At 67.4% G+C, this 45,648-nt stretch carries 48 protein-coding genes; 32 read left to right on the top strand and 16 right to left on the bottom strand.

The features are described from left to right. Nucleotides 1-108 precede the first annotated feature (108 nt). The 4 genes from ACFWPH_RS31755 (at nucleotide 109) to ACFWPH_RS31770 (ending at nucleotide 5,929) form a co-directional block, all read left to right on the top strand. Nucleotides 109-1,308, top strand: coding sequence for a Cmx/CmrA family chloramphenicol efflux MFS transporter (locus tag ACFWPH_RS31755; RefSeq protein WP_378755927.1), 1,200 nt, complete (start codon nucleotides 109-111; stop codon nucleotides 1,306-1,308). A gap of 160 nt (nucleotides 1,309-1,468) precedes the next feature. Further along, on the top strand, nucleotides 1,469-2,161 hold the full coding sequence (locus ACFWPH_RS31760; protein ID WP_378755928.1) for a hypothetical protein: 693 nt from the start codon (nucleotides 1,469-1,471) through the stop codon (nucleotides 2,159-2,161). Nucleotides 2,162-2,394: 233 nt separating this feature from the next. Then, on the top strand, nucleotides 2,395-5,238 hold the full coding sequence (gene ppc / locus ACFWPH_RS31765) for a phosphoenolpyruvate carboxylase (RefSeq protein WP_378755929.1): 2,844 nt from the start codon (nucleotides 2,395-2,397) through the stop codon (nucleotides 5,236-5,238). Between the two features lie 199 nt (nucleotides 5,239-5,437). Further along, nucleotides 5,438-5,929 carry a pyridoxamine 5'-phosphate oxidase family protein gene (locus ACFWPH_RS31770; RefSeq protein WP_378755930.1) on the top strand — a complete coding sequence of 164 codons (492 nt, stop codon included), beginning with the start codon at nucleotides 5,438-5,440 and terminating at the stop codon, nucleotides 5,927-5,929. Nucleotides 5,930-5,941: 12 nt separating this feature from the next. Here ACFWPH_RS31770 and ACFWPH_RS31775 read toward each other — a convergent pair whose 3' ends face one another. Continuing rightward, nucleotides 5,942-7,180 (bottom strand): FAD-dependent monooxygenase, encoded by a 1,239-nt coding sequence (locus ACFWPH_RS31775; protein ID WP_378755931.1) that lies wholly within the window; start codon nucleotides 7,178-7,180, stop codon nucleotides 5,942-5,944. Nucleotides 7,181-7,257: 77 nt separating this feature from the next. Between ACFWPH_RS31775 and ACFWPH_RS31780 the strand changes: the two genes are divergently transcribed. Then, nucleotides 7,258-7,863 (top strand): TetR/AcrR family transcriptional regulator, encoded by a 606-nt coding sequence (locus tag ACFWPH_RS31780; RefSeq protein ID WP_378755932.1) that lies wholly within the window; start codon nucleotides 7,258-7,260, stop codon nucleotides 7,861-7,863. A gap of 207 nt (nucleotides 7,864-8,070) precedes the next feature. On the opposite strand, the gene ACFWPH_RS31785 is transcribed toward ACFWPH_RS31780, so the two are convergent. Genes ACFWPH_RS31785 through ACFWPH_RS31795 form a run of 3 tightly spaced genes read right to left on the bottom strand, consistent with a single transcriptional unit; the run spans nucleotide 8,071 to nucleotide 8,754 of the window. Further along, on the bottom strand, nucleotides 8,071-8,307 hold the full coding sequence (locus ACFWPH_RS31785; RefSeq protein WP_378755933.1) for a hypothetical protein: 237 nt from the start codon (nucleotides 8,305-8,307) through the stop codon (nucleotides 8,071-8,073). Beyond that, nucleotides 8,289-8,615 (bottom strand): hypothetical protein, encoded by a 327-nt coding sequence (locus ACFWPH_RS31790; protein WP_378755934.1) that lies wholly within the window; start codon nucleotides 8,613-8,615, stop codon nucleotides 8,289-8,291. The genes ACFWPH_RS31785 and ACFWPH_RS31790 overlap by 19 nt, the downstream gene beginning before the upstream one ends. Next, a complete protein-coding gene (locus tag ACFWPH_RS31795) occupies nucleotides 8,608-8,754 on the bottom strand; it encodes a hypothetical protein (RefSeq protein WP_378755935.1) in 147 nt (48 codons plus the stop codon). Before ACFWPH_RS31795 ends, ACFWPH_RS31790 begins: the two co-directional genes overlap by 8 nt. Nucleotides 8,755-9,099: 345 nt before the next feature. Between ACFWPH_RS31795 and ACFWPH_RS31800 the strand changes: the two genes are divergently transcribed. From ACFWPH_RS31800 to ACFWPH_RS31830, 7 genes are all read left to right on the top strand, one after another. Further along, on the top strand, nucleotides 9,100-9,996 hold the full coding sequence (locus ACFWPH_RS31800; RefSeq protein WP_378755936.1) for a helix-turn-helix domain-containing protein: 897 nt from the start codon (nucleotides 9,100-9,102) through the stop codon (nucleotides 9,994-9,996). Between the two features lie 3 nt (nucleotides 9,997-9,999). After that, complete coding sequence (locus ACFWPH_RS31805; RefSeq protein ID WP_378755937.1) at nucleotides 10,000-10,203, top strand: DUF397 domain-containing protein; 204 nt, start codon at nucleotides 10,000-10,002, stop codon at nucleotides 10,201-10,203. Between the two features lie 260 nt (nucleotides 10,204-10,463). Further along, a complete protein-coding gene (locus tag ACFWPH_RS31810) occupies nucleotides 10,464-11,501 on the top strand; it encodes an Rpn family recombination-promoting nuclease/putative transposase (RefSeq protein WP_378755938.1) in 1,038 nt (345 codons plus the stop codon). 25 nt (nucleotides 11,502-11,526) lie between these two features. Then, nucleotides 11,527-11,721, top strand: coding sequence for a DUF397 domain-containing protein (locus tag ACFWPH_RS31815; protein ID WP_378755982.1), 195 nt, complete (start codon nucleotides 11,527-11,529; stop codon nucleotides 11,719-11,721). Between the two features lie 52 nt (nucleotides 11,722-11,773). Further along, nucleotides 11,774-11,989 (top strand): hypothetical protein, encoded by a 216-nt coding sequence (locus ACFWPH_RS31820; RefSeq protein WP_378755939.1) that lies wholly within the window; start codon nucleotides 11,774-11,776, stop codon nucleotides 11,987-11,989. 100 nt (nucleotides 11,990-12,089) lie between these two features. Beyond that, on the top strand, nucleotides 12,090-12,329 hold the full coding sequence (locus ACFWPH_RS31825) for an antitoxin (RefSeq protein WP_378755940.1): 240 nt from the start codon (nucleotides 12,090-12,092) through the stop codon (nucleotides 12,327-12,329). A 10-nt stretch (nucleotides 12,330-12,339) separates the two neighbouring features. After that, nucleotides 12,340-12,726 (top strand): type II toxin-antitoxin system VapC family toxin, encoded by a 387-nt coding sequence (locus tag ACFWPH_RS31830; RefSeq protein ID WP_378755941.1) that lies wholly within the window; start codon nucleotides 12,340-12,342, stop codon nucleotides 12,724-12,726. Nucleotides 12,727-13,392: 666 nt separating this feature from the next. On the opposite strand, the gene ACFWPH_RS31835 is transcribed toward ACFWPH_RS31830, so the two are convergent. Further along, nucleotides 13,393-14,133 carry an SDR family NAD(P)-dependent oxidoreductase gene (locus ACFWPH_RS31835; RefSeq protein ID WP_378755943.1) on the bottom strand — a complete coding sequence of 247 codons (741 nt, stop codon included), beginning with the start codon at nucleotides 14,131-14,133 and terminating at the stop codon, nucleotides 13,393-13,395. A gap of 36 nt (nucleotides 14,134-14,169) precedes the next feature. Here ACFWPH_RS31835 and ACFWPH_RS31840 point away from each other — a divergent pair, with 36 nt between their 5' ends. Together ACFWPH_RS31840 and ACFWPH_RS31845 are read left to right on the top strand one after the other, a co-directional pair. Continuing rightward, nucleotides 14,170-14,862: a TetR/AcrR family transcriptional regulator gene (locus ACFWPH_RS31840; RefSeq protein WP_378755945.1), complete on the top strand. Its 693-nt coding sequence runs from the start codon at nucleotides 14,170-14,172 to the stop codon at nucleotides 14,860-14,862. A gap of 141 nt (nucleotides 14,863-15,003) precedes the next feature. Beyond that, entirely contained in the window at nucleotides 15,004-15,786 is a 783-nt protein-coding gene (locus tag ACFWPH_RS31845) for an SDR family NAD(P)-dependent oxidoreductase (RefSeq protein ID WP_378755946.1), read from the top strand. Between the two features lie 57 nt (nucleotides 15,787-15,843). Here the strand turns inward: ACFWPH_RS31845 and ACFWPH_RS31850 are convergent, their stop codons facing one another. Both ACFWPH_RS31850 and ACFWPH_RS31855 read right to left on the bottom strand, forming a co-directional pair. Next, nucleotides 15,844-16,950, bottom strand: a complete 1,107-nt coding sequence (locus tag ACFWPH_RS31850) for a sensor histidine kinase (RefSeq protein WP_378755947.1) — start codon at nucleotides 16,948-16,950, stop codon at nucleotides 15,844-15,846. Next, the gene (locus ACFWPH_RS31855) at nucleotides 16,951-17,616 is read right to left on the bottom strand and encodes a response regulator transcription factor (RefSeq protein WP_378755948.1); all 666 of its coding nucleotides are present in this window, start codon (nucleotides 17,614-17,616) and stop codon (nucleotides 16,951-16,953) included. Between the two features lie 87 nt (nucleotides 17,617-17,703). On the opposite strand from ACFWPH_RS31855, the gene ACFWPH_RS31860 reads away from it, so the two are divergent. From ACFWPH_RS31860 to ACFWPH_RS31875, 4 genes are all read left to right on the top strand, one after another. After that, nucleotides 17,704-18,321: a D-alanyl-D-alanine carboxypeptidase family protein gene (locus tag ACFWPH_RS31860; protein WP_378755950.1), complete on the top strand. Its 618-nt coding sequence runs from the start codon at nucleotides 17,704-17,706 to the stop codon at nucleotides 18,319-18,321. After that, complete coding sequence (locus ACFWPH_RS31865) at nucleotides 18,318-19,679, top strand: DoxX family protein (protein WP_378755951.1); 1,362 nt, start codon at nucleotides 18,318-18,320, stop codon at nucleotides 19,677-19,679. Before ACFWPH_RS31860 ends, ACFWPH_RS31865 begins: the two co-directional genes overlap by 4 nt. 606 nt (nucleotides 19,680-20,285) lie before the next feature. Next, nucleotides 20,286-20,501 (top strand): hypothetical protein, encoded by a 216-nt coding sequence (locus ACFWPH_RS31870; protein WP_378755952.1) that lies wholly within the window; start codon nucleotides 20,286-20,288, stop codon nucleotides 20,499-20,501. A gap of 26 nt (nucleotides 20,502-20,527) precedes the next feature. Continuing rightward, entirely contained in the window at nucleotides 20,528-20,953 is a 426-nt protein-coding gene (locus ACFWPH_RS31875; RefSeq protein WP_378755953.1) for a hypothetical protein, read from the top strand. A gap of 82 nt (nucleotides 20,954-21,035) precedes the next feature. Here the strand turns inward: ACFWPH_RS31875 and ACFWPH_RS31880 are convergent, their stop codons facing one another. Next, nucleotides 21,036-21,578: a GNAT family N-acetyltransferase gene (locus tag ACFWPH_RS31880; RefSeq protein WP_378755954.1), complete on the bottom strand. Its 543-nt coding sequence runs from the start codon at nucleotides 21,576-21,578 to the stop codon at nucleotides 21,036-21,038. After that, on the bottom strand, nucleotides 21,578-22,378 hold the full coding sequence (locus tag ACFWPH_RS31885; protein WP_378755984.1) for a crotonase/enoyl-CoA hydratase family protein: 801 nt from the start codon (nucleotides 22,376-22,378) through the stop codon (nucleotides 21,578-21,580). Before ACFWPH_RS31885 ends, ACFWPH_RS31880 begins: the two co-directional genes overlap by 1 nt. 572 nt (nucleotides 22,379-22,950) lie before the next feature. On the opposite strand from ACFWPH_RS31885, the gene argC reads away from it, so the two are divergent. From argC to ACFWPH_RS31915, 6 genes are read left to right on the top strand one after another with little or no spacing between them, the layout of a single operon-like run. Beyond that, nucleotides 22,951-24,003, top strand: coding sequence for an N-acetyl-gamma-glutamyl-phosphate reductase (gene argC / locus ACFWPH_RS31890; protein ID WP_378755985.1), 1,053 nt, complete (start codon nucleotides 22,951-22,953; stop codon nucleotides 24,001-24,003). After that, nucleotides 24,000-25,205: a bifunctional glutamate N-acetyltransferase/amino-acid acetyltransferase ArgJ gene (gene argJ, locus ACFWPH_RS31895; protein ID WP_378755955.1), complete on the top strand. Its 1,206-nt coding sequence runs from the start codon at nucleotides 24,000-24,002 to the stop codon at nucleotides 25,203-25,205. The genes argC and argJ overlap by 4 nt, the downstream gene beginning before the upstream one ends. Further along, the gene (gene argB / locus ACFWPH_RS31900) at nucleotides 25,202-26,116 is read left to right on the top strand and encodes an acetylglutamate kinase (protein ID WP_378755957.1); all 915 of its coding nucleotides are present in this window, start codon (nucleotides 25,202-25,204) and stop codon (nucleotides 26,114-26,116) included. Before argJ ends, argB begins: the two co-directional genes overlap by 4 nt. Beyond that, nucleotides 26,113-27,312, top strand: coding sequence for an acetylornithine transaminase (locus tag ACFWPH_RS31905; RefSeq protein WP_378755958.1), 1,200 nt, complete (start codon nucleotides 26,113-26,115; stop codon nucleotides 27,310-27,312). The genes argB and ACFWPH_RS31905 overlap by 4 nt, the downstream gene beginning before the upstream one ends. Further along, nucleotides 27,309-28,262: an ornithine carbamoyltransferase gene (gene argF / locus ACFWPH_RS31910; protein ID WP_378755959.1), complete on the top strand. Its 954-nt coding sequence runs from the start codon at nucleotides 27,309-27,311 to the stop codon at nucleotides 28,260-28,262. The genes ACFWPH_RS31905 and argF overlap by 4 nt, the downstream gene beginning before the upstream one ends. Next, nucleotides 28,259-28,768, top strand: coding sequence for an arginine repressor (locus ACFWPH_RS31915; protein ID WP_378755960.1), 510 nt, complete (start codon nucleotides 28,259-28,261; stop codon nucleotides 28,766-28,768). The genes argF and ACFWPH_RS31915 overlap by 4 nt, the downstream gene beginning before the upstream one ends. A 65-nt stretch (nucleotides 28,769-28,833) precedes the next feature. On the opposite strand, the gene ACFWPH_RS31920 is transcribed toward ACFWPH_RS31915, so the two are convergent. Next, a complete protein-coding gene (locus ACFWPH_RS31920) occupies nucleotides 28,834-28,980 on the bottom strand; it encodes a hypothetical protein (protein ID WP_156052351.1) in 147 nt (48 codons plus the stop codon). 306 nt (nucleotides 28,981-29,286) lie between these two features. Here ACFWPH_RS31920 and ACFWPH_RS31925 point away from each other — a divergent pair, with 306 nt between their 5' ends. Together ACFWPH_RS31925 and argH are read left to right on the top strand one after the other, a co-directional pair. After that, nucleotides 29,287-30,489 (top strand): argininosuccinate synthase, encoded by a 1,203-nt coding sequence (locus ACFWPH_RS31925; RefSeq protein WP_378755961.1) that lies wholly within the window; start codon nucleotides 29,287-29,289, stop codon nucleotides 30,487-30,489. A gap of 401 nt (nucleotides 30,490-30,890) precedes the next feature. Beyond that, nucleotides 30,891-32,312 carry an argininosuccinate lyase gene (gene argH, locus ACFWPH_RS31930; RefSeq protein WP_378755963.1) on the top strand — a complete coding sequence of 474 codons (1,422 nt, stop codon included), beginning with the start codon at nucleotides 30,891-30,893 and terminating at the stop codon, nucleotides 32,310-32,312. Between the two features lie 528 nt (nucleotides 32,313-32,840). Here the strand turns inward: argH and idi are convergent. After that, the gene (gene idi / locus ACFWPH_RS31935; RefSeq protein ID WP_378755964.1) at nucleotides 32,841-33,410 is read right to left on the bottom strand and encodes an isopentenyl-diphosphate Delta-isomerase; all 570 of its coding nucleotides are present in this window, start codon (nucleotides 33,408-33,410) and stop codon (nucleotides 32,841-32,843) included. Between the two features lie 163 nt (nucleotides 33,411-33,573). On the opposite strand from idi, the gene ACFWPH_RS31940 reads away from it, so the two are divergent. Continuing rightward, nucleotides 33,574-36,516, top strand: coding sequence for an AMP-binding protein (locus tag ACFWPH_RS31940; RefSeq protein WP_378755965.1), 2,943 nt, complete (start codon nucleotides 33,574-33,576; stop codon nucleotides 36,514-36,516). Between the two features lie 76 nt (nucleotides 36,517-36,592). Here the strand turns inward: ACFWPH_RS31940 and rffA are convergent, their stop codons facing one another. Continuing rightward, nucleotides 36,593-37,801 carry a dTDP-4-amino-4,6-dideoxygalactose transaminase gene (rffA, locus tag ACFWPH_RS31945; RefSeq protein WP_378755966.1) on the bottom strand — a complete coding sequence of 403 codons (1,209 nt, stop codon included), beginning with the start codon at nucleotides 37,799-37,801 and terminating at the stop codon, nucleotides 36,593-36,595. Beyond that, nucleotides 37,798-38,811 (bottom strand): glycosyltransferase, encoded by a 1,014-nt coding sequence (locus ACFWPH_RS31950; protein ID WP_378755967.1) that lies wholly within the window; start codon nucleotides 38,809-38,811, stop codon nucleotides 37,798-37,800. Before ACFWPH_RS31950 ends, rffA begins: the two co-directional genes overlap by 4 nt. 306 nt (nucleotides 38,812-39,117) lie before the next feature. Here ACFWPH_RS31950 and ACFWPH_RS31955 point away from each other — a divergent pair, with 306 nt between their 5' ends. Genes ACFWPH_RS31955 through ACFWPH_RS31965 form a run of 3 tightly spaced genes read left to right on the top strand, consistent with a single transcriptional unit; the run spans nucleotide 39,118 to nucleotide 40,545 of the window. Continuing rightward, nucleotides 39,118-39,558, top strand: coding sequence for a hypothetical protein (locus tag ACFWPH_RS31955; RefSeq protein ID WP_378755968.1), 441 nt, complete (start codon nucleotides 39,118-39,120; stop codon nucleotides 39,556-39,558). Then, nucleotides 39,555-40,259, top strand: a complete 705-nt coding sequence (locus ACFWPH_RS31960; protein WP_378755969.1) for a GtrA family protein — start codon at nucleotides 39,555-39,557, stop codon at nucleotides 40,257-40,259. Before ACFWPH_RS31955 ends, ACFWPH_RS31960 begins: the two co-directional genes overlap by 4 nt. A gap of 55 nt (nucleotides 40,260-40,314) precedes the next feature. Further along, complete coding sequence (locus ACFWPH_RS31965) at nucleotides 40,315-40,545, top strand: Trm112 family protein (RefSeq protein WP_378755970.1); 231 nt, start codon at nucleotides 40,315-40,317, stop codon at nucleotides 40,543-40,545. Nucleotides 40,546-40,554: 9 nt separating this feature from the next. On the opposite strand, the gene ACFWPH_RS31970 is transcribed toward ACFWPH_RS31965, so the two are convergent. The 3 genes from ACFWPH_RS31970 to ACFWPH_RS31980 all read right to left on the bottom strand — a co-directional run bounded on the left by ACFWPH_RS31970 (nucleotide 40,555) and on the right by ACFWPH_RS31980 (nucleotide 42,793). Continuing rightward, nucleotides 40,555-41,193: a TetR family transcriptional regulator gene (locus tag ACFWPH_RS31970; RefSeq protein WP_378755971.1), complete on the bottom strand. Its 639-nt coding sequence runs from the start codon at nucleotides 41,191-41,193 to the stop codon at nucleotides 40,555-40,557. After that, nucleotides 41,190-41,969: an ABC transporter permease gene (locus ACFWPH_RS31975; RefSeq protein WP_378755972.1), complete on the bottom strand. Its 780-nt coding sequence runs from the start codon at nucleotides 41,967-41,969 to the stop codon at nucleotides 41,190-41,192. Before ACFWPH_RS31975 ends, ACFWPH_RS31970 begins: the two co-directional genes overlap by 4 nt. 92 nt (nucleotides 41,970-42,061) lie before the next feature. Further along, nucleotides 42,062-42,793 carry an ABC transporter ATP-binding protein gene (locus tag ACFWPH_RS31980; protein ID WP_378755973.1) on the bottom strand — a complete coding sequence of 244 codons (732 nt, stop codon included), beginning with the start codon at nucleotides 42,791-42,793 and terminating at the stop codon, nucleotides 42,062-42,064. 377 nt (nucleotides 42,794-43,170) lie between these two features. Here ACFWPH_RS31980 and ACFWPH_RS31985 point away from each other — a divergent pair, with 377 nt between their 5' ends. Both ACFWPH_RS31985 and tyrS read left to right on the top strand, forming a co-directional pair. Further along, nucleotides 43,171-43,791, top strand: a complete 621-nt coding sequence (locus ACFWPH_RS31985; protein ID WP_378755975.1) for a DNA-3-methyladenine glycosylase — start codon at nucleotides 43,171-43,173, stop codon at nucleotides 43,789-43,791. A gap of 64 nt (nucleotides 43,792-43,855) precedes the next feature. Next, nucleotides 43,856-45,139: a tyrosine--tRNA ligase gene (gene tyrS / locus ACFWPH_RS31990; protein ID WP_378755976.1), complete on the top strand. Its 1,284-nt coding sequence runs from the start codon at nucleotides 43,856-43,858 to the stop codon at nucleotides 45,137-45,139. Nucleotides 45,140-45,648 lie beyond the last annotated feature (509 nt).

A 45,648-nucleotide genomic window follows, 5' to 3' on the forward strand; every position in this document is an offset into this window, starting at 1 on the left:
TTCCACAGCGGTGCCGTCCGTCCGGCGGTACCGCCCACAGTCGACCTCCGGGTAGCTGGCCGGGGTGGCGAGACGTGAACTCCTGTCTCTCCCACCTCGGAGCTTTCGATGCCCTGTGCTCTCTATCTGCTCGCCATGGCGGTTTTCGCCATGGGTACCTCGGAATTCATGCTCGCCGGGCTCGTCCCGGATATCGCCGCCGACCTCGGTGTCGAGTTGGCCGGTACCGGCCTGCTGACCTCGGCGTTCGCTGTCGGAATGGCCGTCGGCGCACCGATCATGGCGGTGCTCGCCCGGAATCGGCCGGTGCGGTCGAGCCTGCTGGTCTTCGTTGCCGTGTTCCTAGCGGCGCATATCGCCGGGGCGGTCACCACCGAATTCACGGTGCTGGTGGCGACCCGCGTGATCGCCGCACTCGCCAATGCCGGTTTCCTCGCTGTCGCCCTGACCGCCGCCACCGGCCTGGTTCCGGCGGATCGGCGCGGTCGCGCACTGGCGGTCCTGCTCTCGGGAACCACCATGGCCACCATCGCGGGTGTGCCCGGCGGCGCGCTGCTGGGCGCGGTCTTCGGCTGGCGTATCACCTTCTGGGCGGTCGCGCTGCTCTGCGTGCCCGCCGCGATCGGCGTGCTCACCGGTATCCCCGCGCGGATGCGGGACGCGGAGAACCGCGGGCCGGGGCTGGCCGCCGAACTCGCGGTACTGGCCCGGCCCCGGCTGATGGTGGTCATGCTGCTCGGTGCCCTGGTGAATGCCGCCACCTTCTGCGCCTTCACCTTCCTCGCTCCACTGGTGACGGAACGGTCCGGACTGGGCGATTTGTGGGTGCCGGCGGCGCTGGTGCTCTTCGGTATCGGGTCCTGCGCCGGAGTCACCGTCGCGGGCCGGTTCTCCGACACTCGGCCGGGGATTGTGGTCGCGGTCGCGGGGCCGCTGCTGTGCGCCGGATGGTTCGCAACCGCCGTCTCCGCGGACCGGCCCGCGGTGTTGCTCGTCCTCGTCCTCGTTCAAGGCGCGCTGTCCTTCGCGCTCGGCAGCACCCTGATCACCCGCGTCCTGTACGAGGCCGCGGCGGCGCCGGCCATGGGCGGGTCCTATGCGACCGCCGCGCTGAATATCGGGGCCGCGGTGGGACCGATGGTCGCCGCGCTCGCCCTGGGGACGCGGCTGGGATCGCTCGGGCCGGTCGTGAGCAGCGGTGTGCTGGTGGCGGTCGCGCTGCTGGTGGCCTCGTGTGGTCGCGCCATCCTGCGCGGGCGCCCATCCGAGCCGGCTGTGCGCGTCGTCGCGACGACCTGCGACGGGTAACCCGAGGCGCGGCGGCCGCTGCCGCGGTGACCGCGCTGGTAGGAGGCGTCTGCTGCTTGCCGGTGAGTGAACACACTCGACGGCGGACCGTACCGGCCGGCAGCGGCGCCCGAAGTAAGGTGGGCCGCGGTCGGCGATCAGGCGGACCGGAAAGGTAGCTGTGGCGGCTTCGATACTTTTCGCGGTACTCGCCGCCGGGCAACTGGCGCTGGTCGGCTGGTGCGGTCACCGGTACCGCCGTACCGGTGACCGGATGCTCATCGTGCCCGCCGTGGTGTGCGCGGCCCTCGGGTACGACAACGCGATCGTGGCTGCGGGCCGCTGGATCGGGGTGGGCGGCACTTTGGAGACGTTATCGGTATTCCGGTTCGTGGCGCATCTCTTGCTGACTCCGCTGCTGATGCCCTGGGCGTGCGCCGCGGCCGGTCTGGCGGGTGTGGTGTGGCTGCGTCTGCTGTGGGTACGGGTGGTCGTCGGTGCCGCAACGTTGTCGATGATCGCGCTGGGTGTGTTCGGCGAACTGACGCGGCTGACCCTGCGCCCTGCCGAATGGGCCGGGACGATCCGCTACACGACCGAACACTCGTCCCTGGCGGGGATCCTGCCGCCGGTGGTCACGGTCGTGGTAGTGCTGGTCGCGGCCGTGGCGGTGTGGCGGGTGCGCGGATACCGGCTGTGGACGGTGACGACCGTGACGATGACGGTTGTCTCTGCCGCGATGCCGCCGATGCTGCTGACCAATGCCGCCGAACTCGCCTTCATGGGAGGCATCGCCGCGACCGCGGTGTGGTTGTCGGGCCCCGGGCGGATGCCGGTGCCGCCGGCGCAGGATCGGCAGTCCGCCGGGCGATGAATTCCGAGTTCTAGCGCGACGCCATCGGTCTCGGAATACGGACCGACGTACCGCGGGGCCCGGCGCGCTGGGTGTGGGTCGGACCTGCAGCGCAGGCCGGCCCGGCACGGCGGCGCGGCGAGGATCTCGTGAACCGGACGCGCACCCGCGCGGCTGCGTATCGACTACGGTTTCGGCGCGGCCGTGTGCGTCGTCACAGACCGGGGCGGGTCGGGCGACCATACTGTCCGACCATGGGCGATGCGCAGACCGGTAGTGGAAACGACGCGACCCGGCCGCTCCGCGAGGACATCCGGTTCCTCGGTGGCGTACTCGGGGACACCATTCGCGATCATGAGGGGCCGGAGGTATTCGACCTGGTCGAGAAGGTCCGGGTGGAGGCCTTCCGGGTGCGCCGGGAGGAGGTGCGGCGCAGTGCGGTCGCCGAAATGCTGGCCGGCGTGGATATCGCGGTGGCGCTCCCGTTGATCCGGGCGTTCAGCTATTTCGTGCTGCTGGCGAATCTGGCCGAGGATATCCAGCGCGACCGCCGCCGCGCCGTGCACGAGGCGGCCGGGGAGCCGCCGCAGGATTCCTCGCTGGCCGCCACCTACCGGAAGCTGGATGCCGCGGGGATTTCCGGGGGCCGGGTGGCCGAATTGCTCGCCGATGCCCTGGTGTCTCCGGTGATCACCGCCCATCCCACCGAGACCCGACGGCGCACCGTATTCGACACCCAGACCCGGATCACCGAGCTCATGCGGCAGCGGTTGCGCGCCGCGGCGGCCGAACGACCCGCCCTCGACCGGGAGATCCGCCGCCAGGTGCTCACCCTGTGGCGGACGGCGCTGATCCGGTTGTCCCGGTTGCGGATCCAGGACGAAATCGCGGTCGGCCTGCGGTATTACGAGCTGACGCTGCTCGATGTGATCCCCGCGATCAACGCCGATGTGCGGGCGGCGCTGTGGGCGCGCTGGCCCGAGCAGGGGCTGCTGCCGAAACCGATCCTGCGCACCGGGTCGTGGATCGGCGGCGACCGGGACGGCAACCCCTATGTGACCGCCGAGGTGGTGCGGACCGCCGCGGCGCACGCTGCGGGCGTCGCCTTCGGGCGGTACCTGCGGGATCTGGCGCAGCTGGAGAAAACTCTCGCGCTGTCGGCACGGCTGGTTCCGGTGACACCCGCGCTGCGGGCGCTGTCGGATGTGGGATACCCGGACCCGGACATCCATGCCGACGAACCGTATCGCCGGGCGCTCTACGGAATCCGGGCCCGGCTCACGGTGACCGCACGGGATGCGCTGCGTGCCGTGGGAGCCGGTGATACCGACGCCGCGGCGACCCTGCCGGATTCGGTCGCCGCGAGCGACAGCCCACTGCGGGATTTCACCGGCCGGGGATCGGTGGTATCCGGTATCCGCGCCTACTCGTCGCCGCAGGAACTGCTGGACGATCTGGATGCCGTCGATACCTCCCTGCGCGCGAGTGGTGACGAATTGCTCGCCGACGACCAGCTGGCGGCCCTGCGGCATACCGTGGAAACCTTCGGGTTCCATCTGCAGAGCCTGGATATGCGGCAGAACTCCGAAACCCACGAACAGGTCGTGGCCGAACTGCTGGCGTGGGCCGGGGTGCATCCGGACTACGCGAGCCTGGCCGAAGCCGATCGGGTGGACCTGCTCACCCGCGAACTGCGCACCCGCCGTCCGCTGCTGAGCCCGCACGCCCGGTTGAGCGAACTGGCCACCAAGGAACTGGGCATCATCCGGGCCGCGGCCGATGTGGTGGCCGCGCTCGGTCCCGAAGCGGTCCCCAACTACATCATCTCCATGTGCACTTCGGTCAGCGATCTGCTCGAGGCGGCACTGCTGCTGAAGGAAGGGGGCCTGCTCGATCCCGGCGAGGCCGGCGGCGACCCGTTCTGCCCGGCCGGCATCGTCCCGCTGTTCGAGACCATCGAGGATCTCGCGGCCGGTGCCGCCACTCTCGGTGCGGCACTGCGGGTTCCGGAGTACCGGGATCTGCTGGCCGCGCGCGGTATGCGGCAGGAGGTGATGCTCGGGTATTCCGATTCGAACAAGGACGGCGGATATCTCGCTGCCAACTGGGCGTTGTACCGTGCCGAGCTGGATCTGGTGGAGCTGGCCCGGGAACAGGGACTGCGGTTGCGGCTCTTCCACGGTCGCGGTGGCACCGTGGGCCGCGGCGGCGGGCGCAGTTACGACGCGATCCTGGCCCAGCCCGCCGGGGCGGTGCGCGGCGCGCTGCGACTCACCGAACAGGGCGAGGTCATCGCCGCGAAATACGCCGAACCCGGTTCGGCGTACCGCAATCTGGAATCGCTGATCGCCGGCACGCTCGAATCGACGCTGCTCGACGTCGAGGGCCTGGGCCCCGACGCCGAATCCGCCTACGCCCTCATGGACGATCTCGCCGCCCGCGCCCGCGCCGCCTACGCCCGGCTCGTGCACGACACCCACGGTTTCGTCGACTACTTCCGGCAATCGACACCCGTCGCCGAGGTCGGCGATCTCAATATCGGCAGCCGGCCCGCCTCCCGCAAACCGACGAAATCCGTCGGCGATCTCCGCGCCATCCCGTGGGTGATGTCCTGGAGCCAGGCCCGGGTGATGCTGCCCGGCTGGTACGGAACCGGGACCGCGCTCGAGGAGTGGGTGGACGGCGATCCGGAGCGGCTCACCCGCCTGTCGGACCTGTACCGGCGGTGGCCGTTCTTCCGCACCGTACTGTCGAACCTCGCCCAGGTCATGGCCAAAAGCGATCTCGCGATCGCCGCGCGCTACGCCGAACTCGTCGAGGACGGCGAACTGCGTGACCGGATCTTCGGGATGATCGAACGCGAACATGCCCGGACGGTCGCCATGCACGCCGCGATCACCGGTAACGATCACCTCCTGGCCGATAACCCGTCATTGTCGGAATCCATCCACAACCGGTTCCCGTACCTGGAGCCGTTGAACCAGATGCAGGTCGAACTGCTGCGCCGGTTGCGCGGTGGGGACGATTCCGAGCTGGTCAAACGCGGGATCCTGCTCACCATGAACGGGTTGGCGACGGCCTTGCGCAACTCGGGCTGACCTCCGCGGCACGACGGTCACCCGGCCCGGCGACCACCGGCCGAGCCGGTACTTCGAGAAGTCTGAACTGCGCTCGGCCGGCTTCCGGAGCGAAAACGGCGGTTCTTTGTGCCGGGCGGGCGGCGTGCCCCGTGGCCATAGGCAGAGTGCGCGGCCCGTCGCGATCCGATTGTCATATCGGCGTCGTACCGTCGGCGCTATGACGACTTGGAGCGAGTTCACTGCCGAAGCACCGCATATCAGTGAGATCTTCCGCCGCCGCCATCTCGCGACGGGCAACCTCTGCATGCTCGCCACCCTCCGATCGGACGGATATCCCCGGATCAGCCCGGTGGAACCGATGATCTTCGAGGAGAAACTGGTGATCGCCGGTATGCCGGGCACCACCAAATTCCGCGATCTCCTGCGTGATCCACGGTTCTGTCTGCACACTGCCACGGTCGACACCATGGTCTCCGACGGTGACGCGAAACTCTTCGGCGTCGTGGTCGACGATCCGGATACCGCGCTACACGCCCGTTTCGCCCAGTTCCTGTACGAGGACAGCGGGATGGACCTGCGCGGCCGGGCGTTCGACCACTTCTTCGTCGCCGACCTCACCTCCGCGTCCTCGGTGGAGGTCGGCGACGACACCTTGAAGATCACGATCTGGAAGCCGGGCGAGGGGGAGCGGGTCGTCGAGAAACGGTAGGCAATCCTGCGTCTACCGGGCGCGTTCCGGTGCTTCGATATCCGGCGGCGTCGCCTCATCCGGCAGGGTGAACGACGAAAGAGTGCTGCTCGCGCCGCCGGCAAGGAGCCGCTTGCGCAGCGCGGCCGGCAGCTTGGTCAGCAAGCGCGTGGCCGCGGCGTTGAACTGCAGGTGGGTACGGGAGCGGGGGATCCCACGCCGCAGCACGCCGGGCGCCACCTCCCGGCACCGTCGCACGTAGTCGCCGAGCTGTTGTTCGTAGACGGCGAATGCGTGCTCGTGAGCGCCGCCGGTCTCGGCGAGGGCGCGCGCCAAGAGATAGGCGCCCACGACCGCAAGGGTGGTGCCGCCGCCTACCGCGGGACCCGGAGCGTATCCCGCGTCGCCCACCAGCGATACCCGCCCCCGCGACCACGAGTCCAACCGGATCTGACTGATCGCGTCGAGGTAGAAGTCGTCCGCCCGGTCCATCTCGTCGAGCAGGCGGGGGATCTCCCAGTCCTCGCTCCGGTACTCCGCCCGCAGCAGCCGGCGCTGGGCATCGATATCGCGGTCCTCGTAGACCAGTTCGGTGGTGCGGCGGAACAGGAATACGGCGCGGGCCTGCCCCGTCTGCGCCACGGGGTACATGGCGGCGATCCGGTCCACCGCGTTGTAGAGGACGGTGTGCGTCGACAGCTCGCGATAGTTGGGCAGGGTCCCCACCGCGAGGTAGCCGCCGAGGTGGTGGCTCACCTCGTCTTCCGGCCCGAATATCAGCTGGCGCACCGTGGAATGCAGGCCGTCGGCGCCGATGACGAGATCGAACCGGCCGGTGCGCCCACTGTCGAAGGTGACGTCGATACCGGCGTCGTCCTCGGCGAGAGCTGCGACCGAATCGCCGAACCGGTAGTCGACCCGGTCGGCGGTGGCATCGTGCAGGATCGACGCCAGTTCGCCGCGCATGATCTCCAGGTGGCGGTCGTCGGCGAAGGCTTCCGAGATATCGCGCAGGTCGACCTCGATCGGGGACCCGCCGGGCCGTTCGTAGCGCAGCGCGGAGGTCTCGACGGATGCCGCGCGGAGCCGGGGGAGCAGATCCATCCGGTCCATCACCTCGCTCGCGGGTGCGAACAGGTCCACCGCGTGACCGCCCAGCCCGAGCCTGGGCCGCGGGGTGCGTTCCACCACCACCGGCGTGAACCCATGGTGCTGCAGCCAGTACGCGAGAACGGGTCCGGCGACGCCGGCACCGGAAATAAGGATGTCCACCACGGCTCCTCGTTCGTTTACTTAACGGTCGGTAAACGAGTTTACTTACCGGGCGGTCAACGCGCTAGGGTTGGCTGATGCCCAGAGTCCGATCCACCGAGACGCGTGACCGCATCCAGACCGCCGCGCTGGAACTGTTCGCCGCCCACGGGATCCGGGAAACCAGCCTCCGTCAGATCGCGGAGCGCCTGGGTATCACGAAACCCGCGCTGTACTACCACTTCGCCTCGCGCGAAGACCTACTGCGCAGCCTGGTGCAGCCACTGGTGGACGAGGTCGAAGCCGTCATAGCCGCGGACGAGGCGCGGTCCGGCGACGAACCCGTGGACGCACGCGAATTGCTCACCCGCTATTTCGATGTCTCGTATGAGCACCGTGCGGTAACCGCCCTGCTGCTCCGGGATATCGCGCCCCTCGGTGAACTGGGTTTTCTGCAGAATGTGGTCGACTGGCGCCGCCGGCTCACCACCCTGCTGGTCGGCCCGGACGCCGGAGTCGCGGACCGGGCACGCGCCATCGTCGCACTGGGTGGTCTCGGTGACTGCCTGGTCCTGCTGGCCGATACCCCGGTGGACGAACTGCGGAGCGCAGCCGTGGACGCGGCCTGCGCGGCGCTGGGGGATACGGGCACTGCCGACCGGATACCCCGTGGTCCCGGCTCAGGTGACGCTGCGGAGCGGTAACATCCGGTTCGGCCGCGCGGCCACCGAGGAATCGAATGTGATCCTGGAGAAGATCGGCTGACGCCCACGTTCCAGCCCCCGATCACGCCCTTGGCTCCCGGGCGTGCCCACGCCTGGCTTGTCGCCTGGCCCAGGGGCTCACGGCGGGGTGAGGCGGCCCCGGTGACGGTCGACAGGCAGATGTGCAGTGTATCGGCCGCCGGCTGCTCATCGGTGCTCGTTCTCCCCGGGCTGGGGGTTTCCGACGTTCGACGGCGCGGTGGCCGGGCAGCTCGATGTGTACCGCCTACCCCACGTGGAAACGCTGTAGTAGCCGCTCAGCGTGGGCAGTATCCGGCGCGGCCTCTCGTCCCGGTCGATCGATCGGGCGAGGAGGATCGTGTATCCGATCGAGCCGAGCATGCCGAGGGTCACCACACTGAGCGCTACCTCTTCCCACACCATGCGGTGTCCTCTCTGCGCCAGCGGTAACCGCGGGGATAGACCCGGCTCGGCGTGATGAGCGCGGCGTTCTCGGTGATGATCCGGCGGATATCGCCGGCGTGCGCGAGTCCGGGAACGATTACGGCCCGCGCGTCGTATTCGGCGGCGTACCGGGCCAGTGCGTGCGCGGTGACGAACGGCCGGGCGTTCGTTCGCACCGTGTACAGCAGTCGGCATCCGTTGCGCTCGGCGACTGTGTGCAGGTCGATATCCGGGGCGGGGATATCCAGCCGGATGAGACCGACCGCGGCCGGTGCCCGTTCAGGCATGCTCACCGTCCTCGGCCCATTGCCGCAGGGCTTCGCGGATCAGTTCCAGGTCGGCGAGAGTGGGTAGCGCCCACGCGGTGGGTAGCCGGTTCACGGATTCGCCGCGGACCCGCACCGGCAATGGCTCTTTTGTGCACATGATGAATCCCCGCTCATGACATAGGATTTGGCGTGCACCCGGTGCGGGGTCGGGCACGTGGGTGTCAGTGGCCTGGTTCGGCTCCACTGGCTGTGTTGTGACAGACCATCGGTTTTCGGCACTCCTGGCGTCGAACCGGTGTCCTCGACTGCGATTCGAGGTGGCCCGCACCGGGCGCGTCCTCAGTAGAGCTCTGGCCCAGCCGGATTGGGAAGCCGGAAACCGGAATTTCCAAGACATATTTCTGGAATTCCTCCACAATCATTGCGGGGCTGAGATTTCCATGTACCGGCTTCCCTGTGCGGGCTTCCAGAATTCACACTTCCTGTTAGCAAAGGCAATGACATGGTTAAAGGGTCGACACGTACGAACTCGTCCACGCTGCCCAGACGGGCGCTGGGCCGACAACTTCGCAAACTCCGTGAACGGGCCGGTTACACGCAATCGGCGGCGTCGCGAGTGGCCGAGATTTCTCCCCAGTCGTATGGGCGCATCGAAGACGGCTGGCAGACGAAAGTCACCGATTTGGGGCTTAATGCGCTGGCCAACGCTTACGACGCCACCGACGCGGAGCGCACGTTGCTACTGGACCTTGCCCGTGAGATCCGAGAGGCCACCGCGTCCGGCGGCGGCTGGTGGCGCGCATACGCCGACGCGATGGTATCCGGGTTCGATCATTACCTTGCCCTGGAGGAGGCGGCGAACTGGGTGACCTCTTGGCAGACAACCGTGGTTCCCGGTTTGCTCCAGACCCGTGACTACCGGCAGGCGCTTACTTGGGCGCTTAATCCGAATCAGTCTTCAGAGGAGGTCAACCGGACGTTGGACCTCGCGCAGCGGCGCAAGAATCTCCTGGATCGTCCCGACTTCAGATTCGAAGCCCTGATCACCGAGGCGGTTCTCCGATACACCGTCGGCAGCTCGTCGGTGATGGCCGATCAGGTGGAACACCTGCTGGAACGGTCGGACACGCCGGGAGTGGAGGTTCGCATAGTGCCGAACGTCGAGACAAGCCCCGTTGGGCTTCTGTCCAGGTCCTTCGTACTCTTCAGCTTCCCTCCGCTGCATGCGTCCAAGCTCCAAGAACCACCTGTGGCCTACATGGAGGGGTTCACCGGGAATCTGTTCGTGGAACGCGATATCGAGGTTGCCGAATACTCGCGCGAAGCAGAGCGTATTCGACATGTAGCGTTGTCGCCATCGGCATCCAAGGACCTGATGCTGCGGATTTCGAAGGAGTGAAGAATGATCGACATGTCCCGGGCCGAATGGTTCAAGAGCAGCCGTAGTGCAGGGGGCAACGATTGCGTCGAGGCCGCCCACCTGGACGGCGGGCATGTCGGCGTCCGCGACTCCAAGAACCCCTCCGGCCCCGCGCTGGTGTTCACCTCCGGTGAGTGGGACGCCTTCCTCTCTGATGCCAAGGACGGCGAGTTCGATCGCCCCTGACTGCTCGAATCACGACCTCCGAGTCCGGTAGCGGAGTCGGAGGTCGCTTCGATCGCCATGAATGCTCCGCGGAACGTACCGGAACAGATCTGATGCTCAGCGGAAGTCCGGTACGAGGGAGCGGACGAGAGAGGGGCTCCGCTATGGAACAGGTGACCGTCTACCGCTGGAACCTCGCAACGGCACCTTGCAACCCGAGTGTTTCGCTGTACTGACCGCCTGTTCGTTTTCTGTCGGTGTCGGTCCGTAAGGTCGCGGGCATGACCGATCAGCGGTTCAATCCGCACGATTCGCTCTTTCGCGGGCTCCTCGGTAACGCCGAGGATGCCGCCTCGGAATTCCGTCCGGTGGTCACCGCCTACGCCGGTGCCGAGTTCGCGGCCAGGGTCGACTGGGGGAAGATGGAGTTGCAGGACACCAGCTTCGTCGACCCCGAGCTGTCGAACAGCTACGGGGATCTGCTGTTTCGCACCACCCTCGACGGACGCCCCGCCTATCTGTATGTTCTCGCCGAACACCAGTCGAGCAGTGACCGGTTCATGGCCTTACGGATGCTCGAGTACATGGTCAATATCTGGTGGCGTCACCTCGACGAGCACGAGACCGGACGTCGGCGTGCGCGTAATGCCGGTGCGGCCCCCGGGCCACGGGCCCGGTTGCTGCCCGCGATCATCCCATTGGTCGTGTACAACACTGCCACCGGTCTCGTGTGGTCGGCGCCGGTGCAGTTCACCGAACTCATCGATCTCGATGCCGGCGGGAAGGCGGCCATGGAGCCGTTCCTACCGGCGTTCCGGTTCCTACTCGATGATGTGTCCCGGCTCGGCTTGCCGGGGTTGCGGGAGCGCGATCTGGCTCCGGCGGCGCGGTTGGTGCTCATGTTGCAGCAGATCGTGCCGGGCAACGACCACGTGGTAGACGATATTATGAAATGGCTCGCAGACGACCTCCACGCCTTGGAGGTCGGGCCGAACGCATCCAGGAAATTACAGATCGTGATCAGTTACGTGATGAAGGTCGGTGACCCTGATCCGGCCGACCTGATTGCGAAGATGGCAACGATCGGCCCACGCGCAGAGGAGGCGACAGTGACCCTGGCAGAACGACTCGAAGCCCGCGGCCGTGAAGAAGGCCGCACCGAGGGAGGTGCGGTGGTGTTGATCGAGTTGATGACCGACCGGTTCGGTGCTCTGCCCGAGGCCGCTGTCGCGCGGATCAAGTCGGCAAGCCTGGTTCAGCTCCGTAGTTGGACCAAGCGAGCACTCAGCGCGCAGAGCATCGACGAGGCGCTCGCCTGACGGGTGAATCACGACGGCCCTCGAGCTGTCTCGGGCCGAGAGGTTCAAGAGTAGCCGTCGTGCAGGTGGGAACCATGGCGTCGAGGCGGCCCATCTGAACGGCGGGCAGGTCGGCGTCCTGGACTCCGAGAACCCCGCGGGCCCCGCCTCGGTCTTCGCTCCCGGCGAATGGGATGCCTTCCTTACCTGCGCCGAGGACGGTGATTTCGACCGGCCCTGACCGCACGAATCGAGCATATGTCGGTGCGAGGACCCGCCGAGAGAAGGTGCCCGTGGAACAGGTAACCGTGTACCGCTGGAACACACGCAACGGCACCGGAGTCTTGTCGCGCTCCGACGGCTCGCTGGCCTGGTTTCACCTGTCCTGCGTCGCGCAGCCCGATGTGCTGGCTCTGCGGGAAGGCGACACGGTGGACGCGGAGATCGAGGATGTGCCGCAGGGGGAGTACACCAGTCGCGCGGTTTCGGTGCAGCGCCACGTGCCCTGACTGTAGCTACCGTGGCTGCGGCCCTCGTCGTGGCCGTACTGGAGTGGTCGGCGGCCGAGGCAGCGCCCATGTGAATGCAAGGCTGCGCTAGAATAGCGCTATGGCCACAATACAGATTCGCGATGTACCGGACGAGGACGCGGAGATCCTGCGCCGGAGGGCCGAAGCCGCAGGGATGTCACTACAGGCGTATATGCGACGGGAACTGATCGCCTCGGCGCGCAGGCGCACCAAGGCCGAGGCGATGGCCACTATCCGGGAGGCGCTCGCGGAGGATACGCGAGCGGGCGCGGATGCCGACTCGATCGTGAGCGAACTGCGGGCCGCGCGTGGCGAGTGACGAGTATGTGGTGGATGCCTCGGCGGCGGCGACCGCGTTGTTGCGCAAAGACGCGGTCGGTGTGGCAGTCGGCCGATTACTCGAAACATCGCTGTGCCACGCCCCCCATCTGATCGACGTCGAGGTCGGGCACGTGCTGCGGCGCCATGAGCGGCTGGGCATGATCGATGATCCGGCCGCCGCCACCGGCTTGCGAATGCTCGGGACCTTGGTGGACCACCGGTATGCCCATCACGGGTGGCTGGCATCCGGGGCGTGGGCGTTGCGCCACACCATCACGTTTGACGATGCCTTGTATGTCGCGCTCGCGCAGCGGCTGGATATCCCGCTGCTTACCTGCGACGAAAAGCTGAGCAAGGCGCCCGGCCTACCGTGCAGAATCGAACTCGTCGGCTGAACTGGACGCCCACAGGTTCTCGGGTGCCGTGACGGTCGTCACGGCGGAGATTCGGATTACACTGCCGGCACGCACCGCCAGTGAACCGAGTACCGCCGCGTCAGCATGGTGCTGGGGTTGTCAGGCAATCAGTCCGAGTTTTTCTTCGGCGTTGTCGGCGCCGACTGTCACCGAGAATCGCGCCCCGAGTGCGCGCGCGAGTCGGTCCAGCACTGTCAGTGTCGGCACACCACCACCGCCGGCCTCGAGCCGGGACGCAGCCGGTTGTGGATCTTCTGCAAGCGACGACCCTCGTCCGGGGTCACCTCCCGCACGAATACTTCCGGTTTCCGGGCCAACGAAACCACCTCCACCGGCAGCATCACTAGCGTCGGTGCCGTGACTGCCGGATCGGCTATACGCCGTGAGGGGGAGGGTTTCCCGGCGGCTCCTTGATTGCGTGGCGGCCCCGTGGCCCGCCTTCTTCTGTGGCATCGCGACACGCCGGACACCACCTCGAAGCGCTCACCGCTCGCTATGACGGCTACCGGGCCCTGACATGAGGCCGCAGGCTGCGCCCGACCCTCGCCCGGCGCACCCCCGGAACCCGTACGGCGCCCGACCGGCCAGGTCGAGAGAACCTGCCTCGCCCAATGGGTTCCGGTGCCGGTGACTGATCGGCACGGATCAGGCGTTGGTGCCGCTGTCCACCGTAAGGGTGGCGCCGTTGATCGATCGGCCCTCCGGGCCCGCGAGGAAGGCGACCGTGGCGGCCACGTCCTCCGGGCGGGCATAGCGGCCGAGCGGGTTGAACTGCAGCTGCTGGGCGGCGTGGTCGCCGTCGGCCGGGTTCATATCGGTATCGGTCGAGCCGGGCTGCACCAGATTGACCGTGATGCCACGCGGACCCAGTTCACGCGCAAGTGCTTTGGTGAAGCCGTTGAGGGCCGACTTGCTCAGGTTGTACAGCGAAAGCCCGCCGAACAGCGCGCGGTCGGTCAGGTTCGAGCCGATGCTGACAATCCGGCCGCCCGCACCCAGATGCGCCATCGCGGCCTGTGCGGCGACGAACGGTGCCCGGGAGTGGATGTGCAGAGCGCGGTCGATCTCGTCGACCGTGAACTCCTCGAACGGCTTGGCCGGGAAGATTCCGGCGTTGTTGACCAGGATGTCGAGCCGCCCCAGCTCCTCGACGGTGCGGTGCACAGCCGAGGCGGCCGCCCCCGCATCGGCACTGTCGGCCCGGACGGTCAGTCCACGACGGCCAAGTGCCTCGACTTCGGCGACCATTTTGTGCGCGTTCTCCTCGCCGGTGTGGTAGGTCAGCCCCACATCCGCGCCCGCGGCGGCCAGTCGCCGCACGATCGCCGCGCCGATGCCGCGGCTGCCTCCGGTCACAAGGGCAACGGTGCCGGTCAGGTCGTTCATACTGCACTCCCTAATTATGTGTCGATCAGTACATAAATGAATCAACCAGACTGCGCCGGCTCGCGTCAAGAGGTATATTTAGCGATCGACACAGAAAGGGACGGCGTGGCTGAACGTGGACGACCCCGCGCCTTCGACCGCGCGCTCGCCCTGCGGCGCGCCATGGAGGTGTTCTGGGAACACGGCTACGAAGGCGCCTCGATGAGCGACCTCACCGCCGCCATGGGAATCAACTCTCCCAGCCTGTATGCGGCGTTCGGCGGTAAAGAACAGCTGTTCCGTGAGGCTGTGGGGTTGTACGGCTGCACTGAGGGCAGCTACACCGAGCGAGCCCTCCGCGAGCAACCCACCGCCCACGCGGCCGTCGAGGCCATGCTGCGCGACAATGCCACCGCCTACGTCGACGGCTCCACGCCGCGCGGCTGCATGGTCGTGCTGGCCGGATCCACCTACACCACGCGCAATACCGCGATCCGAGACTTTCTCACCGAAAAACGCAGGGAAACGGTCGAAGATATACGCAACCGTCTGGATCGCGGCATCACCGACGGCGACCTCACTGTCGACGCCGACGTCGCCGAACTCGCCGACTTCTACGCCACTGTTCTGTTCGGCCTGTCCGTTCAAGCCCGCGACGGTGCCGCACTGGCACAACTGAACCGCTCCATAGACCGCGCCCTGGCAGCCTGGCCGACTACGGATCCCGGCCGAAAGAATGCCGGGCAATGAGGGAGACGAAGCAGAACACAGCCGGGATGTAGAAGATTTCGGTGTTGTCGAACAGGGCGTCAGCGAGTTCGACGGGGATTTCCTCCGCACATCCGATGCAGGCCGTGGCCGGCCGGCCGAACCACCACCGAGGAGACTCAGATGATCAATACTCACCTGGCCGGCCGAACCGTTCTGGTCACCGGCGGTTCCGGCAATATCGGTGCAGCGATCAGTCGCGGGTTCGCCACTCAGGGGGCGCGTGTAGCGATCCACTACCTCGACCAGGACCCGCCGGCTCCGATCGGCACCGAATGGGCGCACATCACTCCCGCCGCGGAGGAAGCGGACAAGCTCGCCGAGGAATTGGGCAACGACTCTTTCGCCGTCGGCGCCGACCTGTCCGAACCGGACGGCGCAACCCGGCTCGTGCGTGCGGTCGCCGACCGCGCCGGCACGATCGATGTCCTGGTCAACAACGCCGCCCACTGCGAAACACCGGACACCGTCGACACTTTGACCCATGCGTCGATGGAGCGCCACTATCGGGTGAACGCCGTCGCGCCCGCGGTCCTCACCGCCGAGGTGGCACGACTACACCACGGAGACGACCCGCTGAGCATCGTCAACATCACCACCGACGCCGCCCGAGCATTCCCCGGCCAGACCGGCTACGGCACGTCCAAGGCGGCGCTGGAAGCACTCACTCGCTCCACCGCACTGGACCTGGCACCGCGCGGCATCCGTGTGAACGCCGTTGCCCCGGGCCCCGTCCAGACCGGCTGGATGGACGAGGACGTCCTCGCCCAAGCGCGGGAGATCGTGCCGATGGGCCGGGTGGGGGAGCCGGAAGATATCGCTGACGCGGTGGTGTACCTCGCCTCCCACCAGGCCCGCTGGGTCACGGGGCAGGTTCTACAGGTCGCCGGCGGACACGCTCTCTGACTGCATCGGTCACCGGCCTCGCGCACCCCGAGCAGGCACTTCTCTCAGCCGTGACGGTCAGTCGCCGGCGTGTGGTGGTGCGGCGGGTAGGTACACGGTGCACCGGAGCCCCCCGGAGGGCCGGGGAGCGAGGGCGAGGGTTCCGTTGTGGGCTCGGGTGATGCTTTGGACGATTGCCAGGCCCAGCCCCGCACCTGCGTGATCGGTGTGCCGGCGTTCGGTGCCGCGGCGAAACGGTTCCACAAGCGTGGAAACCACCTGTGGCGAGAGTTCCTCGCCGGTGTTCTCGACAGTGAGCACCACCGTGCCGGGGTGCGCGCTGGTCGTGACCCATACGCTGCCACGGTCGGGCAGATTGTGCACGATCGCGTTGTGCACCAGATTCGTGGTCAACTGCAGCAGGAGTGCAGGTGAACCGACGGCCGGGGTGATATCGCCGGAGGTTTCGATAGTGATCCCGCGTTTTTCGGCGAGGGGGAGAAGTGTTTCGGCGGCTTCTTCCGCCAGCAGGGACAGGTCGACGTGCGTTCGGGTGAAGGATTGCCGGTCGGCGCGGCTGAGCAGCAGTAGTGCCTCGGTGAGGTCGATCGCTCGGGTGTTGACGGTGCGAAGTCGTTCGACGAGTTCACCGGTGTGGCTGTCCGGATCGTTACGGGCCACGTCGAGAAGTGCCTGGGTGATCGCCAGCGGGGTGCGCAGTTCGTGGGAGGCGTTGGCCGCGAATCTCTTCTGTTCGGCTACATGGGCTTCCAGCTGGGTGAGCATGGTGTCGAAGCTGTCGGCGAGTTCGCGGAACTCGTCGCTGCGGCCGGGTAGCCGGACCCGCTGGGAAAGCGACCCGTTCGCGGCCGCCCGGGTGGCTTCGGTGATTCGATGCAGTGGGGCGAGCATGCGGCCGGCGAGAATCCACCCGCCTACGAGACCGAACACCAGCAGGAACCCCAGTACCAGGAGTGCCGCCGGGACGAAGACGGCAGCGCCGAAGCTGCCTGGATCGAAGACGCGGCGGAAATCGGACAGATCGGGGGCGAACAGGATGTTCGACCTTCCGCGCAGGAGGAACACCCACACGGCGGCCAGCAGCAGGGCGCCCGCGAGCATGAGGAACCCGACGTAGCTGAGGGTCAGTTTGAGGCGAACGCTCACACCCGGCGCCCTGGCCATTTACGTTCCGAGGTCGATGCGGTAGCCGACGCCGGGCACGGTGGCGATGAGCCACGGTTCGCCGAGCCGTTTGCGCAGTGCCGAGACGGTGATGCGCACGGCGTTGGTGAAGGGATCCGCATTCTCGTCCCACGCCCGTTCCAGCAACTCTTCGGCGCTGATGACACCACCTTCGGCGGCGACGAGAACGTCGAGCACGGCGAACTGCTTGCGGGTGAGCGCCACATAGCGACCGTCGCGGTAGACCTCGCGGCGGAACGGATCCACCCGCAATCCCGCGATCTCCCGCACCGGTGGCCGGTTGTGGACGCGCCTGCGGTCGAGCGCCCGGAGCCGGAGCACGAGTTCACGGAGGGCGAACGGCTTGGTGAGGTAGTCGTCGGCGCCGAGTTCGAAGCCGGAGGCCTTGTCGTCGAGCCGGTCGGCAGCGGTGAGCATCAGGATCGGCATGCCGGTACCGGACGCGACGATATGTTCGGCGACCTCGTCACCCGAGGGCCCGGGGATATCACGGTCGAGGACCGCTATGTCGTATGTGTTGACGCCCAGCAACTCCATGGCCGTATCGCCGTCACCGGCAATATCGGCCGCGATCGCTTCCAGTCGCAGCCCATCGCGAATGGCCTCTGCCAGGTAGGGCTCGTCTTCTACGACCAGCACACGCATGTTCTCGATAGTACGAGGCGCCACATATCGCCGGCGTATCCGAAAACGCATACGGGTCGGCAACACCGCTGTGCCTTGACTGGCGGTATGAGTCGAAGAACCGGATTACCATCGATGACCCGCGGGCTGGTGGCGAGTGGCCTGCTCGTCGCCGTCACCGCGCTCACCGGCGCCCTGGTCTATCAGTCGGCACCGTCGCCGGTGCGGTTGGCCGGTGCCGTCCTCCGCGGTGGCGGTGACCACGGCGGCCGGGCTGCCGCGGACGACGGCGGCCTTCCGGACGGCGTCACAGTGTTCGCCGACGAGTATCCCGGCGTAGCCAACCTCGCGCCCGACCTGATCGCGGCCCTGCGCGCCGCGGCGGCCGAGGCAGGCGACGAGGGCATCGAGTTCCACGTCAACAGTGGCTGGCGTTCCCGGGAGTATCAGGACCGGCTGCTGCGCGCCGCGGTGGCGAAGTACGGCTCGGCGGAGAGGGCCGCCCGATGGGTCGCCACCGCGGACACTTCTGCGCATGTGTCCGGCGATGCGGTCGACCTCGGTTCCGATGCCGCGGCGTGGCTGTCCGCACACGGCGCCGCATACGGACTGTGCCAGATCTATCGCAACGAGCCCTGGCACTACGAACTGCGCCCCGAGGCGGTCGAGCACGGCTGTCCTGCCATGTATGCCGACCCCGCACACGATCAGAGGATGCGACGATGACGACCGAAACTTTCGTCACCGAACGACTGGCGGTGGCTCGACCGGTGCGGTGGAATCCACTCACCCGCATCGCGTTCCGGTTCTGTTTCCTGTACTTCGGCCTGTTCTGTCTACTGACTCCGCCGATCGTGTTCGAGCTGACCGGCCCGCTCGGCCGGCAGCTGGGTTCCGGCGCACAGTTCTGGCACATCCGGAAACTGCAGTCCTTCCTCGACTGGGTGGGCCGGGAAGTGTTCGGTACCGGCGTACAGCTGTATTCGACCGGAGTCGGTGACCAGGCGATCTTCTGGGTGCTGTTGTTCTGCATCCTGGTGGTGGCGGTGGCCGGTACAGCGGTGTGGTCGGTACTGGACCGGCGGCGTACGCAATACCGCACACTCGCAGGCTGGTTTCTGCTCGTCATCCGGATACTGCTGGCCGGTCAATTGCTGAGTTTCGGCTTCGCCAAGGCGATTCCGACGCAGATGCCCGAGCCGTCGCTGACCACGCTGCTGACCGAATACGGCGATTTCACGCCGATGGCGGTGCTGTGGTCGCAGGTAGGTGTGTCGCGGCCGTACGAAATGCTGCTCGGCGCGGCGGAGATCACCGCGGCGATCCTGCTGTTGATCCCACGGACCGCGCTGCTCGGCGCATTGCTGGCGCTGATCGACACGCTGCAGATCGTCGTACTGAACATGACCTTCGATGTGCCGGAGAAGATCTCGTCCACCCATCTTCTGCTCATGTCGTTGCTGCTGCTGGCGCCCGAGGCGCGGCGGCTGACACGAGTGCTGCTGCTCAATCGCGCCGCCGGTCCGTCCGCCGTACCGTATCCGTTCCACACTGCGAGATCCCGCCGTATCGTGGCCGTGATTCAGGTCGCGCTCGGTATCTGGATCGCCGTAGCGGCTGTGCACGGCGGCTGGCACGCCTGGCGCACCGGCGGGCCCGACCGCCCCAAGCCTGCCCTGTACGGCATCTGGTCGGTATCGGAGTACACCCGGGACGGACATCCGGTGCCGCCGCTGACCACCGACGAAACCCGATGGAAGACAGTGATCTTCGATTACCCCGATACCTTCACATTTCAGCGAATGGACGACACCCTGGTAACCGTCCCCGCCGACGTGGACGCGGCTTCCCGCCGCATCCGGCTGATCGAGGGGCCACCGAAATACAGGCCGATGACCAAAACTGTCGAGGCTCGGAATCCACTGGGCACACTCAGCTTCCAACAACCCGACACGGACAGAGCCGTGCTGACCGGTGAACTGGACGGCCACCAGGTCACCCTTACGCTCGACCGGATCGACCAGGACAGTTTCCCGCAGCGAAGCACATCGTTCCGTTGGGTGCAGAACCGCCCGAATTTCTGACCTGATCGTTCAGCAGGCCCTGCCCGACCTGTCTCGGCACGAGTGGGTTCAAGAGCAGCCGTAGCCAAGCGGGTAGCGAGTGTGTCGCTGCACTGCAGGCAGGTCGGCATCCGGTACTCCAAGAACGCGTTCAGCTCTGCCCTGGTGTTCCCCCCTTGGTGAGCGGGATTCTTTCCTCGCTGGTGCCAAGGATGGCGAGTTCGGTCGCCCCTGAATACGCGAATGACGACCTCAGAGCCCGGTAGAAGTACCGGGCTCTGAGGTTGATTCGTCTTCGCAGCGGTCCGCGTGGGAGTTCCGTTGCCAGCGCAAGTTGGCTGGAGTGAAACCTATCGCAAGTATTTGCTCTCAGGGGAACCGATCAAGAGATTGCGCCGTCAAATCCCGTATCAGTTCGGATCTACCAGAGTTCGGCAAGCAAAGGTCGGCCATGTCGGCCGACCGGACGGGGAAGCGCAATGCTGATCAATGACGACCTGCAGTGGGTGGGCGACAGTGACGACCGCAGTCGCTCGGCGGCGGGTGCCGCTCGACTGCAACGGCTCTCCGGCTCCCATGCGAACATGTGTCAGGACGGAGAAGCCGGTGAGAGAAAGGGTTCTGCCCATGGAACAGGTAACCGTGTACCGTTGGAACATTCGCAACGGCACCGGAGTCTTGTCTCGCTCCGATGGCTCACTGGCCTGGTTTCACCTGTCCAGCGTCGCGCAGCCCGACGTGCTGACTCTGCGGGAGGGCGACACGGTCGACGCGGAGATCGAGGACGTGCCTCAGGGGGAGTACACCAGCCGCGCGGTATCGGTGCAACGTCACGTGCCCTGACCCTGGTTTCCCTGGTCGCGGCCGTTGTGGCGGCCATGCTGGGGTGGTCGGCGACTGCAGCAGCACAGCCAGGCGTCTATCATTTTCATCCCAATGACACCCGCTATCGCTATGACGGTGCTCATGGCTCGTTTACCGGCGACGTGGTCTATGCCAGCCGGCATCCCGACGGCGGGAACCGTCTCATCTGGTCGCTCCGCCTGTCTTCGGAAGTGCAGAGTCTGATTCAAGGGCCGATGTCATGCGGAGCGTCGGTGCACGGCAAGTCTGGCTACCACGATTCTCACCCGGCGATCCCGGCCGATTACTGGTGGCATTCGGTAGTGACGGGGCTGGAGCTGGACAAGACCTACAAGCTCTACGCGAAGTGTGACTTCACGGCCACGAACGGGCACACTACTGCCCCGGGCAATGTCCAGTACACCGTCGAGTTCACCATGCACTCGTCTTGACATTTGAGCCTGCTGATCTCGTTCGGCCGATCGAACTGCGCTGCTGGCCCAGCGCGACAGCGGTAGCGGTCGCCGTCCGCTATCAGTGTGTGTTGTCGATAGCGGCGAACAGCAGAGAATCGCGCCATGCTCCCCGGACGAACAGGTGGCTGCGCATCCTGCCTTCGTATTCGAGACCTGCTTTCTCCAACACGCGAGCTGAGGCCCGGTTGCCCGGGTGGCATGTCGCGCTGATTCGCCGTAGCTGCAGGCGAGCGAAGCCGAACCGGAGCAGTAGCCGGCAGGCTTCCGTGGCGTAGCCCTGTGACCAGAAATCGCGGTGGAAAACAAAGCCGAACTCGCCTCGCCGATGCTGGACGCTGGTGACACCGATTGCCACTGATCCGATGAGTCTGCCGGAGCGGCGATGGACGGCCGCGAGGGTGAATTCATCCCGCTGTGGTGTGCTGGCTTGCGCGATGGCGTCTACGAGAAATGCACGAGTATCTTCGATACTGTTCGGGCCCCAGTCGGTGAAACGGGTAACCGCTGGATCGCTGCAGTAGGCGTGCACTGCCTCCTCGTCTGCGCTGGTGAACTCGCGCAGGATGAGCCTATCGCTGACCAGCGGTATGTCGGAGATCATCAGTTTCCGGTGAACCCGGGCGGGCGGCGCTCCAGCATGGCGGCGACCGCCTCGTCGTGATCGGCGGTGTGGTGGGTGATCGCCTGCATGGCGGCGGAGAGTTCGAGCAGGGTTTCCAGGCTCTGGTGCTGTCCCTCGCGGAGCAGGCGTTTGGTCATGCGCAGCGCGTGCGGTGGGTTCACCGCGATATCGGCAGCCAGGCCGTGGGCGGCTTCCAGTAGTCGATCGGTTTCGACGACCTCGTTGACCATGCCCCAGTCGAGGGCGGTCGCCGCGTCGATCGCCGCGCCCGTGAACGCCAGCTGGCTGGCGCGGGCCATGCCGACGGCGCGGGGGAGCAGCCAGGCGCCGCCGTCGCCGGGAATGAGGCCGAGGCGGACGAAGCTTTCGGCGAACGTCGCGGTGGTGGCGGCGATGCGCATATCGCACATCAGGGCCAGATCGCAGCCGGCGCCGATGGCGGGGCCGTTCACGGCGGCGATCGTGGGGATCTCGCAGTGGTACAGCGCTTTCGGAATGCGCTGGATCCCGTGCCGGTAGCCCTGGCGCAGTTCGGCGGGGGTGCCGCCGAACATCCCGGCCTTGTCGCGCATGTGTTTGACATTGCCGCCCGCGCTGAACGCCGTGCCCGCGCCGGTGAGGATCGCGACGCGCAGGGAGTGATCCCGGTTGGCCTCGCCCACCGCGGTCTCCAGGGCTTCGATGGTTGCCTCGTCGGAGATCGGGTTGCGCTGTTCGGGGTTGTCGATGGTCCAGACGACGATATCGCCGGTGCGCTCCACGCGCAGGGGTGCGGTCACGGTTGCTCCTCGGGCCACGATGCTGCGGTTGTCTTCGGCAACAATGCCCGATCGGTCCCGGCACTGTCCCGTCGCGGCTGCCGCCGGTCGGGTGGTGGTCGTGTCGTCGGTGGGAAACGGCAGTTCGGTGGCGGCCGGCGGATGCATACGGGTGACCCGCCGGTTCTTGTACTGATGGTTGATCCGCACCGTGAGTCCGGTCAGGTTCCGGGTGCGGGCTGCGATCCGGGTCAACGCATCGGCCAGTTCGGCATCGGCCATATCGTCGAGATCGATATCGAGTAGCGCGTCGACGGCACGTTCCAAGGCGCGGACCTGAGAGCTGAGCGCGCCATTCGAACACATGTTCTAATCCTAGCGCATATGCTGGGTCGCGAACTCGATCGGACCATCGGGTGCACGGCTCGTCCCGGGTGCCCTCGACGTCGCGGCCTGCGCTGTTCGGCTCGCGGTGTGGCTTCGGTGGGCGCACGTGCCGCGCTTCTTGTGGATGATGGGGAGGGTGCCCCGAACCCGTCGATGAATGAGCTTGCACGATCGTGCATAATCATCACATGGCTGATCACACGGATATGCCCGACCGGACCGCGCCCCTGCGGGTGGCCGTCGCCGGTGCCAGTGGTTACGCGGGCGGAGAAGTGCTGCGTCTGTTGCTGGGGCATCCGGAGTACCGAGCCGGGCGCCTCGAGATCGGGGCGCTGACCGCGGGAAGCAACGCCGGAACCGCGCTGGGCACGCTCCAGCCGCATCTGCTGCCGCTGGCCGATCGCATCCTTGCCCCGACCACGGCGGCCGAGCTGGCCGGGCACGACGTCGTCTTCCTCGGCCTGCCGCACGGCCAGTCGGCCGCACTGGCCACCGAACTGCCCGATTCGACGGTGATCATCGACTGCGGTGCCGATTTCCGGCTCACCGATCGCGCCGCCTGGGACCGCTACTACGGCGGGCCCCACGCGGGGAGCTGGCCCTATGGTCTCCCGGAATTGCCGGGCGCGCGGGAACTCTTGCGCGGCGCCACCCGGATCGCCGTCCCGGGCTGCTATCCGACCGTCGCCAGCCTCGCGCTGGCGCCCGCGGTCGCGGCGGGCATCGTCGATCCGGACGTGAACATCGTGGCCGTCACCGGTACCTCGGGGGCCGGCCGGAAACTCGATGTCGGCCTGCTGGGCTCGGAGGTCATGGGCTCGGCCCGCGCCTACGGGATCGCCGGTGCGCACCGCCATACACCCGAGATCGCGCAGAATCTGACGGCTGCCGCGGGTAACCCGGTGCGGGTGTCCTTCACCCCGGTCCTCGCGCCCATGCCGCGCGGCATTCTGGCCACCTGCACCGCCCCGGTGCGAGTCGACGCCGCGCAGGCCCGCGCCGTCTACGAAAAAGCCTATGCCGACGAACCTTTCGTGCACCTACTGCCCGAAGGCGTCCTTCCGCAGACCGGTGCGGTGCTCGGCGCGAATACGGTCACCCTGCAGGTGACCGTGGACCCCGACGCCGGCCGGCTGGTGGTGATCGGCGCCGTCGACAATCTGACCAAGGGCACCGCGGGCGCTGCGGTGCAGTCCATGAACCTCGCGCTCGGCCTCGACGAGACCGCCGGGCTGCCCACCGTAGGAGTGGCCCCGTGACCACCGACGCCAACCTCGTCCACAACCAGGGAGTCACCGCGCCGCTGGGTTTCCGGGCGGCCGGGATCGCCGCCGGACTCAAAGCCAGCGGTAAACCCGACCTCGCCCTCGTCTTCAACGAAGGCCCCGATTACGCCGCCGCGGGCGTGTTCACCAGCAACCAGGTGAAGGCCGCCCCTGTGCTGTGGTCGCAGCAGGTGCTGAAATCCGGGCGGCTGCGCGCGGTGATCCTGAACTCCGGCGGCGCCAACGCCTGCACCGGCCCGCTGGGTTTCCAGGACACCCATCGCACCGCCGAGGAACTCGCCACCGCACTGAGCAACTGGGGCACCGAAACCGGTGCCGGTGAGGTCGCGGTGTGCTCCACCGGCCTGATCGGCGACCGGTTGCCGATGGACAAGCTGATCCCCGCCGTCACCGAGATCGTGCACGAGATGGGCGGCGGTATGTCCGGCGGTACCGACGCCGCGCACGCCATCATGACCACCGATACCGTGCCGAAAGAAGCGTCCCTGCACCACCCGGCCAAATGGAACGTGGGCGGGATGGCCAAGGGCGCGGGCATGCTCGCGCCGTCGCTGGCGACCATGCTGGTGGTCCTCACCACCGACGCCGTCGCCACCCCGGAACAACTCGACAGCGTGCTGCGCAAAGCCACCCGGCGTACCTTCGAACGACTGGACGTGGACGGTTCGATGTCCACCAACGACACCGTGCTCCTGCTGGCCAACGGCGCCAGCGAGGTCGCGCCGAGCCAGGAGGAACTGGAGGCGGCGGTCCTGGCGGTCTGCGACGATCTGGCCGGTCAGTTGATGGCCGATGCGGAGGGCATCACCAAACGCGTCCTGATCACCGTGCAGGGGGCGCGCAGCGAGGACGATGCCCTCACCGCGGCCCGCATCATCGCCCGGGACAGCCTGGTCAAAACGGCGCTGTTCGGTTCCGACCCGAATTGGGGCCGGGTGCTGGCCGCGGTCGGTACCGCACCTTTCGAGCTGAACCCGGATGTGATCTCGGTGTCGTTCAACGGTTTTCCCGTCTGCATCGACGGCACCGGCGCGCCGGGTGCTCGTGAGGTCGACCTGTCCGGCGCCGATATCCATGTGGTGGTCGATCTGCGGCTGGGCGACGGATTCGCGACCGTCCGCACCACCGACCTGTCCTACGCCTACGTCGAAGAGAACTCGGCCTACAGCTCATGACCGAAGCGATCCACCAGCTGTCCGCGCTGGACAAAGCCCATATCCTGGCCGGTGCCCTGCCGTGGCTGCAGAAGTTCCGCGATAAGGTCGTCGTGGTCAAATACGGCGGCAACGCCATGATCGACGACGACCTCAAACGCGCGTTCGCCGCCGATATGGCCTTCCTGCGCACCGTCGGTGTACACCCGGTGGTCGTGCACGGCGGCGGCCCGCAGATCTCGGCCATGCTGAAAAAGCTGGGGATGGCCGGGGAATTCCGCGGCGGTTTCCGCGTCACCACACCCGAAGTGATGGAGGTGGTGCGGATGGTGCTGTTCGGCCAGGTCGGGCGGGAACTGGTCGGGCTGATCAACGCGCACGGACCGTATGCCGTCGGAATCTCGGGTGAAGACGCCCGGCTGTTCACCGCGACCCGCCGCACCGTCGATATCGACGGCGCGGCCACCGATATCGGCCTGGTCGGCGACGTCACCGATGTCCATCCGGGCGCCGTCCTGGATCTCATCGGCGCCGGCCGGATCCCGGTGGTCTCGACCATCGCACCCGACGCCGACGGCGTGGTGCACAACATCAACGCCGATACCGCCGCGGCGGCGCTGGCCGAAGGAATCGGCGCGGAGAAACTGGTCGTCCTCACCGATGTCGAGGGCCTCTACACCGACTGGCCCGACCGTTCCTCGCTGACCAGCGTGATCGACACGGACGCGCTCGCCGACCTGCTGCCGTCGCTGGATTCGGGGATGGTCCCCAAAATGGAAGCGTGCCTGCGCGCGGTGCGCGGCGGTGTGCCGGGCGCGCATGTCATCGACGGTCGCATACCCCATTCGGTACTGCTGGAACTGTTCACCGGGGAAGGTATAGGCACCATGGTCACACCGGCGGCGGACGAGGAAAACGGAGTCAGAGCATGAACACTGCGCAACTGCGGCAACGGTGGTCGAATGTGATGATGCGTAACTACCCCACCCCCGAGGTCGTGCTGACCAGGGGCAACGGTGCGGTGGTGTACGACGCGGACGGCAACCGCTATGTCGATTTCGTGGGCGGGATCGCGGTCAACAGTCTCGGGCACGCGCATCAGGCGATTCTGAGCGCCGTGATGGAACAGCTCGGGACGCTCGGCCATGTCTCGAACCTGTACGGCAGCGAGCCGGTGATCGAACTCGCCGAAACACTGTTGGCGCATTTCGGTGACGGGGACGGTCGCGCCTTCTTCTGCAATTCCGGTGCGGAAGCCAACGAGGCCGCGTTCAAACTGGCCCGGCTCACCGGCCGCCGCAAAATCATCGCCTGCGACGAGGCGTTCCACGGCCGCACCATGGGCGCACTCGCGCTCACCGGCCAGCCGTCGAAGCGCGCACCGTTCGAACCGATGCCGCCCGGTGTGGTGCATGTGCCCTACGGCGATGCGGCGATGCTGGAGCGTGCGGTGGATTCCGATACGGCCGCGGTATTCCTGGAACCGATGCTGGGGGAGAGCGGTGTGGTGGTCCCGCCGCTGGACTACCTCGTACGTGCCCGGGAGATCACCGCCCGGCACGGTGCCCTGCTCATCCTGGACGAAGTGCAGACCGGTATCGGCCGGACCGGGAAGATGTACGCGCACCAGGCATTCGGCATCACCCCCGATGTGATGACCCTGGCCAAAGGGCTGGGTGCGGGTCTGCCGATCGGCGCGGTCCTGGCCACCGGGCACGCCGCCGATCTGTTCACGCCCGGAATGCACGGCACCACCTTCGGCGGTAACCCGGTCAGTGCCGCCGCGGCGCTGGCAGTCCTGCGCACCATCGCCGAGGACGGCCTGCTCGACCATGTCGAATCGGTCGGCAAACGGCTCAGCGACGGTATCGCGGTCCTCGAACATCCGCTGATCGCCGAGGTGCGCGGCGCCGGCCTGCTCATCGGTATCGGCCTCACCCATCCGGTCGCACCGCAGGTCGAGGCCCGCGCCCGCGCCGCCGGGTATCTGGTGAACCCCGCCAAACCCGATGTCATCCGGCTGGCGCCGCCGCTGGTACTCACCGAAACCCAGGCCGACAATCTGGTGCTGGATCTGCCGGTGATCCTCGACGAGGTACTGGCCGAGACGAAAGGAGCCCAGGGGTGACTGCTTCGACCGCCGTCCGGCACTTCCTGCGTGACGACGACCTGACTCCCGCCGAACAGGCCGAGGTCCTGGCCCTGGCGGCCGAACTGAAGAAGAATCCGTTCGCCCGCCGCCCGCTGGAAGGACCGCGCGGGGTCGGGGTGGTCTTCGACAAGAACTCCACCCGCACCCGCTTCTCCTTCGAACTCGGTATCGCGCAACTCGGCGGGCACGCGGTGGTGGTCGACGGGCAGACCACCCAGCTCGGCCGCGACGAAACCCTCGCCGATACCGGCCGGGTGCTCTCGCGTTACGTCGACGCCATCGTCTGGCGTACCTTCGGCCAGCAGCGGCTCGAGGAAATGGCCGGTACCGCGACGGTCCCGGTGGTCAATGCGCTGTCCGACGATTTCCACCCGTGCCAGGTGCTGGCGGATCTGCAGACGATCACCGAGCGTAAAGGCGACCCGAAAGGCCAGGTGCTGACCTATTTGGGCGACGGAGCCAACAATATGGCGCATTCGCTGCTGCTCGGCGGGGTGACGGCCGGGATGCATGTGCGGATCGCCGCGCCTGCGGGTTTCCAGCCGGCGGCCGAGGTGCTCGCCGCGGCGCAGGTCCGGGCCGCGGAAACCGGTGGCAGCGTTGCCGTCACCGACGACCCGTATACCGCGGCAGACGAGGCGGATGTCCTTGTTACCGACACCTGGACCTCGATGGGGCAGGAGAGTGACGGCTTGGACCGGGTCGCGCCGTTCCGCCCCTACCAGATCAACGCCGGGCTGCTCGCCTACGCCGCCAACGACGCCATCGTCCTGCACTGCCTGCCCGCACATCGCGGGGAAGAGGTCACCGACGAGGTTCTCGACGGCGACCAGAGCGCGGTGTGGGACGAGGCGGAGAACCGCCTGCACGCGCAGAAGGCCCTGATCGTCTGGCTGCTGGAACACGAGGGCGCACAGCGACGATGACCGAGGCCCGCACACATTCCACCGGCCCCATCACGGCCGCCACCCGGGCCGGCCGGCAATCGCGGATCATCGCGCTGCTGGCCGCGCATCCGGTCCGCAGCCAGACCGAACTGGCCAACCTGCTCGCCGCCGAAGGGATCGAAACCACCCAGGCCACGCTCTCCCGCGATCTGGACGAACTGGGCGCGGTCAAACTCCGCGCGGCCGACGGCGGCGCCGGTGTCTATGTGGTCCCCGAGGACGGCAGCCCCGTCCGTGGGGTCACCGGCGGTACCGGCCGGCTGGCGAAACTCCTCGGCGATCTGCTGGTCTCCACCGATTCCAGCGGCAATATCGCGGTCCTGCGGACCCCGCCCGGCGCGGCCCATTTCCTGGCCAGCGCCCTGGACCGATCGGCCCTGCCCTATATCGTCGGCACCATCGCCGGCGACGACACCATCGCGGTCATCGCCCGTGAACCCCTGACCGGCGCCGAACTGGCCGCGAAAATCGAGAACCTGGCCTGAGTTGCGCAGCTGACCGCAGCCGCGCGGCTCAGGAGGGTCGGCGACCATCGCGCTGGGGGATCGGCTCAGTGGTTGTTGACGAGTTCCTGCAGGAACGGTGTGGCGAGTTCGATGCCCATCACGCCCAGTGCCAGGGCGGCGTTGCCCAGGGTGACGACGATGAAGCCGATGGTCTCGTAGTTGTCCTGCGCCCACTGCTGCAATGTCTGCACGGTCTTCTCCTCCCTTCGCGATTGCGCTGATGGGATGTGACCAGCGTCGCACCTCTACGGTGGGTGGCCAAGGGCTGTTATCGAGTTGGGAGGCGAGGTGTGGTGTGGTTACCGCAGGTAAAGGCCTATGTGACCCCCGGTTATGAATGAGATTGCACCATCGTGCATAATCATTTGCAACGGCGGCGCGAGCCGGACCGGCAACGGGCCAGCATACTGCTGGACAGCGGTCACCGGATCCCGCGGAGACCGCACACCCGAGAACGAACAGCAGACCAACGCACACATCCTAGGGAGCACCAGAACATGTCCGATCGCGTCGTACTCGCCTACTCCGGTGGGCTGGACACCTCCGTGGCCATCAGCTGGATCGGCAAGGAGACCGGCGCCGAGGTCGTGGCCGTCGCCATCGACCTGGGGCAGGGCGGCGAGGATATGAACGTGGTGCGCCAGCGCGCCCTGGATTGCGGCGCCGTCGAAGCCGTGGTGGTCGATGCCCGCGACGAGTTCGCCGACGAGTACTGCCTGCCCACCATCCAGGCCAACGCCCTCTACCAGGACGAGTACCCGCTGGTCTCGGCGATCAGCCGGCCGCTCATCGTCAAGCATCTGGTCGAGGCCGCGAAATTCCACGGCGCTTCCACCGTCGCGCACGGCTGCACCGGTAAGGGCAACGACCAGGTCCGGTTCGAGGTCGGTATCGGCGCGCTGGCCCCCGACCTGAACGTGATCGCCCCGGTCCGCGACTACGCCTGGACCCGGGAGAAGGCCATCGCCTTCGCCGAGGAGAACAAGCTCCCGATCAACGTCACCAAGAAGTCGCCGTTCTCCATCGACCAGAACGTCTGGGGCCGGGCCGTCGAAACCGGGTTCCTCGAGGATCTGTGGAACGCGCCCACCAAGGACGTCTACGACTACACCACCGACCCCACCGTCAATTTCGAAGCCCCCGACGAACTGATCGTCACCTTCGACCGCGGTGTCCCGGTGGCCATCGACGGCCGCCAGGTCAGCGTGCTGGAGGCGATCGTGGAACTGAACGCCCGGGCGGGCCGTCAGGGCGTCGGCCGGCTGGACATGGTGGAAGACCGGCTCGTCGGCATCAAGAGCCGGGAGATCTACGAGGCACCGGGCGCCATCGCGCTGATCACCGCCCACCGTGCCCTCGAAAGCGTCACCCTCGAACGGGAACTGGGCCGGTACAAGCGGCAGGTCGAGCAGCGCTGGGGCGAGCTGGCCTACGACGGCCTGTGGTTCTCCCCGCTCAAGCGCGCCCTCGACGCGTTCGTCGCCGAAACCCAGCAGCACGTCAGCGGCGATATCCGCATGGTCCTGCACGGCGGCAATGTGACCGTCAACGGCCGGCGTAGCGAACAGTCGCTCTACGACTTCAACCTCGCGACCTACGACGAGGGCGATACCTTCGACCAGTCGCTGGCCAAGGGTTTCGTACAGCTCCACGGCCTGTCCTCGAAGGTTGCGGCCAAACGCGATCTGAACCAGAAGTAGGAACCCGCACACCCGGTCGCCCGCAACGGCGGCCGGGTGGTCTTCGCGATCGGTCGATGTCCGGCCGGCCTTCACGCTGTCCGCCCCGGGACCGGACGGCGGGTAGGCGCGCTGCGGCAGCGGCCGGCATACGACGAACGCCCGGTGTACGGCGCCGGGGGACTGTGCGGGCTGCGCTCGGTACGGCGGATCGGATCCGGTGGGGTCGGCCGGGTGGGTCGGAGAACGGATTGGCGTTCGTGGCCGGAACAGCCTCAGGGCGATTGTGGGCGGAACAGCGACTTTGCCGATCGTCGACCGATCTCATAATGCTACGCAGTCACTCCGGAGCGGCCGGTCGTGGCGAGCGGCGGCATACAGAACCAATACCGTAGAGGCCGACCCGGCCGGCATATCGAGACGTGGGAGAGACAGTGGGCACCAACGAGGGCGCGTTGTGGGGCGGAAGGTTCGCATCCGGTCCCGCCGAGGCGATGGCGGCGCTGAGTAAATCGACCCAGTTCGACTGGGCACTCGCGCCCTACGACATCCGGGCCTCCAAGGCGCATGCCCGGGTGCTGAACAAGGCCGGCCTGCTGTCGGAATCCGATCTCACCGCGATGCTCGCCGGCCTCGATCGGCTGGCCGCCGATGTCGCATCGGGCGCCTTCGTGGCCGCCGAATCGGACGAGGACGTCCACGGAGCCCTCGAACGCGGACTCATCGAACGTGTCGGTACCGAACTCGGTGGGCGGTTGCGGGCCGGACGTTCCCGCAACGACCAGGTCGCCACCCTTTTCCGGATGTGGCTGCGCGACGCTGTGCGCCGGATCGCCGCCGGGCTCGTCACCGTCGTGGACGCATTGGCCGAGCAGGCCGCCGCCCACCCGGATGCGGTGATGCCCGGCAAAACGCACCTGCAGGCCGCGCAGCCCGTACTACTGGCACACCATCTCCTGGCGCACGCCCACCCGCTGCTCCGCGATATCGACCGGTTGCGTGATTTCGACAAACGGGCCGCCGTCTCCCCGTACGGGTCGGGTGCGCTGGCCGGTTCCTCGCTCGGTCTCGACCCGGAGGCGATCGCCGCGGATCTGGATTTCGATGCCGCCGCCGCCAACTCCATCGACGCCACCTCGTCGCGCGATTTCGCCGCCGAGGCGGCGTTCGTGCTCGCGATGATCGGTGTGGACCTCAGCCGGATGGCCGAAGAGGTCATCATCTGGAGCACTCCCGAATTCGGTTACGTCACGCTCGCCGATGCCTGGTCGACCGGGTCGTCGATCATGCCGCAGAAGAAGAACCCCGATGTCTCGGAACTCACCCGCGGCAAAGCCGGCCGCCTGATCGGTAACCTCACCGGCCTGCTCGCCACCCTGAAGGCGCAACCCCTGGCCTACAACCGGGATCTGCAGGAGGACAAAGAACCCCTGTTCGATTCGGTGGCCCAGCTGGAACTGCTATTGCCCGCCATCGCCGGACTGGTCTCCACGCTCACCTTCCACACCGAGCGAATGGCCGAACTCGCTCCCGCCGGATTCACCCTGGCGACCGATATCGCCGAGTGGATGGTGCGCCGGGGCGTGCCGTTCCGTGTCGCGCACGAAGCGGCCGGCGCCTGTGTCCGCGCCGCCGAGACGCGGGGGGTGGGGCTCGACGAACTGACCGACGCCGAATTCGCGGCGATCGATCCCGCCCTCACTCCGGAGGTACGCGAGGTTCTGACCGTCGAGGGGTCCGTGGCTTCGCGAAATGCCCGCGGCGGCACGGCGGGGGAGCGGGTGCGCGAACAACTCGCCGAGGTCCGGCAGGCCGCCGGCGATATCCGCGCCTGGCTGGGCTGACCAGCGCGTTTATTCCGCGTTCCAGAGGGGGCGCGAGGGCATTGGTCGAACTGCCCAGCCCGTTTCGAGCAACCGGCGAGTTGGCTCTTGCCGGCCCCGGCCCGCGACCGCTTGTGAACGTCCGCCGCAACTGTGCCCGCGGTCGCGTTGATTCTGGAGAAGTCCGGCGGCGCGCTCGATGGTGATTCTCGCTGCCGGTATCGACCCCGGAGCGGCCTATCCGCCACCGCCGCGTGGTGCAACGGGCGCACTACGCGTGAACACGCCACAGCATCGGCCGGCCGATCTCGTACCGGAGCGGAAGATCGCTTCCTCGCGCCGCGCTCGTTGTCGGCCACAGAAACGGTGGCCGGAGCCCGACGCGGCCCAGAACTTCACGGCAGGCGTGTGGATAAGGTGGAATTACTTGTCCATACGTAGATATGCGCATCCAAGCATGAGCATCCGAAGGGGCTCGAGGGGCAATGCAACCAGACGGGCCCTACGGGGCAATACAACAAGGAATGCCGGAGATTACCGCGTCGAATCTCAGGGTACGAGCGGCTGGGCGGTAGCTACCTCGAGCACCCCGGCGAACCACGGACTGAACTCGTGCGGTTCCTCCCGCATCTGCCGGCGCAAGTCGTCGGGATTCATCCACCGGTATGCGGCGACCTCGGCCGGGTCGGGTTGCGGGGCGGCGTCGTCGAGCAACCCGATCAATACGTGATCCCATTCGTGTTCGACGTAGCCGGTGCGCGGGTCTTCGGCGCGGTACCGGTAAACCCCGACCTCGGTGAGCTCGACCCGGAACCCCATCTCCTCGTCCAGTCGGATACCCGCGGCCTCGGCGACCGGCTGGCCGGGTGCCGGGTGACCGCAGCAGGTGTTGGACCAGCGCGCGGGAAACCGCGTCTTGCCGGGCGCGCGCTGCTGCAGCAGTAACTGCCCGCGGCTGTCGAAAACGAGTACCGAGAAAGCCCGGTGTGGCGCGCCCGGGGCGCGGTGGGCATCGGAAACCGCGCACGATCCGACCGGGTTACCGGCTGCGTCCACCAGTTCCACGGGCAGCGATTCCCGGTCGGTGGGGGCGGTCGGCAGCTGGGTCGTATCGGTCACGTTCCCACCCTATCGGCGCGGGCGGGTAGGTCCGCCGAGGTGAGGGGTACATGATGTAGATGTCACAACGGACGGCCGGTCCGGAGTGCGATATGGCAGGCTTTGGTGCATACCTTGTGGTTTGTGAGGTAGACCACGCCACGGGCAGGGCTGGGAGTGGAACGTGAAGTTGAGTGTGCGAGGTTTGGTGGGATCGGCGCAGCGGGTGATGGCCACCGCGCAGAACGGTCTCGAAGTCATCCGCTTCGGCGGGCTCGGACGCGATACCGATTCCTCGCCGTTCGAGATCGCCGAGCGCCGGCCCATGTACCGGTTGCGGCACTATTTTCCCGCGGAAACCGGTGGTGGTCCGGTGGTGCTGCTCGTACCGCCGCTGATGGTGAGTGCCGATATCTGGGATGTCAACGGTGACGACGGTGCCGTCGGGATTCTGCACCGCGGCGGAATCGACTGCTGGGTGGTCGATTTCGGTTCCCCCTCGACTGAGGAGGGTGGCTGGCAGCGGGATCTGGCCGACCATGTCCTGGCCGTGCACAGCGCCATCGACACCGTCTGCGCGGAAACCGGCCGCACCGTGCACCTCATGGGGTACTCACAGGGCGGGATGTTCGCCTACCAGGCGGCCGCGTTCCGATCGGGAAAAGGGATCGCGAGCATCGTGACCTTCGGCAGCCCGGTCGATATCGTCGCCGGGATGCCGCTCGGGCTGCCGCATGCCGCGGTGACCGATCTGGTGGATTTCGCCGCCGATCACGTCGTGCCCCGGCTGCCGATCACCGACCGGATGGTGCGGATCGGATTCCAGCTCTTGGATCCGGTGAAAACCACGAAGGCACGGATCGATTTCCTGCGCCAGCTGCACGACCGCGAGGCCCTGCTGCCCAAGGAACGCCAGCGGCGGTTCCTGAGCAACGAGGGCTGGGTCGGTTACGCGGGTCCCGCGGCGGCGGATCTGCTGAAACAGTTCGTCGTGCACAACCGGATGATGCTCGGTGGTTTCGTGATCCGCGACCAGCCGATCTCGCTGGCCGACCTGAAATGCCCGATCCTGGCTTTCGTCGGCGAGGTCGACGAAATCGGTCAACCCGCAGCGGTGCGCGGGATCGTCCGTGCGGCGCCGCGCGCCGAAGTCTATGAATCAACGGTGGTTTCCGGGCATTTCGGCTTGGTCGCCGGTTCCATGGCGACCCGGTGCACCTGGCCGCGAGTGCGCGACTGGGTGGACTGGGTCGAGGGCGGCGATCCGCTGCCGGAGGACATCTTCCCGATGGCCGACCAGCCCGCCGGGAACGCCCCGCGGACCGCGCTGATACGCGCCGTGCACACCGCCACGGCATTGGCGGAGGCCGGTGCGGGGGTCGGCCGGGCATTGGAACAGGTGGCCGCGAATACGGTCCGCGGCTCGGTCGGGCTGGTCGAGGGCGCGGCGCGGACGCTGCCCCGGCTGACCCGGCTCGGCACGATCCAATCCGGAACCCGGATCTCGATAGGCCGGCTGATGGCCGAACAGGCCCGCCGGACACCCAACGCGGAATGCTTCCTGTTCGACGACCGGGTGCACACCCATGCGGCGGTCGATGCCCGGATCGAGAACGTCGTGCGCGGGTTGATCTCGGTGGGAATCCGCCCGGCGACCCGCGTCGGGGTGGTGATGGAGACCCGGCCCAGCGCGCTGGTGACCCTCGCGGCACTGTCCCGGATCGGCGCGGTCGCGGTGCTGCTGGCGCCCGACAGCGATCTGATCACCGCCCTCGAGCAGACCGGGACGGTGATCCTGGTCTCGGATCCGGAGAACGTACGCCACGCGGTGGCGACCGGAGCCCGGGTGCTCGTACTCGGTGGCGGCGATTCGCGGGGCCTGGCGGTCCCGGCCGGCACCGATCTCGTGGACCTGGAACAGATCGATCCGCAGCGGGTCCACATTCCGGGCTGGTACCGCCCCGACCCGGGCCGCGCGCGTGAACTCGCGTTCATCCTGGTCTCGGGCACCGGCGACCGCCTGGATATCAAGTACATCACCAACCACCGCTGGGCCTTGTCGGCGTTCGGTACGGCCTCGGCCGCCTATCTGGACCACAAGGACACGGTGTACTGCCTGGCGCCGCTGCATCATTCGTCCGGCCTGCTGGTGAGCCTGGGCGGCGCCATCGCCGGCGGCAGCCGGATCGCGCTGGCCAGATCACTGGACCCGGCGCAGTTCGCCGGGGAAGTGCACCGGTACGGGGTCACGGTCGTCACCTACACCTGGACGATGCTGCGCGATATCCTCGACGCCGAAGTCTTCCCGGCCGGGTATCCGCATCCGATCCGGTTGTTCATCGGTTCCGGTATGCCGGCCGGTTTGTGGCGGCGGACGATGGAACAGTTCGCGCCCGCCCGGGTCCTGGAGTTCTACGCCTCCATCGAGGGCGATGTGGTGCTGGCGAACGTGCCCGGAGTGAAATTCGGCTGTAAGGGCCGTCCGGTGCCGGGCACGGCGCGGGTCGAATTGGTGGCCTTCGACCCGGTGACCGGCCAGGTCATGGTGGACGACAACGGGTACGCCCGGCGGTGCGCGGACAACGAGGTCGGGCTGCTGATCGGGTCGGCCGGGGTGAATGTCGATCTCTCCCGCGGCGGATTGCGCGGAGTTTTCGAACAGGAGGATTCCTGGCTGCCCACCGAGAACCTGTTCCGCCGCGACAGCGATGGCGATTACTGGCTGGCCGACCGGATCGATACGGTGATCCGGACCCGCCGCGGCCCGGTGTTCACCCAGCCGATCGTGGATGTGCTCAACGATATCGCCGCGGTCGATATGGAGGTCGCCTACGCGTTGCCGGCCCGGGACCGGGTACTGGCGGTGGCCGCGGTGAGCGTGCGGCCCGGTTTCGACCTCGGTGCCGCCGATGTGACCGAAGCGCTGCGGTCACTGCCACCCGGGCAGCGTCCCGATGTGGTCTACGTCGTGGACGATATTCCGCGGAGTCCGTCGTTCCGGCCTTCGGCCCACGCGGTGCGGGAGACCTACGCGCCCCGGCCCGGCCCCCACACCTGGTGGTACAACCCGGATTCGGAGGCCTACGAGGATCTCACCGATGTGGGTTCGCTGGGACTGCTCACCTGAATCCGGCCGCTGCCGCGGCGATCGGTAGGGCCGGGTGCTGCCTCGGGATCAGCAGCGCCGGCCGGCTACCCGGCGTTCAGCAGCGGAACTCGGTGACGGCGGTGAGCACCCGGTCGAGCTGGCTGCGGGTGAGCATGGGCCACAACGGTAGCCGGACGATCGTCGCCGCGAACCGCGCACTGCGGGTGCAGGGGACCGGTGCACGACCGTATTTGAGTCCCGCGGCACTGGAGTCGAGCGGTACGTAGTGGAACGGGGCCACGATGCCGCGCGCGGCGAGATGCCGGATGAAGGCGTCGCGGGTGTCCTCGCCGGGCATGCGGAGATAGAACAGGTGGGCGGTATGCCGCCGGTCCGGCGGCACGGTCATCGGCGCGACACCCTGACTCGCCGCCCACGACGCCAGCCCGGCCGAATAGGTATGCCAGACGCGGTGCCGGGCGCGCTGGATCGAATGGAATTCGGCCAGTTGCGCGTCGAGCACCGCGGCGTTCAGTTCGCTGGGCAGATAGCTGGATCCGATGTCCTGCCACGAGTACTTGTCCACCTGTCCGCGCAGGAAACGCGCCCGGTCGGTGCCCTTCTCCCGGATGATCTCCGCACGCCCCATCAGGATATCGTCGGACAGCAGCAGGGCCCCGCCCTCGCCGCAGTGCACGTTCTTGGTGTCGTGAAAACTCTGGGTGCCGACGGTGCCGAGCGTACCGAGGGCCTTGCCCCGCCAGGTGCCGCCGAGGCCGTGCGCGTTGTCCTCGATGAGTGCCAGGCCGTGCCCGCGCGCGAGATCGCCCAGCGCGGCCATATCGGCCGCCACCCCGCCGTAGTGCATCACCACGATCGCCTTGGTGTGCTCGGTGATCGCCGCTGCGGCGGCCGCGGGGTCGATATTGCCGGTCGTCTCGTCGATATCGACGAAAACGCAGGTCGCGCCGTGGACGGCGAACGCGGTGGCGGCGGAGGTGAACGCGAAACTGGGCACGATCACCTCATCGCCGGGACCCAGTTCGAGCAGTAGAGCGCCCAGCTCCAGCGCGTGCGTGCACGAGGTGGTGAGCAGAACGTGCGGGGCGCCGGTGATCTCGGCGAGTTTCGCGGTCGCGGTGGCGGTGAACGGGCCGTCTCCGTGGCAGTGATCGGATTCGAGCACCGTGGTCACGTTGGCCAGCTCGCCGGCCGCCCGGTACGGCCGGCTGAAGATGATCCGGTCATCGCCGCGTTCTCCGCGGAGGGGAGCAGGCGCGGTGTGGTTACGTCGCGCTGTCGTCGCCGTGGCCGACCCGCTCATCCGGCCGCCACCTCGGCCCGCGGCCGGGCGAGCGACTGCGCGGTATCGGCCGGCGGCCTGGGCGTGGGGGATTCGATGGTGAGATACAGCGGTTTACCCACCAGGATGTGCAGCACCACGCCGAGGTATTCGGCGATGAGCCCGAGCGAGAACAGCAGCGCGCCCGAACACAGCAGCAGCACGACGATGATCGACGCCCAGCCCTCGGGATTGCCGTCGCCGCCGGTCACCGCGGACCAGATGATCACGGCGGCCAGGATCGTGCCGGCTACCGCCAGCGTGACCCCGAGCAGGCTCACGACGCGCAGACCGCGAGTTCCGCTGCACAGCACCATCTTCCAGAACAGCGAGAACAGACGCCGGTAGTTGTACCCCGATTCCGGGCGCCCTTCGCTGCGTAACCGCACCGGAGCCGTAGCGGTCCGGCCGACCACCCAGGTGAGTGCGACATCGAGATATGCGCCGTTGGCTGCCACTTCGGCGAGCCGGCGCCCGATATCGCCCCGGATCAGCCGGAAACTCTCGAACCGGGTCGAGTCCGGGAACGCGAACAGGGTGGCGAGAACGAGTTTGGCGCCGCGGGAGGTGAGGTTGCGCAGCGGCCCGTGCGGGCGGGTGTTGGTGGGCCGCGAATACACCAGATCCGCGCGCTGCCGGTAGGCGGTGTCCAGGAAATCGGTGATACAGGCCGGATCGTGCTGGCCGTCCTCGTCCATGGTGACGATCCAGCCGCCGCGCGCCGCGGCCATGCCGGCGATGGTGGCGGCGTCCTGACCGTAGTTGCGGCTCAACCAGATCACCCGTACCAGCGGGTTCTCCCGGGCCAGCCGCTGCAGAACCAGATCCGACCCATCCGGCCCGCAGTCGTGCACCAGCACGATCTCGGTCACCCGGAAACGCAGACCGCCCGGCGTGGCGGTGGTCGTGGCGAATTCGTCGAGTTCTCTGACGAGCCCGGCGACTGTCTGTTCACCACGGTAGACCGGTACGACCACCGAAACCCCGCACACTCCGGGCGAATCGGGATCCGGCCCGTTATATGTCGTGCCCGGCGGGGGCCACGGCGACCCCGAAGCCGGGTGGGTGGTGGTGCCGGCTGTCGCCGGCCGGCGGATGTCCGGTGCGGAAACGGACTTGGGCGGAAACGGCATTGGCGAGATCGACTTTCGACGGAGGATAACGCGTGCCGGGTCTCGATGACGCTGGTGAGCCCGAGAAATGCGAACTCTAGCAGGTGTACCCGGCGTCGCGCGGGTAGATTCGATATGCGTCGTTACGGTCGGTCCCCGGGCCGCAGCCGGTAGGGTCTGGGACCCGTGGTGGATGGTCGAGCCGATGATCGGCGGGATGTACTGCGGTGGCCTCCGGTGTACGCGGCGGGGGCGGTGGCCGCCCACTCGGCGGCGCTGCGGGCGAATCCCCGGCATTTCCACCGCGGCGACACCGAGGCCCGGTACGCGCCGCTGTGGGTGATAACCGGACGTTCCCTGTGGGAGGGGAAGTTCGCGGTGCTGGTGCCCGAGCACCGGCCGGCCGGTGCGCACGCGATCGGAAAAGCCGAACTGCTCGATCGACCGCAGGCCGAACTCGAACACACCCGGCGCGACCCGGCTTGGAAGATCGGCGATGCGGCGGGCGCAGGTTCACTCGGGCCGGCACTTCTCCAGATCGCCCATCCGCGCGGTCCTCGGCGAAGCGGCCCGGCATGCACCGGACGGGAGACCGGAAAACCCGAGCTCGTGGCCGCGAAGTCATGACGAGAGAGCACACCGGAACCCAGGCTTACGGCGCCGGCCACGACGGTTTCGCGCGCGAACATCGTCGACCCGGCGATCACGAGGAGCCGGACCGTCTCTCCACGGACTCCCGGCACACCATGGAATCCGCCGCCGATCGGGTCCAGCTCTCGAAGGAGTCGGAAACGTCCGTTGGAGGCCCGGTGCCGGTCGCAGCCCAGTTCGGAGATCCACCGGACGACGCCGTGCGGCGCTCGGCCGTTCCGGCCGCATCGCTGTCCGGTGCCGGCGCGGGAAGGGCCCGTCGCAATGGACCGGGCACGCTGCTTCGCCTGGCGAGGCGCCGGGAGATCGCGTTCGCGATGGTCGGCGTCGTGAATACAGCGATGGGTATCGGGCTCACCGTCGCCTGGCTGGCGCTGCTGGGGGATGCGGTGCCGCCGTCCGTGGGGGTTGTTGCCGCCTACGTCACCGGGATCGGTGTCGCGTTCGTCCTGCACCGCCGGCTGGTGTTCCGGGTCCGCGGGCGGGTCCTTCGTGATTTTCTCGGGTTCGCCGCCGTGAACTGCGGGGGTCTGGTCGCCAACGCGGTGCTGCTCGAGCTCGCCGTGAGCCTGTTCGGATTCCCGCGCGCGCTTTCCGCAGTGGTGGTCATGGGTGCGGTCGCCGCCGGTACCTTCTTCGGCCACCAGTACATCTCGTTCCGCCGGCCTGCGGTGTGAGCGCGATATCGGAGGGCGCCGGTGCCCGATCCGTGGCCGGGTACGCTTCCATTCCATGTCCGAGCACACCATTCTCGATCCCACGCTGCTGAGCCTGCTGGCCTGCCCGCAGGACAAGGGGCAACTGCACCTGGTCCGCACCGGCGACGGCGCAGAGGTGCTGTACAACCCGCGGTTGCGCGTGGCCTATCCGATCGACAACGGGATCCCGGTACTGCTCGCCGACGAGGCCCGTGCGGCCGACGAGGCCGAGCACGCCGATTTCGCGCGGCAGTTCGGCGAATAGCGCCGGCGCTCAATCCGCGCCGCCCGCCGCGGGAACCTCACCGATATCGCCGGTGAGATAGCGCTGCACCGTGGGGCCGACGGCGGCGACGAGCCGGTCGAGTGGCAGCTCGGTGACCGGATCCAGCTTCACGATCTTGCGCGATATGATCACGCCCATGATCTGGGACGCGGCCAGCGCCACCCGGAGCCGGCCGTCGTCGGTATCCGTGGCGATACGCCGGCGGATCCGTTCGAAGATCACCGAGAGCAGGAAATCCCGCGCCGGCGAGGTGTCACCACCGGCGACGAGGCTGCGGAACAGGGCCACGGCACCGGTACCCGCCGGCGAATCCCAGACGGCTGTCACCGCGCCCACCAGGGTTTCGCCCAGTTGATCCAGCGGGGTCGTATCCACTCGCGCGAGCACGACCTCCGGGTCGACCGGTAAATCCACCACGGCCGCGAACAACTGCTGCTTGGTCCCGAAATAGTGGTGGATCAGGGCCGGGTCGACGCCCGCATCCGCCGCCACCGCGCGGATCGAGGTCTTGTCGAACCCGTTTTTCGCGAAGCGCTGCCGGGCCGCATCCAGGATCGTTGCGCGAGTGCGGGAGGTGCCCGGCCTGCGTCCCGGCCGCCCGGGACGAGGTTCGGGAGCGGTGCTCATGCGGTGCGCCGGCGTAGCGTTGCGGCGCCCAGGCACAGGGCCACCGCGGCGAATCCGGCGACGATCCCCAGGTCCCGCCACATCAGCCCGGTGGGTTGGCTGTGTACCGAGACCTCGTGCAGCGCGTCGACGGCATAGCTGAGCGGCAGCAGATTGCTGATCACCTCCAGCCAGTCGGGCAGCTGTTCGCGTGGCACCAGCAACCCGCACAGGAAGATCTGCGGCGCCGCCACGACCGGCATGAATTGCACCGCCTGGAACTCGGTCCGCGCGAAGGCGCTGCACAACAGCCCCAGCGCGACCCCCAGCACCGCATCCACCATCGCGATGAGCACCACCCACCCGGGGTTTCCGGCCGCATCCAGGCCGAGCAGACCGAACGAGACCAGGCAGGCCACGCCCGCCTGCGCGGCGGCCGCGAGCGAGAACGCGGTCCCGTACCCGCCGAGCAGGTCGAGTTTGCTCAACGGTGTGGTGAGCAGCCGTTCGAGTGTGCCGGAGCTGCGTTCGCGCTGCATGGCGATGGCGGTGATCAGAAACATCACGATGAACGGCAGGATCCCGAGCATACTGATCCCGACCCGGTCGAACAGGCTCACCGGCTGCTGCGGTGTGGCCGGCACATCCTGGTAGATGAAGTAGAGCAGGGTCATCAGCAGCGCCGGCACCACCAGGATCATCGCGATCGTGCGGTGATCGTTGCGCAACTGCCGCAGAATCCGGGTGGTGGTCGCCGCATATGCCGCGAACGGTCGCGGTCCGGTGCCGCGATCCATGACCTGCGCGGCGGGTCCGGGGTGTCCTGGTGCGGTGTTCGCACTCGGTGCCGCACGGTGAGGTTTTCCTACGTCCCCCGGGCTCGATCCGCTCATACCGGTTCTCCCAACGTGATGAGGGCCAGGAAAGCCCGTTCGAGGTTCTGCTCGCCGGTGCGTTCGCGCAGTTCGTCGGGGCTGTGTTGAGCCAGCAGCCGGCCGTCCCGCATGAGCAGCAGCCGGTCGCAGTGTTCGGCCTCGTCCATCACATGGCTCGACACCAGCAGGGTCGTACCCCCGGCAGCCAGTTCCCGGAACTTTTTCCACAGTTCCACTCGGAGCACCGGGTCCAGCCCGACTGTCGGCTCGTCCAACACCAGCAGCTCCGGTGCGGCGACCAGCGCGCATGCCAGCGAGGCCCGGGTGCGTTGTCCCCCGGAGAGTTCGTCGCCGCGCTGGTCGCGATGGTCGGACAGTCCTACAGCGTCGAGTGCCGAATCGACCGCCCCGCGGCCGGCGCCGTAGAGCGCGGCGAAATAGGCGACATTCTCGTGGACGCTGATATCGGCGTAGATACTCGGCGCCTGGGTCACGTAGCCGATCTGCCGCCGCAGCCGCGCACTGCCCGCCGGTGACCCGAGCGCTGTGATCTGCCCGGCGGTCACGATCTGGGTGCCCACGATGCTGCGCATGAGAGTGGTCTTCCCACAGCCCGAGGGCCCCAGCAGCCCGGTGATCGAGCCGCGGGGAATCGTCAGCGAAATATCGTGCAATACCTCCCGTTTACCGCGTCGCACCGTGAGGTTCCGTACCTCCACCGCGTCCTGCGTACCGATCACGGACATGAGCCGCCCCTGTTCATCCGGATGGAATTCATCGTGTGTTGAATTCTTCGCCCGGGTGCCGCCAGATGCAAGGCCTGTACGGGAAATCTGTCAACCCGGGCCACCCACCCGTGCGACCTCCCGGCCGGAACTGCCTCGCCGACCGGGCTCGGACCGCACCGGCCCCGATCCGCCGTCGGCATCACCCCGATTCGAATGAACGTCGAGGGCAACCGGTGCCTGCGCCGCCGACAACGGCGCCGGGGTCACACATCGGCACGGTGGTGATCGTTCCGGCCACCGTCCACGCGACGAACCGGGTTGTCCGCGTCCGGGCAGGAAGAGCCCGGCACCCGCCCCCGCCGCGCGCGGCGCACACCGGTTGCGACAATCCTCGGGTGAGTGCCGAGGAACTGGCCGTTGATCCATTGACCGCCGCCCGGCGCCTGCTCGGCGCGACCCTGTGGTCGGGCTCGGTGGGCGCCTACCTGGTCGAAGTCGAGGCCTACGGTGGTGACCCCGCCGGACCCTGGCATGACCCGGCCGCCCACTCCGGTCGCGGTCGTACCCCGCGTAATGCGGCGATGTTCGGCCCGCCGGGCAGGCTCTACGTCTATCGCAGCTACGGAATGCATACCTGCGCGAATATCGTCAGCGGCCCGGACGGCGTGGCCTCCGGTGTGCTCCTGCGCTCCGCGGAGATCATCGCCGGCCACGACATCGCCCGCGCCCGCCGCCCGGCCGCCCGCGGTGCCGACGGCCTGGCCCGCGGCCCCGGCAACCTGGGAAGTGCCCTCGGGATCCATATGGACGACTACGGCACCGATGTCTTCGACCCGGACTCGGTGATCCGGCTGGAACTGGGCCCGCCCGCCGATCCGTCCCGGATTCTCGCCGGCCCGCGGGTGGGAGTGAGTACCGAGGCCGACCGCCCGTGGCGGCTCTGGTTGCACGACTCCCGCGCGGTATCTGTCTACCGGCGCAGCCCGCGGGCGCCACAGATCGAGGAATCGGCCTGAGGCGGGCCGGGGATCCGATCGCACCGCCCGCAATGCGCTTGCGGTAATACGCGAAGATGAACCCGTGAGCAGCGACATCATCGACGAACTGACCTGGCGCGGTCTCATCGCGCAGTCCACCGACCTCGACGCGCTCCGGGAGGCGCTGGCCGCCGGCCCGCGCAATCTCTATGCCGGTTTCGACCCCACCGCCGCCAGCCTGCACGCCGGGCATCTGGTCCCGCTGCTGGCCCTCAAACGGTTCCAGCGAGCGGGGCACCGGCCGATCGTCCTGGCCGGTGGCGCGACCGGACTGATCGGCGATCCCCGCGACGTCGGCGAGCGCACGATGAACTCGGCCGACACGGTCGCCGCCTGGGCGGACCGGATTCGTTCCCAGCTCGAACGGTTCGTCGACCTGGACGATTCACCGACCGGTGCCCTCATCGTGAACAACATGGATTGGACCGGCGAGCTGAGTGCCGTCGACTTCCTCCGGGATATCGGCAAACACTTCTCCGTGAACGTGATGCTGGCCCGCGACACCGTCAAGCGGCGGCTCGAGGGCGAGGGGATCTCCTACACCGAGTTCAGCTACATGCTGCTGCAGGCCAATGACTATCTGCAGTTGCGCCGCACCCACGACTGCGTACTGCAGGTGGGCGGCTCGGATCAGTGGGGCAACATCATCGCCGGTGTCGAGTTGAACCGGCGCGTGGACGGGGCAGCGGTCCACGCCCTGACCGTTCCGCTGGTGACCTCGGCCGACGGCAAGAAGTTCGGCAAGTCCACCGGTGGCGGCAGCCTGTGGCTGGATCCGGAGCTCACCAGTCCCTACGCCTGGTTCCAGTATTTCGTGAACACCGCCGACGCCGACGTCGTCCGCTACCTGCGCTGGTTCACCTTCCTGGAACAGGAGGAGCTGGCCGAACTGGAGGTGGCGACCGCCGAACGGCCGCACGCCCGTGAGGCCCAGCGCCGGTTGGCAGCCGAGATGACCACGCTCGTCCACGGCGCGGACAACACCCGCGCCGTACAACTCGCCAGCCAGGCACTCTTCGGCCGCGCCGAACTCCGGGATCTCGACGAGCCGACCTTGGCGGCGGCACTGCGCGAGGCCGCCGGCGAGGGCGAGCCCGCGGAGGTGGTGCCAGGCCAAGACACGATCGTGGACCTCCTGGTGGCCTCGGGCCTGTGTGAGAGCCGCGGCGCGGCCCGCCGCACGGTGAACGAAGGCGGGGCATCGGTGAACAACGAGCGCGTGAAGGATCTGGATTGGACGCCGGAAACCGGTGACTACCTGCACGGTAAGTGGCTGGTACTCCGTCGCGGAAAGCGCAATTTCGCAGGGGTCCGGCGGGGTGCTTGAAATTGATCTTGGTGGGCTGGGTCACAAATTCGCGATCCGGCCCACCGGATCGCCCATCCACAAGCCGCTGACCTGCGAAAACATAGTCCCGATGTGGCGATTTGACGTAGCGTTATCCGCCGCGTAACTTATTCAACGTCAGAGCGACACGGACACCGACCAGGGGCCCGGAGCGAGGCGGAAACGCCGAGCCGGAGGGACCAGGGAAACGAGGTTGTACGAGGAGCGCCTGGCAGATCGGCCGAAGATGCGGAGTTTGACTCTGAGCCACTGGCCGGTTAAGCTAGAAAACCTGCCCCAAACGAAGTACTGGTTCGCCAGTCACTGAGTTGTGTGCGTGTGTTCTTTGAGAACTCAATAGTGTGTTGATGAATGTCAGTGCCAAATATTTGATTTGGTTTCGGTTCTTCATACCCCCGTGTGGAGGGCCGAACATTTAAGTCAGCTAAATTCCGGCTGGCGATTGTTTTGCTAGGTTTTCGGACTCTAGTTTGTACTTTTGATTGCGC

This window comes from Nocardia sp. NPDC058499 (assembly GCF_042719915.1).
GTDB lineage: Bacteria > Actinomycetota > Actinomycetes > Mycobacteriales > Mycobacteriaceae > Nocardia.

What these genes read in the sequence shown, in the direction of transcription:
- ACFWPH_RS31755 (WP_378755927.1), top strand. Translation starts at nt 109, where the DNA reads ATGCCCTGTGCTCTCTATCTGCTCGCCATGGCGGTTTTCGCCATGGGT.
- ppc (WP_378755929.1), top strand. Translation starts at nt 2,395, where the DNA reads ATGGGCGATGCGCAGACCGGTAGTGGAAACGACGCGACCCGGCCGCTC.
- ACFWPH_RS31770 (WP_378755930.1), top strand. Translation starts at nt 5,438, where the DNA reads ATGACGACTTGGAGCGAGTTCACTGCCGAAGCACCGCATATCAGTGAG.
- ACFWPH_RS31780 (WP_378755932.1), top strand. Translation starts at nt 7,258, where the DNA reads ATGCCCAGAGTCCGATCCACCGAGACGCGTGACCGCATCCAGACCGCC.
- ACFWPH_RS31785 (WP_378755933.1), bottom strand. Translation starts at nt 8,307, where the DNA reads ATGGTGTGGGAAGAGGTAGCGCTCAGTGTGGTGACCCTCGGCATGCTC.
- ACFWPH_RS31790 (WP_378755934.1), bottom strand. Translation starts at nt 8,615, where the DNA reads ATGCCTGAACGGGCACCGGCCGCGGTCGGTCTCATCCGGCTGGATATC.
- ACFWPH_RS31795 (WP_378755935.1), bottom strand. Translation starts at nt 8,754, where the DNA reads ATGTGCACAAAAGAGCCATTGCCGGTGCGGGTCCGCGGCGAATCCGTG.
- ACFWPH_RS31800 (WP_378755936.1), top strand. Translation starts at nt 9,100, where the DNA reads ATGGTTAAAGGGTCGACACGTACGAACTCGTCCACGCTGCCCAGACGG.
- ACFWPH_RS31805 (WP_378755937.1), top strand. Translation starts at nt 10,000, where the DNA reads ATGATCGACATGTCCCGGGCCGAATGGTTCAAGAGCAGCCGTAGTGCA.
- ACFWPH_RS31810 (WP_378755938.1), top strand. Translation starts at nt 10,464, where the DNA reads ATGACCGATCAGCGGTTCAATCCGCACGATTCGCTCTTTCGCGGGCTC.
- ACFWPH_RS31825 (WP_378755940.1), top strand. Translation starts at nt 12,090, where the DNA reads ATGGCCACAATACAGATTCGCGATGTACCGGACGAGGACGCGGAGATC.
- ACFWPH_RS31835 (WP_378755943.1), bottom strand. Translation starts at nt 14,133, where the DNA reads ATGAACGACCTGACCGGCACCGTTGCCCTTGTGACCGGAGGCAGCCGC.
- ACFWPH_RS31840 (WP_378755945.1), top strand. Translation starts at nt 14,170, where the DNA reads ATGAATCAACCAGACTGCGCCGGCTCGCGTCAAGAGGTATATTTAGCG.
- ACFWPH_RS31845 (WP_378755946.1), top strand. Translation starts at nt 15,004, where the DNA reads ATGATCAATACTCACCTGGCCGGCCGAACCGTTCTGGTCACCGGCGGT.
- ACFWPH_RS31850 (WP_378755947.1), bottom strand. Translation starts at nt 16,950, where the DNA reads ATGGCCAGGGCGCCGGGTGTGAGCGTTCGCCTCAAACTGACCCTCAGC.
- ACFWPH_RS31855 (WP_378755948.1), bottom strand. Translation starts at nt 17,616, where the DNA reads ATGCGTGTGCTGGTCGTAGAAGACGAGCCCTACCTGGCAGAGGCCATT.
- ACFWPH_RS31860 (WP_378755950.1), top strand. Translation starts at nt 17,704, where the DNA reads ATGAGTCGAAGAACCGGATTACCATCGATGACCCGCGGGCTGGTGGCG.
- ACFWPH_RS31865 (WP_378755951.1), top strand. Translation starts at nt 18,318, where the DNA reads ATGACGACCGAAACTTTCGTCACCGAACGACTGGCGGTGGCTCGACCG.
- ACFWPH_RS31870 (WP_378755952.1), top strand. Translation starts at nt 20,286, where the DNA reads ATGGAACAGGTAACCGTGTACCGTTGGAACATTCGCAACGGCACCGGA.
- ACFWPH_RS31880 (WP_378755954.1), bottom strand. Translation starts at nt 21,578, where the DNA reads ATGATCTCCGACATACCGCTGGTCAGCGATAGGCTCATCCTGCGCGAG.
- argC (WP_378755985.1), top strand. Translation starts at nt 22,951, where the DNA reads ATGCCCGACCGGACCGCGCCCCTGCGGGTGGCCGTCGCCGGTGCCAGT.
- argB (WP_378755957.1), top strand. Translation starts at nt 25,202, where the DNA reads ATGACCGAAGCGATCCACCAGCTGTCCGCGCTGGACAAAGCCCATATC.
- ACFWPH_RS31905 (WP_378755958.1), top strand. Translation starts at nt 26,113, where the DNA reads ATGAACACTGCGCAACTGCGGCAACGGTGGTCGAATGTGATGATGCGT.
- ACFWPH_RS31915 (WP_378755960.1), top strand. Translation starts at nt 28,259, where the DNA reads ATGACCGAGGCCCGCACACATTCCACCGGCCCCATCACGGCCGCCACC.
- ACFWPH_RS31925 (WP_378755961.1), top strand. Translation starts at nt 29,287, where the DNA reads ATGTCCGATCGCGTCGTACTCGCCTACTCCGGTGGGCTGGACACCTCC.
- rffA (WP_378755966.1), bottom strand. Translation starts at nt 37,801, where the DNA reads ATGAGCGGGTCGGCCACGGCGACGACAGCGCGACGTAACCACACCGCG.
- ACFWPH_RS31960 (WP_378755969.1), top strand. Translation starts at nt 39,555, where the DNA reads ATGACGAGAGAGCACACCGGAACCCAGGCTTACGGCGCCGGCCACGAC.
- ACFWPH_RS31965 (WP_378755970.1), top strand. Translation starts at nt 40,315, where the DNA reads ATGTCCGAGCACACCATTCTCGATCCCACGCTGCTGAGCCTGCTGGCC.
- ACFWPH_RS31970 (WP_378755971.1), bottom strand. Translation starts at nt 41,193, where the DNA reads ATGAGCACCGCTCCCGAACCTCGTCCCGGGCGGCCGGGACGCAGGCCG.
- ACFWPH_RS31975 (WP_378755972.1), bottom strand. Translation starts at nt 41,969, where the DNA reads ATGGATCGCGGCACCGGACCGCGACCGTTCGCGGCATATGCGGCGACC.
- ACFWPH_RS31980 (WP_378755973.1), bottom strand. Translation starts at nt 42,793, where the DNA reads ATGTCCGTGATCGGTACGCAGGACGCGGTGGAGGTACGGAACCTCACG.